General features: G+C 53.5%; 38 protein-coding genes and 6 pseudogenes. 16 read left to right on the forward strand and 28 right to left on the reverse strand.

The features are described 5' to 3' along the window. Positions 1-311, forward strand: a pseudogene (locus ABD76_RS19475) (hypothetical protein); the annotation flags it as partial. 441 nt (positions 312-752) lie between these two features. Here ABD76_RS19475 and ABD76_RS19480 read toward each other — a convergent pair. Both ABD76_RS19480 and ABD76_RS19485 read right to left on the reverse strand, forming a co-directional pair. After that, positions 753-1,610 carry a VOC family protein gene (locus ABD76_RS19480; RefSeq protein WP_197258819.1) on the reverse strand — a complete coding sequence of 286 codons (858 nt, stop codon included), beginning with the start codon at positions 1,608-1,610 and terminating at the stop codon, positions 753-755. Between the two features lie 32 nt (positions 1,611-1,642). Then, on the reverse strand, positions 1,643-2,053 hold the full coding sequence (locus ABD76_RS19485; protein ID WP_197258820.1) for a DoxX family protein: 411 nt from the start codon (positions 2,051-2,053) through the stop codon (positions 1,643-1,645). A gap of 181 nt (positions 2,054-2,234) precedes the next feature. Between ABD76_RS19485 and ABD76_RS19490 the strand changes: the two genes are divergently transcribed. Next, positions 2,235-2,552 (forward strand): winged helix-turn-helix transcriptional regulator, encoded by a 318-nt coding sequence (locus ABD76_RS19490; protein WP_197258821.1) that lies wholly within the window; start codon positions 2,235-2,237, stop codon positions 2,550-2,552. A gap of 97 nt (positions 2,553-2,649) precedes the next feature. On the opposite strand, the gene ABD76_RS19495 is transcribed toward ABD76_RS19490, so the two are convergent. After that, complete coding sequence (locus ABD76_RS19495; RefSeq protein WP_168181811.1) at positions 2,650-2,937, reverse strand: alpha/beta-type small acid-soluble spore protein; 288 nt, start codon at positions 2,935-2,937, stop codon at positions 2,650-2,652. 399 nt (positions 2,938-3,336) lie between these two features. Here ABD76_RS19495 and pepT point away from each other — a divergent pair, with 399 nt between their 5' ends. Beyond that, positions 3,337-4,575 carry a peptidase T gene (gene pepT / locus ABD76_RS19500; protein ID WP_197258822.1) on the forward strand — a complete coding sequence of 413 codons (1,239 nt, stop codon included), beginning with the start codon at positions 3,337-3,339 and terminating at the stop codon, positions 4,573-4,575. A gap of 122 nt (positions 4,576-4,697) precedes the next feature. Here the strand turns inward: pepT and ABD76_RS19505 are convergent. From ABD76_RS19505 to ABD76_RS19515, 3 genes and pseudogenes are all read right to left on the reverse strand, one after another. Continuing rightward, a pseudogene (locus tag ABD76_RS19505) lies at positions 4,698-6,647 on the reverse strand (GTP-binding protein). Between the two features lie 209 nt (positions 6,648-6,856). Further along, a complete protein-coding gene (locus tag ABD76_RS19510; protein ID WP_197258823.1) occupies positions 6,857-7,414 on the reverse strand; it encodes a DinB family protein in 558 nt (185 codons plus the stop codon). Positions 7,415-7,477: 63 nt separating this feature from the next. Beyond that, positions 7,478-8,425 carry a helix-turn-helix transcriptional regulator gene (locus tag ABD76_RS19515; RefSeq protein ID WP_197258824.1) on the reverse strand — a complete coding sequence of 316 codons (948 nt, stop codon included), beginning with the start codon at positions 8,423-8,425 and terminating at the stop codon, positions 7,478-7,480. Positions 8,426-8,642: 217 nt separating this feature from the next. Here ABD76_RS19515 and ABD76_RS19520 point away from each other — a divergent pair, with 217 nt between their 5' ends. Further along, positions 8,643-9,782, forward strand: a complete 1,140-nt coding sequence (locus ABD76_RS19520; protein ID WP_197258825.1) for a helix-turn-helix domain-containing protein — start codon at positions 8,643-8,645, stop codon at positions 9,780-9,782. 141 nt (positions 9,783-9,923) lie between these two features. Here the strand turns inward: ABD76_RS19520 and ABD76_RS19525 are convergent, their stop codons facing one another. Beyond that, positions 9,924-10,190, reverse strand: a complete 267-nt coding sequence (locus ABD76_RS19525; RefSeq protein ID WP_197258826.1) for a hypothetical protein — start codon at positions 10,188-10,190, stop codon at positions 9,924-9,926. A gap of 17 nt (positions 10,191-10,207) precedes the next feature. Beyond that, complete coding sequence (locus tag ABD76_RS30230; RefSeq protein ID WP_269155964.1) at positions 10,208-10,333, reverse strand: hypothetical protein; 126 nt, start codon at positions 10,331-10,333, stop codon at positions 10,208-10,210. 275 nt (positions 10,334-10,608) lie between these two features. Between ABD76_RS30230 and ABD76_RS19530 the strand changes: the two genes are divergently transcribed. Then, entirely contained in the window at positions 10,609-11,379 is a 771-nt protein-coding gene (locus ABD76_RS19530) for an ANT(4')-I family aminoglycoside nucleotidyltransferase (RefSeq protein ID WP_197258827.1), read from the forward strand. A gap of 75 nt (positions 11,380-11,454) precedes the next feature. On the opposite strand, the gene ABD76_RS19535 is transcribed toward ABD76_RS19530, so the two are convergent. Beyond that, on the reverse strand, positions 11,455-12,909 hold the full coding sequence (locus ABD76_RS19535) for an FAD-dependent oxidoreductase (RefSeq protein WP_197258828.1): 1,455 nt from the start codon (positions 12,907-12,909) through the stop codon (positions 11,455-11,457). A 256-nt stretch (positions 12,910-13,165) separates the two neighbouring features. On the opposite strand from ABD76_RS19535, the pseudogene ABD76_RS29630 reads away from it, so the two are divergent. Beyond that, positions 13,166-13,693 (forward strand): annotated as a pseudogene (locus tag ABD76_RS29630) (DUF1963 domain-containing protein); the annotation flags it as partial. A 159-nt stretch (positions 13,694-13,852) separates the two neighbouring features. On the opposite strand, the gene ABD76_RS19540 reads toward ABD76_RS29630, so the two are convergent. Both ABD76_RS19540 and ABD76_RS19545 read right to left on the reverse strand, forming a co-directional pair. After that, entirely contained in the window at positions 13,853-14,431 is a 579-nt protein-coding gene (locus tag ABD76_RS19540; protein WP_197258851.1) for a GNAT family N-acetyltransferase, read from the reverse strand. Positions 14,432-14,472: 41 nt separating this feature from the next. Then, positions 14,473-14,664 (reverse strand): hypothetical protein, encoded by a 192-nt coding sequence (locus tag ABD76_RS19545; protein WP_197258829.1) that lies wholly within the window; start codon positions 14,662-14,664, stop codon positions 14,473-14,475. 363 nt (positions 14,665-15,027) lie between these two features. Here ABD76_RS19545 and yedE point away from each other — a divergent pair, with 363 nt between their 5' ends. Next, positions 15,028-16,227, forward strand: coding sequence for a selenium metabolism membrane protein YedE/FdhT (gene yedE, locus ABD76_RS19550; RefSeq protein WP_197258830.1), 1,200 nt, complete (start codon positions 15,028-15,030; stop codon positions 16,225-16,227). A gap of 3 nt (positions 16,228-16,230) precedes the next feature. Further along, entirely contained in the window at positions 16,231-16,458 is a 228-nt protein-coding gene (gene yedF / locus ABD76_RS19555; protein WP_197258831.1) for a sulfurtransferase-like selenium metabolism protein YedF, read from the forward strand. 97 nt (positions 16,459-16,555) lie between these two features. Here yedF and ABD76_RS19560 read toward each other — a convergent pair whose 3' ends face one another. Beyond that, a complete protein-coding gene (locus ABD76_RS19560) occupies positions 16,556-17,761 on the reverse strand; it encodes an MFS transporter (RefSeq protein ID WP_197258832.1) in 1,206 nt (401 codons plus the stop codon). Between the two features lie 273 nt (positions 17,762-18,034). Here ABD76_RS19560 and ABD76_RS19565 point away from each other — a divergent pair, with 273 nt between their 5' ends. Then, positions 18,035-18,463: a MarR family winged helix-turn-helix transcriptional regulator gene (locus ABD76_RS19565; RefSeq protein WP_197258833.1), complete on the forward strand. Its 429-nt coding sequence runs from the start codon at positions 18,035-18,037 to the stop codon at positions 18,461-18,463. A 71-nt stretch (positions 18,464-18,534) separates the two neighbouring features. Then, positions 18,535-19,377, forward strand: coding sequence for an MFS transporter (locus tag ABD76_RS19570; RefSeq protein WP_338125153.1), 843 nt, complete (start codon positions 18,535-18,537; stop codon positions 19,375-19,377). Positions 19,378-19,494: 117 nt separating this feature from the next. Here the strand turns inward: ABD76_RS19570 and ABD76_RS19575 are convergent, their stop codons facing one another. Continuing rightward, a complete protein-coding gene (locus ABD76_RS19575; RefSeq protein ID WP_197258834.1) occupies positions 19,495-20,547 on the reverse strand; it encodes an NAD(P)/FAD-dependent oxidoreductase in 1,053 nt (350 codons plus the stop codon). Between the two features lie 195 nt (positions 20,548-20,742). Here ABD76_RS19575 and ABD76_RS19580 point away from each other — a divergent pair, with 195 nt between their 5' ends. From ABD76_RS19580 to ABD76_RS19595, 4 genes are all read left to right on the forward strand, one after another. Then, on the forward strand, positions 20,743-21,531 hold the full coding sequence (locus tag ABD76_RS19580; protein WP_197258835.1) for an ABC transporter ATP-binding protein: 789 nt from the start codon (positions 20,743-20,745) through the stop codon (positions 21,529-21,531). 18 nt (positions 21,532-21,549) lie between these two features. Beyond that, the gene (locus tag ABD76_RS19585; protein ID WP_197258836.1) at positions 21,550-22,485 is read left to right on the forward strand and encodes an iron-hydroxamate ABC transporter substrate-binding protein; all 936 of its coding nucleotides are present in this window, start codon (positions 21,550-21,552) and stop codon (positions 22,483-22,485) included. A 67-nt stretch (positions 22,486-22,552) separates the two neighbouring features. Continuing rightward, positions 22,553-23,563 carry a FecCD family ABC transporter permease gene (locus ABD76_RS19590; RefSeq protein ID WP_197258837.1) on the forward strand — a complete coding sequence of 337 codons (1,011 nt, stop codon included), beginning with the start codon at positions 22,553-22,555 and terminating at the stop codon, positions 23,561-23,563. Further along, positions 23,560-24,567 carry a FecCD family ABC transporter permease gene (locus ABD76_RS19595; protein WP_197258838.1) on the forward strand — a complete coding sequence of 336 codons (1,008 nt, stop codon included), beginning with the start codon at positions 23,560-23,562 and terminating at the stop codon, positions 24,565-24,567. Before ABD76_RS19590 ends, ABD76_RS19595 begins: the two co-directional genes overlap by 4 nt. A gap of 59 nt (positions 24,568-24,626) precedes the next feature. On the opposite strand, the gene ABD76_RS19600 is transcribed toward ABD76_RS19595, so the two are convergent. The 4 genes from ABD76_RS19600 to ABD76_RS19615 all read right to left on the reverse strand — a co-directional run bounded on the left by ABD76_RS19600 (position 24,627) and on the right by ABD76_RS19615 (position 27,905). Continuing rightward, on the reverse strand, positions 24,627-25,367 hold the full coding sequence (locus ABD76_RS19600; RefSeq protein ID WP_197258839.1) for an SIR2 family NAD-dependent protein deacylase: 741 nt from the start codon (positions 25,365-25,367) through the stop codon (positions 24,627-24,629). Positions 25,368-25,534: 167 nt separating this feature from the next. Continuing rightward, a complete protein-coding gene (locus tag ABD76_RS19605; RefSeq protein WP_197258840.1) occupies positions 25,535-26,953 on the reverse strand; it encodes an alanine/glycine:cation symporter family protein in 1,419 nt (472 codons plus the stop codon). A gap of 188 nt (positions 26,954-27,141) precedes the next feature. Further along, positions 27,142-27,660 carry a peptide deformylase gene (gene def / locus ABD76_RS19610; RefSeq protein WP_197258841.1) on the reverse strand — a complete coding sequence of 173 codons (519 nt, stop codon included), beginning with the start codon at positions 27,658-27,660 and terminating at the stop codon, positions 27,142-27,144. Next, a complete protein-coding gene (locus tag ABD76_RS19615; protein WP_197258842.1) occupies positions 27,660-27,905 on the reverse strand; it encodes a helix-turn-helix domain-containing protein in 246 nt (81 codons plus the stop codon). Before ABD76_RS19615 ends, def begins: the two co-directional genes overlap by 1 nt. 241 nt (positions 27,906-28,146) lie before the next feature. Between ABD76_RS19615 and ABD76_RS19620 the strand changes: the two genes are divergently transcribed. Next, the gene (locus tag ABD76_RS19620; protein ID WP_197258843.1) at positions 28,147-29,688 is read left to right on the forward strand and encodes a hypothetical protein; all 1,542 of its coding nucleotides are present in this window, start codon (positions 28,147-28,149) and stop codon (positions 29,686-29,688) included. A 97-nt stretch (positions 29,689-29,785) separates the two neighbouring features. On the opposite strand, the gene ABD76_RS19625 is transcribed toward ABD76_RS19620, so the two are convergent. The 11 genes and pseudogenes from ABD76_RS19625 to ABD76_RS19670 form a co-directional block, all read right to left on the reverse strand. Further along, the gene (locus tag ABD76_RS19625; RefSeq protein WP_168181834.1) at positions 29,786-30,622 is read right to left on the reverse strand and encodes a YitT family protein; all 837 of its coding nucleotides are present in this window, start codon (positions 30,620-30,622) and stop codon (positions 29,786-29,788) included. A gap of 201 nt (positions 30,623-30,823) precedes the next feature. After that, entirely contained in the window at positions 30,824-31,999 is a 1,176-nt protein-coding gene (locus ABD76_RS19630) for a DUF4272 domain-containing protein (protein ID WP_197258844.1), read from the reverse strand. A gap of 31 nt (positions 32,000-32,030) precedes the next feature. Further along, positions 32,031-32,270 carry a TIGR02452 family protein gene (locus ABD76_RS30460; RefSeq protein WP_338125154.1) on the reverse strand — a complete coding sequence of 80 codons (240 nt, stop codon included), beginning with the start codon at positions 32,268-32,270 and terminating at the stop codon, positions 32,031-32,033. A 107-nt stretch (positions 32,271-32,377) separates the two neighbouring features. Then, positions 32,378-32,875: pseudogene (locus tag ABD76_RS30465) on the reverse strand (TIGR02452 family protein); the annotation flags it as partial. Between the two features lies 1 nt (position 32,876). Next, positions 32,877-33,203 (reverse strand): annotated as a pseudogene (locus ABD76_RS19640) (NADAR family protein); the annotation flags it as partial. Positions 33,204-33,375: 172 nt separating this feature from the next. Continuing rightward, positions 33,376-33,885, reverse strand: coding sequence for a DUF4411 family protein (locus ABD76_RS19645; RefSeq protein ID WP_197258845.1), 510 nt, complete (start codon positions 33,883-33,885; stop codon positions 33,376-33,378). Further along, positions 33,882-35,033: an ImmA/IrrE family metallo-endopeptidase gene (locus ABD76_RS30470; protein ID WP_197258846.1), complete on the reverse strand. Its 1,152-nt coding sequence runs from the start codon at positions 35,031-35,033 to the stop codon at positions 33,882-33,884. The genes ABD76_RS19645 and ABD76_RS30470 overlap by 4 nt, the downstream gene beginning before the upstream one ends. Positions 35,034-35,163: 130 nt before the next feature. Then, positions 35,164-38,214, reverse strand: a complete 3,051-nt coding sequence (locus ABD76_RS19655) for a type III restriction-modification system endonuclease (RefSeq protein ID WP_197258847.1) — start codon at positions 38,212-38,214, stop codon at positions 35,164-35,166. Positions 38,215-38,229: 15 nt separating this feature from the next. Continuing rightward, a complete protein-coding gene (locus ABD76_RS19660; protein ID WP_197258848.1) occupies positions 38,230-40,077 on the reverse strand; it encodes a site-specific DNA-methyltransferase in 1,848 nt (615 codons plus the stop codon). A 17-nt stretch (positions 40,078-40,094) separates the two neighbouring features. Beyond that, the gene (locus ABD76_RS19665; RefSeq protein WP_242069654.1) at positions 40,095-40,751 is read right to left on the reverse strand and encodes a DUF4391 domain-containing protein; all 657 of its coding nucleotides are present in this window, start codon (positions 40,749-40,751) and stop codon (positions 40,095-40,097) included. Continuing rightward, positions 40,748-44,002 (reverse strand): helicase-related protein, encoded by a 3,255-nt coding sequence (locus ABD76_RS19670; RefSeq protein ID WP_197258849.1) that lies wholly within the window; start codon positions 44,000-44,002, stop codon positions 40,748-40,750. The genes ABD76_RS19665 and ABD76_RS19670 overlap by 4 nt, the downstream gene beginning before the upstream one ends. A 580-nt stretch (positions 44,003-44,582) precedes the next feature. Here ABD76_RS19670 and ABD76_RS19675 point away from each other — a divergent pair. Further along, positions 44,583-45,297, forward strand: a pseudogene (locus tag ABD76_RS19675) (transposase); the annotation flags it as partial.

Below are 45,297 nucleotides of genomic sequence, written 5' to 3' on the forward strand. Positions count from 1 at the left end.
CCTCGATTCAGTCGATCCGGAGCATCCAGAGTCAGCTTAAAGAGCTTGACAAGGCGATTGAGCGCATTTTAGACGGCATTTCCGGCAACCGATTCCTTCGCTACTACCTTGTTGAAGCTGCCCACTCGGTAAAAAACCGCGACCCGGAATTCGGGGAGTACTACCGGAAGAAATTCAATGAAGTCCCTAAGCATCAACACAAACGTGCCCTCGTCTTAACGGCAAGAAAACTTGTGCGTCTGGTCGATGTGCTGCTACGCAACGACCAACTCTATACGCCCAGAAGGAAGGTGAAGCCGACAGAGCAATAATGCCTTGGCTCATGAATCCTCTTCTCTAATCCCCAGTTAAATTATGGTAATTAACTCCATTTTCAACTGGGTCTAGTTTGGCGATGCCTTTTTTGGGATTGATCCTGCTGCACGCCAAGGAAATTTTCCAATTCTCATAAATCAGGGTCTTGACATCATACCGCTGGACTTAAGTTCGGAATATTTGCAATGCAGATATGTTAACATTGACGTATTCATTCCGCAAATAGACAGCCGGCTCTCCGGTTCCGTTTTCCCTTTTCCGACACAAAAAAGCGCTTCACCAAGGAAACGGACTCCATCGTCAACCTCCAATTCCGCCTCATCTTCGCCATCCGGTCACCTAGATAGAGGTTGCGCCCGTATACGGCAAAACAGCAGATAGCCGAAGCCATCTGCTGTAAGCAGCCATGCCGCCCGATCTCGGACGAATGGCATCTATCAGGATTGCACTTGCAGAATGAGATGAATGCCGTTCGGATCCGCCGTTCGTACCGTGCCCGCTTCCTCCTCGACCGGCGCATGAAGCTGACGCAGCCGTTCCACGGTCTGCTTCCGCGTCTCCTCGTCGGGCAGCATGAGCGTGAACCATTTCAAGCCTGCGCTATGCTTGCCGGGAGCGGACGCCCCCGCGCTGTGCCATGTATTCAAGCCGATATGATGATGGTATTTGCCGGTCGAGATGAACAACGCCTGCCGGCCATAACGGGCGACGGTCTCGAAGCCCAGCCCCCGGCCGTAAAATTCCTCTGTCTTCTCCAGCTCGGATACCTGCAAATGAATGTGGCCGATAATAGTGCCGCTTGGCATCGCCGTCCACGGGCGTCCGGTCGCTTCATGCAGCAGGCTGTCGGCCTGCAGCGCCACGGTCGCCATGCCGACCTGGCCGTCGTTCCAGCTCCAGGTATCCGGGGAGCGATCCGCATAAATCTCGATGCCGTTGCCTTCCGGATCGGCCAGATAGAGCGCTTCGCTCACATAGTGATCGGATTCCCCCTGAAGAGGGTACCCAATCTGGATGAAGTATTGAAGAATATCGGCCAGATCGGATCGGCTCGGGAGCAGGAACGCAATATGGTACAGCCCGGTCTGGCTCGGGTTCCTAGGCTCGATCGTATCCGGCTGCTCCAGCGTGACGAGAGGCGTCACGCCATCCGCCGTCAGCACGGCGCCGGAGCCGGATTGTTCGAGCACCTTGAATCCAAGGATATCGCGGTAGAACAAGAGCGAGCGTTCCAGATTCTCTACGGCGAGCTGGACATGGCCGACATAAGTTGACGGGTAACGATGAAAATTCATAGGCTGGTTCCCCCTTCAGGTTCTAGGCCTGTTCATGCGCTCGGCTTGCTGCCGAAGAAAAGACGATCAAGCGACCACGTATTGCTTGGCGCGAGGAGCAAAAATACCGCCATGACAAGGTAGGCCAAATCCAATTCATAGCCCGCCATTTCCGGACTGCCGGTAAAGCCTGCCGCGAACTTCACCTTCACCATCGCCCCAGCCATGATCATAATGAACAGGGCAGCGAAAAGGCGGGTTCCCAGGCCAAGAATAAGAGCGATGCCCCCGATAATCTCAATCAGGGCAACGGCATAAGCCGCAAATCCAGGCAGCCCCAGACTCTCGAAGAAGCCCATTGTATTGCCAATGCCGCCCTGGAACTTTTGAAAGCCGTGGATAAGAAAAGCCGCTCCCAAAAAGATCCTTAACAGCAGATCACCTATTTCGTGAAGCTTTGTCATTTCCGAATACACATCCTTTTAATTATAGAATAACTGCAACCTGGCGTTTCCTTCATCTCGGTTACTAATTACAAGTAAATATAAATTAGTCAATTAATATTGTCAAGCAATTATATTTTTTTGGGAAAGGTGCTTATTTCCCATCACCAATGCTATAATAGAAATGTAGAGGTGATGGAACATGAACGGAACATCCAGTGAACGATGCCCCCGCTTCGACAAAGCGATGAGCATTTTGAGCCAGCGGTGGACAGGGCTTATCATCCATCAATTGCTGGCAGGCCCGCAGCGCTTCTGCACGATGGAAGCGGCCATCGCCATTAGCGGCCGGGTCCTGTCCGAGCGATTGAAGGATCTCGAGCGCGAAGGCATCGTGCGCCGTGAAGTATATCCCGACACGCCGGTGCGCATCGAATACTCTTTGACGGAGAAGGGACACGCTCTCGAACCGATCATTCGGGACATTGAAGCTTGGGCTGCGCAATGGATCGAGCTATAACCCGCTCCTGCGAAGCGCCTTGCTGCCGATAACATCAAAGCCGGATCTCCTTCGCGGGAGACTCCGGCTTTGTTCGCTTTCCTGTACCTATAAATAGCTACTGCGTCGGCTTCTTCGTGAGCTGCTCCTGGGCGAGACGAATCATCTCCCGGACCATCGTGCCGCCAATCCGGCCCCCAACGCGCCCTGCCGATTCGGTTGACAGTTCTCCGTTGTCTCCCGGCTGCAGCGGCACGCCCAACGTCTTGGCGACCTCATACTTGACGTCGTCCGGCCGGTTCGGATCTACGGCGAACCCTTCCTGCCGCATCACTTCCGCCTTGAACGCATTAACGCCCTGCTCTGCTCCGTTGACGAGCAGCCTTCTTCGGTTCCTGCGGGCCATCAGTCCTGCCTCCTTGCCAGCATTAAAGTATGAATCCTTCATACAATGGCCCGGAAGCGGTCAAATTATGTGCCTTTCCCGTAAACGCCTTCTTCATTGCTTATCTTCTCCGTTTCCGAATGTTTTTATCGGTGCATAAAAAGGCTGATATCGATACAACCGTCCTACCCATCCGTAAAATTCCCGGCTTCCGAGGCAACGTATATGCGTTGCGCTCTCAAGAAATGATAACTCCGACAGATCCCTCCGATCAAAACGGAGATTCAACTTAAATTTGCAATCTAAAGCAGTTTATAAGCACTAACCATATGGATTTACATGGGTGAGGTTGTGTCTTGCATTCGTCCGTGTGGTAGTATGGGAAAAGGGAGTACATACCAATGTTTGAGGTGAAATCTCGTGAAAAATGAAATTATTCAACGATTTACTGCCTACGCCAAAGTAGATACCCAATCGAATGATGACAGCCAGACATGCCCGTCCACGCCGGGACAATTGGACCTGGCTCGGTTGCTCGTGGAAGAGCTGCAAGCGATCGGCATGCAGGAGGTGACCCTGGATGAAAACGGCTATGTCATGGCCACGCTGCCGGCCAATACGGACAAGGATATCCCGACGATCGGGTTCCTTTCCCATCTGGATACGGCGACGGACTTCACCGGAGCCAATGTCAATCCCCAGATCGTCGACAATTACGACGGGAATGCAATCGTCTTGAACGAAGGGCTCAATGTCGTGCTGTCGCCGGCGGAATTCCCGGAATTGGCGAATTACAAGGGCCATACCCTGATTACGACGGACGGGACGACGCTGCTTGGCGCGGATGACAAGGCAGGGATTGCCGAGATAATGACCGCGATGGCCTATCTTCTCCAGCACCCGGAGATCAAGCATGGCAAGGTGCGTGTCGCCTTCACCCCGGACGAGGAGATCGGGCGGGGGCCCCACCGCTTCGATGTCGCTTCCTTCGGCGCGAAATACGCCTATACCGTTGACGGCGGCCCGCTCGGGGAACTCGAATATGAGAGCTTCAATGCGGCGCAGGCGAAGATTACGGTCAAGGGGACGAATGTCCACCCCGGTTCGGCGAAGGGCAAGATGATCAATTCGGCCAAAATCGCCATGGAGCTGCACAGCAAGCTTCCTGCCGAGGAAGCTCCTGAATTCACCGACGGCTATGACGGCTTCTATCATCTCATCTCCATTCAAGGAGATGTAGAGCGGACCGATCTGCGATATATCATCCGCGACTTCGACAAGGCCAATTTCGAGGCCCGCAAGGCGAAGCTCGAAGCGATCGTGAAGGAACTTCAGGACATCTACGGAGAAAACAGCATTATCCTCGATATGAACGACCAATATTACAACATGAAAGACATGATCGAGCCGGTCAAGCATATTGTCGATATTGCATATCAAGCGATGAAGAACGTCGGCATCGAGCCGATCATCACTCCGATCCGGGGCGGCACGGACGGCTCGCAGCTGTCTTATATGGGACTGCCGACTCCGAATATTTTCACCGGGGGAGAGAACTATCACGGCAAGTTCGAATACGTCTCGGCTGATAATATGGTGAAGGCGACGGAGGTTATTATCGAGATAATTAAGCTGTATGAGCAGCAGGCTGCCCAATAAAGCATGAAGGGGCTATCCCGTCTCAGTCAACGCGCGTGACGATGGGAAAGCCCCTTGCTATGACGGCCGGCCTCCGACCCGGCTCGTTACCGAACCGTCTCGGACAGCCTCGCCCCTCCGGCTCAACAATGCATATGGCGCGCCGCGTCTTCCCAGGGCACGCTGTACCCCTGCCCTTTGGCGCAGAAGATGGAGGCCGAGGTGTAGAGCGGGTCCGCGTCTTTATTGTATGCCTTGGCCGCAATGATCTCCTCGGCGTTATGACAGCGCTCATACCCGCCGAAGCGCAGCTGCAGCATCCCCTTGCCCTGGGTATAGACGGCCAGCTCGGCGCTGTAGTTCATGAATGTTGCCACCGGCGCCTTGCCTGTAATCACAACCTGATCTCCGGCGAACTCGGGCGGTTCGAACCGGCCCGATGCCTTCTGGATATCGGTCATGAAGCGTCCCATATGCTCCGACGCGACCTTCACTTTCACCTCATAATACGGCTCCAGCAGGACATTGTCCGCCTGCTCCAGCCCATGGCGGAGCGCCCGGTAGGCCGCCTCGCGGAAGTCGCCGCCGCTCGTATGCTTATTGTGGGCCCGGCCCTTCATCAGCGTCATCTTGACATCGGTGACGGGGGATCCGGTCAGCAGCCCGTGGTGATCCCGTTCCAGCAAGCATGCTCAATGACATGCTGATAGTTGACCGTCAGCACGTCGGGATGGCACTCGTTCCGGAATACCATCCCGCCTGCCCCTCTCACCGGGCTCCAGCCGAAGATGCACCTCCGCGTAATGCCCGAGCGGTTCAAAATGCCCGCATCCCGTCACCGCCGAGGCAATCGTCTCCTTGTACAGAATGTCCGGGGTCCCAAAGGAGACATCCATGCCGAACCGCTCCTTGACCAGGCGCTCCAGCACCTCCAACTGAATGACGCCCATCACATGGATATGAATCTCCTGCAGCGCCTCATCCCATTGCACCCGAAGCGACGGATCTTCGGCATCGAGCAGGCGGAAGCGCTGGAGCACCTCCTTCGCATGGAGAGATGGCGGAAAGATGACCTTCGACGTCAGCATCGGCACCATCTCGTATTCCGCCCGATCGTTCAGCGCGCCCAAGCCTTCCCCCGCCGCGGCCGCTGACAGTCCGGTAACGGCGCAAAGCTGGCCTGCCTCCGCCCGTTCGGCATGGTCATATTTGCGTCCGTTGTATATCCGAATCGAGGTCACCTTCTCGGCAATCCGGTCCGGTCCGGAGCCATAACGGACCTCATCCCTGACATGCAAGGAACCGCCCAACACCTTCAGATGGGTAACGCGGGTGCCGTTCGCGTCATGGCGAACCTTGTATACCCGGGCTGCGAACGGCTGATCCTGTCGCCAGTCCCCCGGCGTGAAGGCATCCACCAGTTGCAGCAGATCGGTAACGCCCACATCCTGCAGGGCGGATCCTGCGGCGCAGGGGAACAGGCGATGCGTCCGAATCAGGCCGGCCGCGGCATTTCGCCATACCTCCCGATCGTATTCATCCTCCATATAACGAGAGAGCAATTCCTCATCGCGCTCGGCCAGAAAAGTGATTAGCCCGTCCTCCCATTCCGCTTCGCCGCAGGCGGATCTCATATCAACCGCGTCCGGCGTCAGTTGGGCGCGAATATCGTCCAACACCCGCTCTGCATCCGCCCCGGTCCGATCCGTCTTGTTGATGAAAAAGAAGACCGGCACCCAGTGCCCGTCCAGCAGCTGCCAGACCGTCTCCGTATGACCCTGCACGCCCTCCGCCGCGCTGACGACGACAATGGCGGCATCCATCACCTGGATGGCCCGCTCCATTTCGGCGGAGAAATCGACGTGTCCCGGAGTGTCGATCAACGTGTAGGTGCTGCCATTGTATGTCATCACCGCCTGATCGGCGAAAATCGTAATGCCCCGTTCCTTCTCGATCTCATGACTGTCCATGTAGGCATCCCGGTTATCGACCCGCCCCCGGCTCCGAATGCTGCGGGTATGGTACAGCAGCTGTTCGGCCAGCGTCGTCTTCCCTGCGTCTACATGAGCGAATATGCCGATTGTTCTATGCATCCTGACACCTCTCGCAGCGGTCTCCATTGACTGTTATGATTGCATTTCACGCATGTTCCCTCGCTAAAGAACTGTTCCCATCATAGCACAGAGAGCGCGGAGGCATCACGGGCCGATATGGAAATGCGGTTATCCGTCCGGTCTTCCTCGGCCTGCTCAACGGGACGCGCTCGAATTCGCAAAGCGTTCCACCGTAATGTCACGACACCCTAGGAGGCAGAATGGATGAAAGCGTCCAGCCGCTCCTTCTGAAGAAGATGGTGGCGGTAATGCATCTCCGGCATCGCGAACCATTCGGCCGCATTCAGCGCGCCGAAGGCGGGATGAGCCGCCGTCCGCTGCAGCCGCTCCGTAGCTGCGCCCTGCAGCGACGCCCCGATCTCGTGCATGCGTCGTCTAGCTTCCTCCAGCTTGGCGGCAAGCTGCTCCTTGCTCTCCGGCTGCGGTGGCGTATACTGCGCGCCGGCCGGCACCCGAATGCGCACCGGCGGGAAGCTCCCCTGCTCGAACGCGGCCCTTCCGGCCTCCGTCTTCTCGCCGGCCCCCTCGCCGGCGGCGCCGGACTCCATGCACCGCTCCGCATGGCGGAGCTGCATATGCAGCGCGGAATGGGCCAGATGCAGGTACATTTGGCCAAGCGACCATTCATTCTCGGCCGGCTTGCGCCGCAGTTCCTCCATGCTGTACTTGCCCAGCTCCCGCACATAATGATCCGTAATCTCGTCGAATCGTGCCAAAATATCCGCAATGCCCATGCTCTTGTTCATTCCATCATCTCCTCGAATACTGAATTATTATCAGTATACGGGAGAGCTCCTGACAGCAGTATGTCAGTAGCGATCCGCTATTTTCTTCGCTTCTTCACGAACCTGCCGGCGCAATGATTCGGGCTCGAGCACGACGACATTCCCGCCCCAGCCCAGCACCCACGACAGCAGATCTTCAGGCCGGCGGACGCGGCAGGTGACCAGCATCCCCTCCGGGCAGGCCTCCGCCGATTCCATGTAATATGAATTCGATTCCGCTACCCGATCCGCGATGCAAGCGTCTACCTGCAAGCGGACCCGGATCGTCCGGTCATCGGGAGGCGTGTAGTCCGACAAGCGGAAATCCGGCGGGAACGCGAACCGTTCATCAAGCACAACCAGCTCGCTCATGCGCGATACCCGAAAGTGGCGAATCGCCCGGCGCAGATGACAATAGGCGATCAGCATCCATACGCCCCGGACGAGCACCAGTCCGTAGGGGGCAGCGTCACGGATACTGTCCCGGTTCCCGGCGTCATCCGGCGCGGCCTTCGTATACCGGAACCGAATCATGCGCCTGTCCAGTACCGCTTGATGCAGCCGGTCGAGGCGCTCCTTCTCCGGCCCCCGATTCGAAGCCCGCTGCTCGGAGAGCAGCCGGATCGCCTGGCGTGCGCGCTCCGCCTCTTCGCGGACAGGATGCGGCAGGAGTGCTTCGATTTTGCGCCGGGAAGTCTCGGCGCCTGCGGCATAGCCGGCAGCGAATTCCTGCGTGACGAAATCGGTGCCGATGAGGAGGGAGACGGCTTCCTCCACCGTCAAGCTGACGGGCGGCAGGAAATACCCCTCCATCAGCGAATAGCCCTGTCCCGGCGTGCCGGCAATTGGTACCCCGGCCTCGCTCAGCGCCTGAATGTCCCGATAAATGGTCCGCACGCTCGTCTCGAACGTAGCCGCCAGATCCTCTGCGCGCCGAAGCCCGCAGCGCTGCAGCTCAAGCACAATCGCCAAAAGACGGTCCGTCTTGTTCATGCTCCCCTCTCCTCCCTTTCGTCTCAAATCGAACTCTTGTCATCTCCATTGTAACCACAGCGGTGCCGGATTGGCGAGCGCCCATTCCGGCTCTGGCCTTCCGGCAAGCCCTCTGCTTTTTTCTCCTCCACCATGTTGGATGATATTTACATCAGGGACGGTTCATAATATTATTAAATTACGTAATTACGTAAAACGATAAAAAGGAAGTGATAACATGGCTAACCGGGATTACGGAGCGGAGATTGATGCCTTGCAGTCCCGACTAAATGAAATCCAACGGCTCGTGAAGCAGCTCGCCGGCATGCAATCAGAGGCGGATATCCATGCCGATGAGGGAGATCTCGGCGCAGAAGGCACGCCAAGGCGCCCGAGCGAGGAAGAGGAATCGGGAGCGATCCTGTATTCCGGCCGCTATCGGGGAGACCAAGGAAGCGTCCGATGGGCGCCGCAGGAGAGAACGGTCCGGGAGCTTCTCGATCTCGACGGGGAGAAGGCCGCCAAGGTGCTGGCCGCCCTCGGGCATAAGCAGCGAATCGATATTCTTAAGTCCGTGTTCGCCGCTCCGCTCACCGGATCCGAGCTCGTTGAACAGCTCCATATGGGCACAACCGGACAGCTATATCACCATCTGAAGGCGCTGCAGGGAGCCGATCTGCTTGTCCAAGAGGAACGGGGCGGCACATACGCCATCCCTCCCCACCGGGCCCTCCCCCTGCTGCTTCTGTGGGCGGCCGCTTCCGAGCTGCTCGATGCGAGCGACTATATCGCCCTGACCGAAGCACGGAACAATGCGGGCGACTACCTGGGAACCCATCGGAATGGATACGACCCGCTTCATTTGGCAGCGGCGCTCATCGAGAATTCGATCCTGGAACACCAGGCCGGGCACTGCACCGAAGCGCATCTCTTCATGCATGACGACGGCAGCTTGACCATCGCCGACAACGGCCGGGGCATCCCCGTTCAAGCCTTCGCCCCCGCGGACAAGACGCCCCTGCAGGCGATTCTCACCGACATCGGCCGCAGCAGCCCCAGCGCCTTCATAACCGCGCCGGGCGCCGAGCACAAACTCAATGCCGCCGTCGTTAACTCGCTCTCGCAAAGACTGACGGTCGAGATTCGCCGCGGCGGCAGCATATTCCGGCAGGAATTCAAGCATGGAATTCCCCAGACCGGATTATTGACGGTAGGCGCGACGCGGGAGACCGGTACCAGCATCACTTTCCTGCCGGATCGGGATCTTTTCCGCCTCCCGGTGTCCCCGGAATCCATGAGCCGGTATATCCGCTCCGTCTCCGAGGCGAACCCCGGGCTGAGCTTGCGGCTGCATGGGAACGAATCGGGACGCGACTGACTTCCCGGCCCCCTCTGGCAGGAGGGGGCTCTCCTGTACGTCTTGATCATCTGCGGGCACGTCCACTTACAATGCGCTCGACCGGAAGGCAGATTCCAGAGGACACGCCCCACAAGCCCGAACCTGTGAAAGCAGAGTTTATTACTGACCCTGGCGAAGGATGGCTTGGATTAATTCGGCTACACTTACCCCGCCCATCTGTTCAGCAACATAGTCTGCCTTGGTCTTCCTGCGGATCGAGCCTACCAGCACGATTTCGATAGCCTGATTTCGATCGATCAGGACGGATTCGACTTGAAGCGCATTGGTCAACAAACCAACGATGACCGCGATTTGTTGCGGGGACAGCTTGGGACCGGCGTTATTTTTCCTCTTATTATTTCGATTATTGTTCCCATTCTTCGCCATGGATGTCACCATCCAATTCAGATTATAATGGTTTCCAGCCTGCCTCCACCTCCTTCAGTAAGCCCAAAACCCAGAAATAATGAAGTGAACACAACTAGAAGCACAATCGCGGTAATGATCCTAACCGTTTCATCTTTGTCCATGGAGAATCCTCCTCTCCCATGAAGGTGGTTACTTCATCATATGACGATGCCGCTCACACGTACCGGATCTCCGTGATTTTGGCGAGTTCGTCCGTTAGCGCATCGCCCGCTTCTTGCAGTTACGCCGGGACCATCGTACAATTTCAGTAAAGAGGATACGAAAGGAAGGTATGATCGACATGCCGAAGCTCAAAGTGCCCCGTTAATCCCGAGGCCCGCCGTCCAACTTGTTCAGACTCGCCTTGACCGCCAATAACACAAAGGGAGATGGAGCTATGAACAAGCTTGGACCTGTGCCGATATCGAAGCAAGCGCGAATGGAGACATGCCGCAAGATTGCGGACCGGCTGCATGAGAAATACGGAAGGAAAATTAAAGCGATTGGCGTACACGGATCGATCGCCCGCGGGATGGACGGACCCTATTCCGACATCGAAATGTTCTGCGTGCTGCGGAAATCGGGCGGAGCCGCAGACCACTGCTATGAATGGTCCGCGGGGCCATGGAAGGCCGAGGTAGACGTGATGAGCGAGGATGTTCTGCTGCGCAAAGCGGCAGAGATCGAAGGACGATGGCCGCTTACGCATGGTCCCTTCTTTACGGCATTGGCCCTGCATGATCCGGAAGAGTTCTTTCCGAAGCTGAAGGCGGCGGCTGAATCCCCGCCTGCGTCGGAATTCCGCCGGGCGATCTGCGAGGTGCTGGTCGGCGAAATGTACGAGTTCGCGGGCAAGCTCCGCAACGCGAGCCTGCACGGCCCCGCCTCCTGCCTGCCTTACCTGGCCATGCAGTTCGCCCACTACGGCGCGATGATACTGGGCCTGCATCATCGGACCCTGTTCACCACCGGAGCCCGCGTGCTGCCGGAGGCCTTGGCGCTGCCGGATCGCCCGCAAGGGTATGATCAGGTGGCCGGGCTGGTCATGTCCGGGGAGCTGGCCGACCCGGAGCGGATCGTCACCGCCTGCGAAGCCTATTGGCAAGGGCTGAACGCCTGGGCGGCCAAGCATGATTACATGATCGCCTCGGCGCCGATTCCATTCTAGAAGAAGAGAGACCCGCGTTCCGCTGCGGGTCTCTCTGTCTGTCCGGTCGGTCCCTCGGGCCCCCCTTCTTACCGGTTAACGGTTCAATACAATGCCGTAATTCCGTTCCAGGTACTTATGTATCCGTTGAAAATCGGCTTGCGTCAATTGCTTCAGGCGCTTATGCTTCAGCTCTTTCCCCAAAATAATCCCGATCGTCTCGGCGGCCAGCGCGGTGTTCGGCATGATCCGGGCCGTGCCGTACGCTTTGATGGTCGCCCCAACATTTTTGCCGACGACAAGCACATTCTCATAGTTCTTCAATTCGAAGGAGCGCAGCGGCATACCGTACCGGTTCGGCTTGCCAAAGCCGATTCCTTTTGGAATCGCCCGTACCGCCTGCAGATCGACCGGGTAGCCGCCAATGCTGACATTATCCCAAAACATTTTGCCTGACATCACGTCCGGATAGTCCAAAATATAGTCGGTCTCGAATCGGTTGTAATCCCGAATATATAAATAATCGGGAAACCCGTCCAATTCGGCGTTTTTATATCCGGGAATATGCTTTTGCAAAAATTTCAGAATATCAGGCGCCTCGGCCTTCCCCTTCTCGACGGCGGATCGGACCGATTCCGGATTCGCCGGATCGACGTTGAAGATAAGCAGCGCGTTCATTATCACTTGACCATTCCGCTGGTAGGTGGAATTGATGCCGCGAAAAACGAGCTGATCATCCTTCGGCTTGTATTGGAAAGTCAGATTGCTGAAGCCTGTCGCCGTGTTCCGATCGACATATGTATTCGGACCATACTTCTTTTGCACATTGGTCAGCGGATAGTCGAGCAGCACCTGCTCGTGCAGTTCATTCCAATCCACATTTTTGAACCTCAGCATGAGGGTAGCAGCCATATGATCCGGTTTTTTCCCGTTATAGATGCTCTCCATCCCGGGAATCCGCTTGACTTCCAGCTTGCTCGTCAAGGCGTTAAAATCGGTATTTTCCACGAAGTATTCCGCTTCCGCCTTATACTGCTTGCCGTCCTTGGCCCGGTACGTCAACGACTGAATCGCCTTCTCTTTCCCCCGGGGAACGACCTCTACCTTTTCGATGCGGATGCTGTTTTGAATCGGAATATTTTTGATGACCGATTGGAAATAGCGGTTGAATTCTTCTTCCTTGCGAATGGTGCCGGCGTTATAGCCATTGAATAACCTCCGAATCTCGCCCTGCACGAGGCTCCGCTTCTGATCGTCATTCGGCTGGTCGAGCACGAGCATCTGACCTTGAATCAGCTCGCCTCCCGGCTTGCTTCGCGGATCGAGGATCATGACCTTGAGCCCAAGATCGCGGGCGGCCTTGGCCAGGAGCACCCCCTGGATCTCGCTGCCGATGACGACCACGTCGTAACGGTCGCAGCCGGTTCCGCAGGAAGACTTCGCTTGGGCGGCCGCGACTCCCGCAGGAAGGACGGACGCGGCGACGAGGACGGCAGCGAACAACAACGCCATGCACCGGATGATGATGGAACGGTTCTGTGATGGTTTCATTCTCGTGTACGTTACTCCTCCTGTTAAAATTGGTGATAGTTTTATAACAACATATCTTTCCTTGGCAAAGGTTACAAAGAAACAGATTCCGCTTGCTGGCCGAGTTCAAGACTTGACTTCCCGCTCCGCCCGGTGAAATAGTAGTAGTAACATGAGGAGAGGCGGCGGCAAAATGACCCAATCGATGACAGAGCTTCGCCGATTGGCGGAGGAGCAAATCAAGGAATACGGACTGCAGCCAGCGGCCCGGCAGATGATGGCGGTCTGCAGACAGGGAATCCGCCTGGACATTGGCGCGCCGGATGACGGAGCATCCCGGAGCCGTACCCGAGTCGGCGGCAGTCCCGATCTCCCGCAGCGCGCGGAATGGCCTCTGACAGCGGACGGGGAGCCCATGACCTTCTTGGCCCAGCTCAATCTGGAGCAGCTCGCCGCCTGCGATTTGATGAAGCGGCTGCCTGCGCGAGGCATGCTCTATTTCTTCGTCGGCACAGATGAGACCGCGTACAATATCGAGCATCGGGTCATCTATGCGGCATCCGCCGATGGCATGGAACGGCGGGCGCCCGGCAGACGTGCCGCGCTCGGCGAGGAATTCCACTTCTTCGATGCGCTTGTCCGCCCTACGCTGGAGTTCCCCAACTATGCGTATGTCGACGAGGATATGGTGCCCTTCGATGACTATTCATATGAACGGTATCTTGATTTCGTCCTGGAGATGTCCTCGGCGGGAGAAGCTTCCGAGAATTGGGGCTCCATGTTCGGCTTCCCCGAAGGCCAACATGGAGACGATCAGATCGAGGCCGCTTGCGCCCTGATTCTGCGGAAGGAATACGGGTATAATCCCGATCAAGCGATGGAAGCGCTGGCCGCCCACTGCGGCGGGAATGCCGCTGCCGGAACAGCAAGCCCCGGATCGATTCCTTCCGGGGCCACGATCCGCTTACGGCTTCGCTGCGGGAAGCGAGTCCTTCATCCGCTCATACTCGCTCTTCAGCAGGCCGTAGATCAGTTCATCATGGTGCCGGCCCTGAGCGAAAATCATATGCCGGACCCGCCCCTCCAGCTTGAATCCCAACCGTTCATGAAGCCGGGCCGAGGCTTCATTGAACGAATACACCTGCGCTGTCGCTTTTTCATAGCGCAGCTCCTCGAAAAAGTAGCGCAGCAGAATCCGCACCGCATCCGAAGCGTAGCCTCGGCGCCAATGCTCCCGGAAGATGGCGACTCCATACTTGAACGTTCCGTTCCGGCGATCGCAGCTCTGGGAGATGATGGTGCCGGCCAACTGCCCGTCCAGCGTCTCAATCGCCAGCCTCATGTTGTCGCCGTCGGGATGTTTGGCCGCCTCCCTTTCCGCCCATGCCCGGGTTCCTTCCTCGGAACGCGGCATATAGATCGCGTCGCACAGCCGGGCCGCTTCGGAGTCCTGATCGTTGCGATGGAAGCATGCCCAATCGCCGGGAACAATGGCGCGCAGCCGCACGAATCGGCCTTCCCATATATTATGCGGGGATGTCATCCCAAGCCCTCCTTTTCCGATATCCGATCATCCTGATCGAGTTACTGCCACCTTGCTGCTGCCTGTCTTGGCGGCGGCCTGAACGGGTCAATCTCTACCCTCTGCCGTGCCGTGCCGCACCGCCCTTTCCCATTGCCGAAGGGGACGCGCTCCCGGAAATACACCGCTCCAGCAGGCTGAACCGCATATTGATCGAGACGCTCCCGCATCAGACGATCGGACAGCCCCTCCACTATTTCTCCGTCGTGAACGGGGCAACGAAGCGTGACTAGATGAAGCAGCGACGAGGATGCCGCCCTGCAGGCGCCGGATCGACTTCACGGCCGCCTGGGGATGGATGGCTTGCGCTGCCCAGGCCAGCACGCGATCCGGGAGAGCATGTGCAGCGGTTTGGTTCATCCGTTTCCATCCTTTCCTGGGAGATTACGAATTATTTTACCATGTCTATCGAATCATTGGGATCGGTGACATGATTTCACTTCGGGTGAAGCCACCTCATGGATTGACAATGGTAGTACAATAAAGAGTGGCATCGTGATTAATCTATTTCATAGACCATAGATAGAAGATTTTATAAGATTGAAGGGGTAGTACAGATGAAATCCATGCTAGACAAAGTGTTCAACCAGTATTGGAGCCCTTATGCCGCCATGGGCATTGCCGGCGTCCTCAGCGCCGCGTACTTCGGGATTACCGGAACGGTGTGGGCGGTCACCGGCGAATTCACCCGGCTGGGCGGCCATATCCTGCAGCTGCTCGGCGTCGATATTTCCGATTGGGCTTACTTTAATCTGATTCATATGGACGGTACGACATGGAGCCGGACGGACGGCTGGATTGTATGGGGCATGTTCATCGGCGCGCTGATGATGATTTTGTTCAGCAACAATTTCAAAATCCGCGCTCCGCGGCAGAAGCGCCGCTTCGTCCAAGGGCTGATCGGCGGCATTATCGCAGGGGCGGGCGCGCGCTTGGCGCTCGGCTGCAACCTGGCGGCCTTCTTCACCGGCGTTCCCCAGTTCTCGCTCCATTCCTGGATCTTCATCGTGGCGACGGCGGCGGGAACGTATGTTGGCACGAAGGTCGTCAACACCGCCTGGTGGAAGGGCAAGCCTGCGCTGCAGCGCGGCGGCACGGCGGCGCGTCCTGCGAAGGCCCGCAAGATTCAGCCGTATGTTGGCGGCCTGATTGCGCTGCTGTATGCGGGACTGATCGTCTACTTCTTCCTCTCCGGCCGCACGATGCTGGGCGTGGCCGCCATATTCGGCGCTGCCTTCGGCATTCTGATCGAGAGAGGACAGATCTGCTTCACATCGGCCTTCCGCGATCTGTGGATTAGCGGCCGCGCGACGATGACGAAGGCGATCACGGCCGGGATGGCCGTCAGCTCCGTGGCGACGCTCATCATCATTCTCGTGTACGGCATGGAGCCGATCACGAAGATTGCCGCGCCGAGCACCTTCGTCGGCGGCGTCCTGTTCGGCCTCGGCATCGTCATGGCCGGCGGCTGCGAGACCGGCATGATGTACCGTCTCATGGAAGGACAGGTCGTCTTCCTGCCGGTATTCATCGGCAACATTGCCGGGGCGACCGGACTGGCCTATGCTTGGGATCATCTGGGCGTATACAACCTGCTCGTGAAGAGCGGTGCGCCGATCAATCTGATTGACGTCATGGGACCTGCCGGCGCGCTTATCGCGACGCTGCTTCTGCTGGGGATCGGCTTCATTATCGCCGTGTACTGGCAGAAAAACTACCGCTTCGGCGTCGGATTCAATTACAAGAAAGGAGCTTGACTTATGACTGTCGATTTCACGTTGGATCTGCGAGGAGAACCATGCCCGTATCCGGTGATTTACACGCTGGAGACGCTGCAAGGGATGAAGAAAGGCCAACTGCTGCAAGTGATCGCCGACTGTCCGGCCGCCTTCCGCAACGTGCCGGAGGAAGTCGTCAAGCACGGCTACGCGATGGCCCAGGAGCCTGTGCGGAACGGTCAAGAGTTCACGTTCTATATTACCGCTTAATAGAAATCAGGAGACCCGGCTTGCGGAGAGTGAACCGGGCCGATGACAGACAGGGCGCACCGCTGGCGGTGCGCCCTTATTTTTGCCTACACAGATATCAATGCGAGATGGCGGAATCGATGCCGGCCAGATGCTTCCGTCTGGCGGCCAGGAACAGCACGCCGAGCAGGACCATGAAGGCGCCGAACACGAACGGCACCGTCGGGTTGAACCATTCGGCCAGCTTCCCGGCGAGCCAAGGGGAGATGGCGCCCCCCATAAAGCGGACGAAGCTGTAAGCAGCGGAAGCGACCGACCGTTCGACCGGCGCCGACTCCATCACGGCCGTCGTAATGAGCGTGTTGTTAATGCCGAGGAAAATACCGGACACGACGACGCAGGCAATGACGACGGACGGCGTCTTCGCCCCGATCCCCATAATGAACAGGATGACGGCGAACAGCGTCAGCACGGTCATAACCGAGGCGACCGAACCGAACCGCCCATGCAACCGAGGCGCAACAAACACCGAAGTGAACGCCAGCAGCAAGCCCCATCCGAAAAAGACGTAGCCGAGGCCGCGCTCATTCAGCTCCATCACGTACGGCGAATAGGCCATCAACGTAAAAAATCCGAAATTGTACAGGAAGGCCACGACGCCCAGCGTCAGCAATCCGGGATAGCCCAAGGCCTTGAACGGAGCCGACAGCTTGCTCGGCACCTTCGGTCTGGCCACATTGGGCATAATAAAGAGCAGGAATAAAAAAGCGACGCCCATCAGCACGCTGACGCCGAAAAAGGGCCCGCGCCACGATATCGAGCCAAGCTCGCCGCCCAGCAGGGGCCCGACGGCAATCCCGAGGCCAAGCGCGGCTTCGTAAAATATAATCGCCCGGGCCGTCCCGGACGTCGATAAGCCGACGATGGCGGACAAGGCCGTGGCGAGGAAGAGCGAGTTCCCCAGGCCCCACCCTCCGCGCAGCCACACGATCGCGTTAATCGTATGGGACAGGCCCGCGCACGCGGAGAAAATAATGATAAGAAAAACACCGGTAATCAGGGTCCACTTCGTTCCCAAGCGGCTGGACACGTACCCGGTAATCAGCATCGCAATCCCGGTCACCAGATTATAGCTGGTGAACAGGAGCGACACCTGGCTTGGCGTCGCCTCCATTTTGGCCGCAATGGCGGGCAGAATCGGATCGACGAGCCCGATCCCCATAAATGAAATCACACAGGCAAAAGCGACGACCCATACGGACAGCGGCTGGCTGAACGTACCGGATCGCTTCTTCAACTCCTCATATTGAGTCACCGAAGACATCAGCTCTCCAACCTCCATCCCAATATTGAACGGACCAGACGGTCCGTCATGCGTTCCCTGCCTGAGCGGCAGGCACAAAAAAATCCGTCCTCTGCCGAGCGTTTGTGACGCAATCTAGTTGTATAATACAACTATAATCTACTTGTATTATACAACTTCTTCGCATCCTGTCAATATCCCCTTCCGAAAACCGTGATGGATGAAGTTGAAATTGGTTGTATGAATCAAGTAAAGTAGCAGGTAGAAGCTTGCATGCGAAAGGGTGAGAAACCGATGGAAGAGAAGCAGTTGGCCGAGATCTACTTTCAGCTCTCCACACTCGTTCGCCACGCCACTTCCTCTGGTATTGATAAAAAACTGAAAATATTGGAACGATCCGCCTATCTGCTCCTGCATGAGCTGTCTACCCGCGGCCCGCTCGGCGTCAAGGCGCTGGCCGATCATTTCCGGCTCGATATCTCCACGATTAGCCGCCAGACCGCGGGATTGGAAGCCAAGGGATATATCCGGCGCCTGCCTGATCCGGCGGATGGCCGCTCCAGTTTTTTCGAGATTACGGAATCGGGCATGCAGGAATTTGAACGGACGAAGCGTATCCGGGTGGAACGGCTCACCCGTTTTTTGCAGGAATGGTCTCCGGAGGAGTGTCATACGCTGCACCAATTGCTCGTAAAGCTGAACCATTCGCTGCAGGATGGGTGACAAGTCCGGCATTGACGCCGGCTTGAGCGTCCATTCTGTCTCATTTCCCGCCGAAGGAGGTGCCTGCACTCGTGGCGACGGACCATAACAAGCAGCCGGTCATCATTATATCGCTGATTACGGCGGTATGCCTGCTCGGGGATTCGATGCTCTATGTCGTGCTGCCGATTCGGTGGCAGGAGTTCGGGCTGTCCTCCTTGTGGGAGGTCGGCATCCTGCTGTCGGTCAATCGGCTGGTGCGGCTTCCGCTCAATCCGGTGATTGGCTGGCTCTACCGCAAAATGTCCAAGCGGGCGGGCATCCTGCTTGCCGTATTGCTTGCCTCCGCGACGACCGCATCGTACGGGCTGGCGGGGAGCTTCTGGCTCTTATTTTTGATGCGCTCGGTGTGGGGGCTGGCTTGGAGCTTTCTGCGGCTGGGGGGCTATTTCACGATTATCGAGCTGTCGGACAAAACGAACCGGGGACATTTCATGGGCACATTCAATGGATTGATCGGCCTCGGCAGTCTGGTCGGCATGCTGGCCGGCTCGTTCGCCGTCGAATGGTTCGGCATCCGGAATGTCGCGCTTGCCTTCGGGCTGGCCGCCTTGCTGGCCGTGCCGTTCGTGCTGAAGCATGTTGCGCCAAGCAAAACGGCGCTGAATGACAGCGCTTCCTCGGCCGACGGGACACCGGCCGTCAAGCCTTGGCAGGAGCCGCTTGTCGTCTGGACGCTGATCGCCGGCCTGCTCTCCGCGATGGTGTTCCAGGGCATGTACAATTCAACGTTAAGCCGGTTCATTCAAGTGCATGAAGCGACGTATGTGAGTCTGTGGACGTTCACGATCGGGGCCGCCTCGCTGGCCGGCATCCTGCAAGCGCTGCGCTGGGGATTGCAGCCATGGCTGTCGCCCTGGATTGGGCGCAAATAAAGGAAAAGTGTGTTTTTGCAGTTTTTCGGCGAGTCAAGCTTTGAGAATCAGGGGGGCTGTCTCACTGTAGTGAAACTACTTTTGAGACATCCCCTTTTTTCACATTCCCAAATGGGTCTAGTTATTGATCATCTGCTTGACCAGTTCGCGGTTCCGCTGCTTGAACAAGTCGTTGTGCGAAGAGACCATCCCGTAGCTGTTCGCATCCGGCTGAATGAACTGCTTCGCCTTGTTCACCGCGTTGGCCGCATCCTGGAAGGCGCCCGCAATCAGATGCAGCTTCCCTTCATGGTGCAAAATATCGCCTGCCGCATACAGGCCGGGAATGGAGGACTCGCTGTTCGCATTGCCTTTGACATAGAAATTGTCCACCATCTCAATCTTCAGTTCGCTATTGCCGAGCAGGGAGCTGTCCCGCTCATAGCCATGGTTGATGATGACTTCATCGATGGCCAGGCTCGTCGTCTCTCCGGTCGCATGGTTGGTCAGCTCCACGCGCTCGATCACTTCATGATTGGCGCTCGCAATCAGCTTCGTAATCGTCGTGTTGAAGTAGCATTCCACGGTGCTGTTCTTCAGTTGGGTCACCTGAGCTTCATGGCCAGACAGCTCTTCCTTGCGGTAGGTCAGGTACACTTTCTTCGCGATAGGCTCCAATTCATTGGCCCAATCGATCGCCGCGTTCCCGCCGCCCGAGATGATGACCGTTTTATCCTTGAAATGCCGCAGCGACTTGACCGTATAGTTCAAATTCGATACCTCGAACCGTTCGGCGCCTTCGATCTCCAGCTTCTGCGGAGTGAGGATCCCGCCGCCGATCGCGGCGATGACCGTCTTGGAATAATGCTTCTTCCCTGAAGCCGCATCAAGCACGAAGAGACCGTCTTCATTTTTGGAAATGGATACGATTTTCTCGTTCAGCACCACTTCCGGATCGAAGGTTAAGCCCTGCTTCACCATCTGCTCAATTAATTGCGCCCCGGGAACCGGCGTGACCCCGCCGACATCCCAGATCATTTTCTCCGGGTAGACATGGACCTTGCCGCCCAGACGGGGCTGGTACTCGATCAGCTTCGTCTTCATCTCCCGCAAACCGCTATAGAAAGCCGAGAACAGTCCTGCCGGCCCACCGCCAATTATCGTCACGTCAAAGCATTCGTGCTGCGTCAATCCGCTCACTCCCGCATCGTATTCTAATTCTAATTGTAATTGATTATCATTATCAATTAGTATACATATCTTGCCTACCCAATACAAGCGAAAAACTATTGACAGTTGAAAAGGAGGCAATCTATAGTAAGATCATATTCGATACTGATAATCATTATCAATAATCATTCTATTTTACTCTATGGAGGTTGCATCATGGCTCGCCTATATACCGAAGCCTTAAATATTGGGTATGGTGAACGTCTAATCGTGAAGGATCTGAGCGTCACGATTCCCGACAAAAAAATCACCACGATTATCGGCTCGAACGGCTGCGGGAAATCGACCTTGCTGAAAGCGATCACCCGCATCATTTCCCATCAATCGGGCTCCGTCATTCTGGACGGCAAAAATATCGCAAGCGAGAATACGAAGCTGCTGGCGAAGAAGATGGCGATACTTCCCCAGTCCCCGGAGAGCGCCAGCGGACTGACGGTCGGAGAACTGGTCTCCTATGGCCGCTTCCCGTATCAGAAAGGGTTCGGGCGCCTCACTAAAAAAGACCTCGACGTCATCGACTGGGCGCTGGAGGTCACCGGCACGAAGGAATTCAAGCACCGCACGGTCGACGCGCTCTCCGGCGGCCAGCGCCAACGCGTCTGGATTGCGATGGCCCTGGCGCAAGAGACGGATATCATTTTCCTCGATGAGCCGACCACCTATCTCGATATGGCGCACCAGCTCGAGGTGCTGGAGCTGCTCCAAAAATTGAACCGCGAGCAAGAGCGCACCATCGTCATGGTGCTGCATGACTTGAATCAGGCGGCCCGCTTCGCCGATTATATGATAGCGATGAAGAACGGCCGCATCGTCAAGGCCGGAGACTGCGAAGAGGTCATGCACCACGACGTGCTGAAGCAAGTGTTCCATATCGATGCCGAGATCGGCCGCGATCCGCGAACAGACAAGCCGATGTGCGTCACCTATAATCTGGCCACCGTGTAAAAGAAGGAGAACGTTATGATGAAAAAAGCAATGATTCCGTTTATACTGCTCTGCCTGCTGTTGGCTACCGCCTGCGGCAACGGCTCAAATAATAGCGGCAGCCCCGCCCCTAAGGACGCTCAACCGGAGCCAGGCGGCGCAAGCACGATCACGTATCAGTCGGAGAACGGACCCGTCGAGGTGCCGGCTCATCCGGAGCGCGTGGTCGTCTTGTCCAGCTTCGCGGGCAATGTGATGGCCCTGGACGTCAATCTCGTCGGCGTGGACTCCTGGTCGAAAATGAATCCTCGCTTCCAAGAAAAATTGAAGGATGTCCAGGAAGTATCCGATGAAAATTTGGAGAAAATCATTGAGCTGCAGCCCGATCTCATCATCGGCTTGTCCACGATCAAAAATATCGATAAGCTGAAGCAAATTGCTCCTACGGTCACCTTCACGTATGGCAAAGTGGATTATTTGACTCAGCATATCGAGATCGGCAAGCTGCTGAACAAGGAAAAGGAAGCCCGAAACTGGGTGGACGATTTCAAGAAGCGGGCGCAGCAGGCGGGCGAAGAGATTCAGGCGAAGATCGGGAAGGATGCCACCGTCTCCGTGCTGGAGAAGTTCGACAAGCAGCTCTACGTCTTCGGCGATAACTGGGGGCGCGGCACCGAGATCCTGTATCAGGCGATGCATCTGAATATGCCGGACAAGGTCAAGGAAATGGCGCTCAAGGACGGTTATTATGCCGTGTCGCTGGAAGTGCTGCCCGAATTTGCGGGCGATTATGTCATTCTGAGCAAGAACAGCGATGCCGACAATTCATTCCAGAACACGGATACGTATAAAAATATTCCTGCGGTGAAGAACAATCGGCTGTTCGAGGTCAATGCGAAGGAATTCTACTTCAACGACCCGTTGACGCTTGATTTCCAATTGGACTTCTTCCGCAAGAGCTTCCTTGGACAATAATGCGGAGAAAAAGGCTCTGCTCCGTGCATCTTTTACATGAATCTATTACAGAAAAGATGAGAGAACGATGATGAAGGAAACGAAACGCTCCCTCCCCTTTACCTGCAAATGGCTGGCCGGATTGCTGTTCTTCGCGGCAATGTTCCTCGTCGCGATGCGGTTCGGCGCAGCCGACACGACGCTTCAGGATGTCTGGCTGGCCTTGACGTCCCGCGCCACGGATGATCATATTGCGCTGATCCAGGAGATCCGGCTGCCGCGGGAGATCGCGGCGGTCGCCGTCGGCGCGGCCTTGGCCGTCGCCGGCGCCATTATGCAGGGCATGACGAGGAATCCGCTGGCCGATCCCGGCCTGCTCGGGCTTACGGCCGGAGCCAATGCCGCCCTGGCCATCGCCATCGCGCTCCTCCCGGGAGCCGGATACTTGGCGATGGCGGCGGCTTGCTTCCTCGGAGCGGCGGCAGGAGCCGGATTGGTATTCGGGATCGCGGCCTTGCGCAGAGGCGGCTTCTCCCCGCTGCGGATGGTGCTGGCCGGCGCGGCCGTCTCCGCGCTGCTGTACGCGATTGCCGAAGGCGTGGCCCTTTATTTTAAAATATCGAAGGATGTGTCGATGTGGACCGCCGGCGGCTTGATCGGCATGTCCTGGGTACAGCTGCAAGCGGTGGGGCCGTTCATTGCCCTCGGCATTGTCATCGCCCTGCTGCTGGCGAGACAGCTTACCATTCTCAGCTTGAATGAGGAGGTGGCGGTCGGACTGGGGCAGAAGACGAACCGCATCAAGGCGCTCCTGTTCGCCGTCATCGTATTGCTCGCCGGGGCCTCCGTCGCTCTGGTCGGCAATCTGACCTTTATCGGCCTGATGATCCCTCATATCGTCCGGGCCGTCGTCGGGACCGATTACCGCTATGTGCTGCCGATGTCGGCCATTCTGGGCGCATCCTTCATGCTGCTTGCCGACACCTTGGGGCGAACCATCCATGCGCCGTATGAGACGCCGGTCGCGGCGATTATCGCGATCATCGGCCTGCCCTTCTTCCTGTTCATCGTGCATAAGGGAGGGAAGGCATTCTCATGATCGAACCCGCTCTGCGCATTAGACAGCGCCTCATCGTATCGGGACTGCTGGCACTTATCGTCATCACGATCGTGATCGGCATGGGGATGGGCTTCGCCTCGCTGTCTTACGACAGATTGATCCCGACGATGCTCGGGCAAGGCAGCTTCAAGGAGGAGTTTGTCTTATTTTCCGTTCGTCTGCCGCGCATTCTCATCACGCTGCTGGCCGGGACGGGTCTGGCGCTGTCCGGCGCGATTCTGCAAGGCATCACGCGCAATGATCTGGCCGATCCCGGCATCGTCGGCATCAACTCGGGGGCCGGCGTCGGTGTGGCCGTGTTCTTTTTATTCGTTCCGGTGAATGCCGGATCGTTTATTTACATGCTCCCGCTGGTCGCCTTCGCGGGCGCGCTGCTTACCGCCTGCTGCATCTATCTGTTCTCTTACCGCAGACGGCAAGGCCTCCAGCCGATCCGGCTCGTCCTGACCGGCGTCGGCTTCTCCATGGCGCTGTCCGGGGTCATGATCGTCCTGATCTCCTCGGCGGAGCGCGCCAAGGTCGACTTTATCGCCAAGTGGCTCGCGGGGAACATATGGGGAACGGACTGGCCGTTCATCGGGGCGCTTCTCCCCTGGCTGATCGTCCTGATTCCGTTCACGCTGTACAAGGCCAACCGCCTGAATGTGCTGGCGCTTGGCGAGCCTGTCGCCATCGGCCTCGGGATGCCGCTGAATAAGGAGCGGCTCGTCCTCCTGTTCGCCGCGGTCGCGCTGGCCGCTTCTGCCGTCTCCGTCACCGGGGGCATCGCCTTCATCGGCCTGATGGCGCCGCATATCGCCAAAGCGATGGTCGGCCCGCGGCATCAGCTCTTCCTCCCTGTCGCCATTCTGATGGGCGGCTGGCTGCTGCTGGTTGCCGATACGATCGGCCGCCAGCTGGCGGATCCCGACGGCATCGCCGCAGGTATCATGGTCGCCTTCATCGGCGCGCCGTATTTCATCTATTTGCTGCTGAAGAAATAAAGGCTCAGCCCAAAAATCCCTTGAGTTCGGATGCTCAAGGGATTCTCTGTGCAGTGGCGCTACCCGTCCGACAGCCGGGCCAGCTCCATGTCCGTGCATCGCAGCACCTCGCCAATCGAATGGCGGATGATCAGATCGGCTGCCCCATCCGCAGGGGTTGGCTCCCGGTTCACAATGACGAGCCGGGCGCCGCGCTCCTTGGCCAACCGCGGGAATTGATTGGCCGGACTGACCTGCAGCGAGGAGCCGAGGACGAGAAGCAGCTGCACGCCGTCCAGCATCGCATCGGCCCGGGCAAGCTCCCGCTCAGGCAGCCATTCCCCGAACAGCACCACATTCGGGCGCACCCGCCCGCCGCAGCCGTTCCTGGCGCAGCGGGTCAACCGCTTCGGCTCCACATAATCGGTGCAGGGATACTGCGCATGGCACGTCATGCACCGGAGGGTGCCCAGGTCGCCGTGCAGCTTCGCGATGGCCGATGTCCCGGCCTGCTCGTGATAATATTCCACGTTCTGCGTGATGACGCCTCGGATGATGCCTCTTCGCTCCCAATCGACCAATATGCGATGCCCGGGATTCGGCCCGTGCTTCCGCATCTCCCCGATGCGCCACCGGTAGAAACGGACGAATTCGTCATGGTTCTCCTCCATCGCGTCCAGGCTGGCCAATGCCGCCGGGTCCCGATCGTTCCACATCCCTCTGTCCGCAGACCGGAAATCCTGCAGTCCGCTCTCGGTCGACATGCCCGCTCCCGAAAATACGACCGTCGACGCCGATTCCTTCAGCCATTTTGCAAGCAATGAGATGCCTCCTTCCGCTTATAACCCATTTTTTACTATACAACACCCTTCAACTCATTGGAATCCAATCCATACGATGGAAGCCGCCAAAAGGCGCCGGAAAACGAGGGCAGCAAAAAAACGGAGCCGCATCCACGGCTCCGCCTCTTCAAGTTGACATATGAACCTTATTTGAGATCAGGCTCGGTTGGTTCTCCCCAGCATTCGACGTTGCGAAGCGATTGGAAATGCGAGATATGGAAGACCGGGTTGCGGCCCTGGCGCTTCTGCTCCTGGTAGTCCTTCAGCGCGTCGAACGCGATTCGGCCCAGCAGCACAATGGCAATCAGGTTCGTAATCGCCATGAACGCCATAAAGAGGTCGGCCAAATCCCACACAATCGCGACCTTGGCGACGGACCCGAACAGCACCATGCCCACCACGGCAAGACGATAAAGGAACAGCCATGTTTTACTGCTTTTAATAAACTCGATATTCGTCTCCCCGTAATAGTAGTTCCCCACGACCGAGCTGAAAGCGAGAAGGAACACGGCAATCGCGATGAAGCTGACGGCCCAACCGCCGATATGATTGGCCAACGCGGCCTGAACCAGTTCGATTCCCGTCAGATCTTCGGTGCCGTATGCGCTGGAGAACAGCACGATAAAAGCGGTCGCGCTGCACACCAGCAGCGTGTCCACAAAGACGCCCAAAGCCTGCACCAGGCCCTGCTTCGCCGGATGGGTGACGTCGGCCGCGGCCGCGGCATTCGGGGCGCTTCCCATCCCCGCTTCATTGGAGAACAGGCCCCGCTTAATTCCCATCATGATCGCGGCGCCCAATCCGCCGCCGGCCACCTGCTCGAAGCCAAATGCATTCCGGATAATGAGTCCAATCACGGCAGGAAGCTCCGACAGATTGGTGACCACAATGTAGAGGGCCAGCAGCACATAACCGCCCGCCATTACGGGAACCAAGTATTCGGAAGCCTTCACGATGCGCTGCACGCCGCCAAAAATGACAAATGCGGTGAGGGCAGCGACAACGACGCCCACCCAGAAGCGATCCATGCCGTAGGCGCTCTCCAAGGCCAAGGAGAGCGTATTCGCTTGCACGGAGTTGAACACAAGCCCGTAGCATATCGTGATGAGAACGGCGAACAGCACGCCCATCCAGCGTTTGTTCAGCCCTTTCTCCATATAGTAAGCCGGTCCCCCGCGGAAGCCGCTCTTGTCCTTCACCTTATAAATCTGCGCCAGTGTCGATTCAATGAAAGCGGTGGCCGATCCGATCAAGGCGATCAGCCACATCCAGAAGACGGCTCCCGGTCCGCCCGTGGCAATCGCGAGCGCTACCCCCGCCAGGTTCCCCGTGCCAACCCGGGAAGCCGTGCTGATGCAAAAAGCGCCAAACGAGGAGACCCCGCCTTTGCCTTCTTTTGAGCTGGTTGCGCCTTCTCCCAATAAGCGAACCATCTCGCCCGCCATTCTAAATTGGACGAACTTCGTTCTGAACGTGAAATACAAGCCCGCCGAGATCAAAATTACAATCAGTACATAAGACCAAAACGTATTGTTAAAAGAAATAATATCGTAGATAAACTCCAAAATTCTATCCACCTTCCTTGTGTTCGTCATAAGTCATCAACCGCTGCAGCTACTGGAAACGTAAAATGATGGGCCCGTCAAAATCGAGCTGTTCGGGTGGTAGAATCCTAGGGAATATCGTGTGAATATGTTTTACTTATTATACATTCACGAGAATTATATGTAAATAAAATCTAGTAATTGGTATTCTACACCCCTTGATTGGTTAACCGAATCACGTCCAGCAGCGCTATTTTTTGCTTCGTCTTCTCGTGATAGAGCCATCTGTCCTTCACATGATCCACGAACAGCACGCCATTCAAATGATCGATCTCATGCTGAATGCAGCGCGCAAGATATCCTTCCCCCTTCAACGTGAAGGGCTTCCCTTCCCGGTCCAGGCTCGTCACGGCGACCGCATTCGCCCTCTTCACATGTCCGTAATAGCCGGGAAATGACAAACAGGCTTCCACTCCATCCTGCTCCCCGCTTAATTCCACAATCTCGGGATTGATCAGCTCGATCAATCCTTCGCCGCAATCCATCACGATCACTCTCCGCAGCACCCCGACCTGCGGCGCGGCGAGGCCGGCGCGTCCGTCACTGGCATAGAGCGTCTCCACCATATCATCCAGCAGCTTGAGGATTCGCGGCGTCACTTCATCTACCGGCTTGGCAACCTTGCGCAATATAGGGTCCCCGAAAGGCAATATCGCACGTTCTGCCATCATTTCACTCCTTTCTTCTTCATAGGTGACGTATGCACCCACAAATCATTGGGCGTGCAATCCAGCGCCGTGCACAAGGCGTCCAGCGTCTCGGCCTTCATTTGCCGCGGTTGCCCGTTCATCAAGGCGCTTATGGATGGCGCGGACAAAATATAATTCGCTCTCTCGCGCAGCAAGCGGGACAATTCCGCTCCCGACCATACTCCCCTCTCCGCCATCACCTTGCGCAGCATCCATACGAGCATATGAATGATCCTCCTATTTCCGGAAATTTAGCTGGTGGCTAAATTTATTAGGTATTACCTAATATATGCGATAGCTTGCAAGATGTCATCAGAAATTGTCCTGAAGATATGATAAAAATCATTTTTTGCCGTGATAAATCGGTATCTCCCGGCCCATGCGGATCGATGCTCCGCATATTATAATGAGGAATAACTTGACAATCCGGGGCACGGATTGTTCACGGGAGGGCGATGACCGGATATGAAGCCGAAGACGGGAGATATTTATTGCGTATGGGTGGAGCCGCTGCAGAAATACGCCGCTTGCCAGGTGACCATGCTGAAGGAGCCGGACTCGGGAAAAGGAAGGAGTCTGGCCGCCGTACTGGAATTGGACTGGACCGGCGACGATCTGCCCAATGAAGAAGAGCTTGCGAGTATGAAGCCGCTGTATTGCGATTATTTTTTCTGGAATCACCGGATCGATCACAGCTACCTTGATGCCACGGTCCCCAAGCATTATATCTTGGCAGGCAATGTGCCCCCGAAGGTCACGGAGAAGATCAATAGCTATGCCGGGGGCTGGAATGTCGGCGCCAGTGTATACCGGCAGCTAAAATGGATGGAAATCCCCGAGGAACGGCGAAAGCGCTTCAAGGAAGCGGCGCGCGACGACACAATGATTGAAGTAGGCAGCCAGCAAGTTCGCCGTTCAATGAATGTCGCCGATGACAAGCTGCTGCGGAGCCTCTCCGACTTCTCCGAGCTGGACAAGCTGCCATGTCTGACGCGCATTGTCGCCAGCCGTGCCGATGAGGCGCTGCTGTCTTATATCGCAGGCAATCCGTTCATTACCGAACTGCAGTTGGAGCATCCCGGCGGCGCTTCGCTTGATGTGCGCGGGAGCCGCTTGACCCGGCTTGTGATGCAAGCGGACGGGCTGGAGGCGCTCTTCCTCAATGAAGGCTTGCGCCATCTCTCGCTGGGAGGCGCGCCGTCACCCCATCTGACCATCCATGCGGAGGATGGGGGGCGGGGGCTGACGGCTGCCTTTACGAACAACGCGCTGCTGAATTGCGGTCTGGATCGTCTGGGCGCGCTCCAGTTGAGCGGCGTCCGGGAGCTGGATCTGGAGCCGGTTGTCCGAAGCTATCCGTTCCTCCGGGAACTGCGCCTGTGGGGCAAGCCCGGACAAATCCGCAACCTGGGCAGCATCGCGCACTTGTCCCGGCTCCGTATGTTCTGCGCCAATGAAATGTTCGGGTTCGCGGGCGAGGAGTTCCCCGATCCCGATCGGATGCCGGAGCTCTCGTCCTTATGGATGGCCAGCCTTCCGGCCGAAGCGGCCGCTTCCATCAAGAAGAGATACAAAAAGGAAGCCGCCAGCGGCGTGCTCCATCTCTCTATCACCAACCCGCGCAAGCCGGAATGGCTCGCGGAAAACGTCGAGAACCCGTTCCGCGATTGGGACGGCCGGGAGCATATCGCGCTTGCCCATGCCAAGAAGGCCATGAATCAGTACAAAAAGAGCTTGGCCGCCATCGCGGCCGTCGAAGCCCGGCTCGGCAGCGGCATGTCGGCAGCGGAGGCGGAGGCGAAACTGGAAGCCGCCGTCGCCGGGTATACCGCGGCGTTCAATGCGATGGACAAACGCGCCGGCTTCATCGAGACGGTCGAGCGGGAAGAAATTTTTGCCGTACTGGAGGATCTGCTTCAAGGCGCTCAGTCCAGACTCAGCGCGGCCGGGGTTCGGATCGATACTGCCAAGCTCTTCGGCGTATTCGACCGGATTCGGGACTTCTAAACCGATACTGTGGGTCCGGCCCTCGAGCGGGCCGCTGCTATCCCCATCTCCCCCCCTTAGCAGGCGGGGAATGGGGATATTTTCGTGCCCGGGGCGGTTATTTCGAGATATCGACGAACCCTTCGCCGAACACGTCCCGCACATCATGAATCGTAATGAAGGCGTCTTTATCAATCGCTTTTACGATCTTTTTGAGCGTGCTCACTTCCTGCTTGCTGATGACAATATACAGAATCTCCTTCGGCATTTTCGTGTAATGCCCATGCCCGTATAAGACGGTCACCCCCCGGTCCATGACGACATTGACTTGCTCCGCGATCTTGTCGTGCTCCTTGGACACGATCGTCACGGCCTTCTTCGGATTGACGCCTTCAATGATGAAGTCCATCACCTTCGTCCCGATATAGAGCATCACAATCGTGAACATGAGACTCTCGGCGCCAATAATGAAGTAGGAGGAAAAGGCGACGATGAGATCAAAGAACAACAGCGCATAGCTCACGTTCCAGTCCAGATACTTGTTCATGATCCGGGCCAAGATGGTGGTTCCCGCAGTCGTGCCCCCGACGCGGATAATCAAGCCGATCCCCACGCCCGTAAAGACTCCCCCGAATATCGTGTTAATGATCAACTCATTGGATTCAATGCGCCAATCCTGGGTCAAATGCAGGAACAACGAGTTGAAAACGACGGCGATGATTGTATATACGGTCGTATTTTTGTCGAGAAATTTATACCCGACGATTAACAGAATGGAGTTCAGAATGAAGCTGACGAGCCCCGGAGACCATTGGAACAGGTAGTACAGTATGATGGTGACCCCCGTCACCCCGCCTTCGCCGAGCTCGTTCGGAATGACGAACAAATTGATGGCCAGCGCAAAAATAAATGCCCCCGCCATAATGACAAAAATGTCGATGCAACGTTTTTTCATAATCCGATCCTTTCCCGTAACGCTTGTAGTGATCGCGGCAGCTATTCCGATGTACGCGCGCAAGCCCGTATCCCCGTATATTTTATCAAAAAAAGGGATTCCGGTATGCGATCCGCAGCAAAAAAGCACCTGACTTCACGCCGGGTGCCTCTGTTAAAACTCTATGCGGCAGTTCTATTCATCATGATAGGGTTCCGCGGTCTATGTATCCATCGGGATATGATCCCAATCTTCCTCGTCGCAGCCGGCCATCCAGAACAAGCCTCTGCGTCTTTCCATCACGATGCTTTCGTTCATGCCGGCCGGGGCTTCCTTCCCATGAATCCGGCTATCGACGCATGCCCAATGCAGCCTGTAGATTTTGTCGGCTTCATCCATGATTTCCTCCCGGCCGCGCAGGGCGGTCTTCCCATAAAATTCCTCGAACGACTCGCATCGGGACACCGCCTCAATCGCATACTCGCAGTCGCAAATGTGATCGGGGAAGTCGAGTGAATCCACCAGACCTAGCGCCCAGAGAAGCGGCCAGTACGCTTCGTACTGCCACACAATATTTACCGCCTCTTGCTCCGCCGGTTCGGCATCCTGCAGCAGCTTGCGCTCCTTCTCCGTCACTTGATCCTCCACATCGAATTTACGCAGCATGCGCATCACGAATTCCTTCGATTCTTCCAAATCTCCGCCTTGAGTCACATCGCAAGCATACTGGATCACGATTAATAGAGCGACCGCTCTTCTCGCGATGTCTTCTTGCGTTTTCCACTGACATGCCGCCACGGGCGGGAGCTGGGGCAAGGATTCCAGAACGGGAATGCCGCGTTCCTGGATATAGGCGATGGACGCGCGCTTTCTTCGTTCGCCTTCCTCGGAGGTCATCTCCGGCCCCATCACTTTGCCGGTGCAGGCCCGGGGAGTGAAGTCTGCCGGTCCCGACGTTCCGTCGGGGTAGACAATCGCTTGCCCGTCGCTATCGAGCAGCGTGCCGTCCTGCAGGAACCCGATGCCATCGATGGCGGACATCAGCGCCGTGCATAATTGAAGCTGGCCTTCGTTCAGCTCCTTCTCCGCTTGGATCGCAAGCACCGTATTGAAGACGGAGATCTGCGTAAGGACCAGCTCCTTCCGTTTCTCATCGGCAAAAGAAATGCGATCATAAAAGCCCATCATCCCGGGTATATTGGCTTCGAAATAATCGGGATTCGTCTCCTCGGTCAACACTCGAATCGTCATCTTGTGCTTTTGGAACAGCGTGTTGGATTGGATGATATAATCATTGCCAGTCTGCTCGATCTTATAGCCTGACGCGAACACGTCCGCTATCTTGCCCCCGATATCATCGATATCATTCTTGGAAGCAAATATGGTGAAATATTTCAAACTCCACAACCTCCCCGGAATGGATATATTGCTAGCCTACTTGACTCACGAAGCGGCTGTCAAATGCACGAATGCACTGTCCGTCCTTTGATCTATCCAGTACGGCGTACCTAATACGCTCGAAGAACCGTCCGTAGCCTTTGTTCATGAGCAGCTCGTGCCACCAGCCGGCGACCAGCTCCGGATCATTGCGAAACACGCCGCACCCGTAGGCGCCCAAGACAAGATTGCGGTCCCCCCGGTCGGCGAAAATCGCCAGCGCGAGCCGCATGCGGTCCCGCGTGACCTGCTTGCCTGATCCGGATCCTCCCCCTTCAGCAGCACCTGCCCGTAATTGACGGCCGGCAGCGTCAACACGGAGGCGGTCACCGGCTGCTCCAGCAGCTCGAACCGCTTGTCGCGGAAAAACACCACATCCGGCGAGTAGATGGCATGGTCGGTATACATCATCGATTTGCAGGCACGGTTGGCCCGATAATAGCCCTCATGGCGAAGCTGTGTGGCGTATAATCCGCTTGATGCGGCAAGACTCTCCTCCTGCGCCATCGCCCCGTTCAGGAAGCCCCCGCCCGGGTTTTTGGCGCTGGCGAAGTTGAGCACGCCCACCCGCTCGGTACCGGCCCGGGCGAAATCAAGAATCGCCTGTACCGTCGCCTCGTTGCATACCGTTTGCTCCGCCGGCTTCCCCGCGGAAGGCGGCCTTCCGTTCCGCACCAGTTCGGCCCCCTGTTCCGGCGTAAGGAGCACGCTGTTGTCCTCCGAATATCGCTGGACCGCGGCGAAATCGATCCGCCGCCCGTTCATTTCATAATATCCTTGGTGCATATAGCGCAGCGTATCCTGCGCGATTGCTTTTCGGTTCATGTTACTCCTCATGTTACTCCCCTTCTTGTGCTAAGAGCTGATCCCGGACCTCAGTCAATGCGAAGCCCAACCCGTTGCGGCCCCGCCATTTCATCGGATTCTCCGCATCCGGGTTGGTCTTGCCCATCCCGATGCCCCAGATGCGGTCGCGCGGGCTTGCCTCCACGAGGATCCGGTTTTTCGTCGTTTTCAGGAAATTCCACAGTTCCGGATTTTGCGAAAACTTGGCATGGTTGCCCCGCTTCACGATCTCATAGCAGTTGCTCTCCCATATGTCCTTGTCGAAGTTTTTCACGGCGCGGCCATAAGCTTTCATCTCTTTCGGATGCTTCGCGTTCATAGGAAGGGTATGGTAAGTTTTGTTCATTCTTATTTAGCGGAATCCGTTAATTCTAGTTTAGCAGTTACAGATGAATTCCGAGAGGCTTATAAACAGTAAAGGAGGGGCAAAGTTTCCGCCTCTCCCTAAATAATGGTATTTGTGTTAATTTGTCATTGTCATATCATTGCTCTTACTCTCCAAGGCTAGCATTTAACTTACGAAGCATTTCAAAGGTATTCATGTAATCAACCCCCATAGCTCTACAGGCATTAGGGATCAAAATTCTTTTCCTAGCGTCCCTACTATATTGTTCTTGAGTAACAACAACACAATTATAAGCTTTAGCAAAAGCAACTACCCAGCTATCCGCAACATCTGCAAACTCTGTTTTGGCATAGTCATGGTACTGATCTTCTCCGATAGACCAGTCAATTAATTCACGATATGCTTCGAATACCTCTTCATTTTCAGTTGAGGCAAACCAACGATCAAATTCGGAGAGTGCCCACTTATTTAAGGCGTCTTCTTGACCTGAATTCATTAACTCGTCCTTAACTCTATCAATACTTACTATATGACCTCTATCTGCTAACTCCAACAGGACACGCCAAAAACAAGGTGCGATGTCAAAGGCATAGTACCTCCTATGTGCTTCAACTAGAACATTAGTATCTAAAACAAATCTTAATGATTCTGTCATGAATACACCTCAATTCCAAGGTGTTTCGCATACTCCGAAAAGGTATTTCCTTTAAGGCCTGTCAGTCTATATGCTTCGTTATATTGCAAACGCCCTTCCTTTGCACTTGTAAACACAGCTTCCGCAAAACGTCGGCCAATTCGGAAGTGTTGGTTCGAGTAGAAGTTTCCCCCGCCTTCTCCATCTTGAGCTTGTTTACGCTCAATTTCAACCCATGCATGATAAAAATCAAAAAACTCATCTCTAGATATTAACATCAAGTCTAAAGCTCTTCGAGCCGTTACAATGCTGCTCACCTTGAAATGTTTTGCCAAAAGGTTGAACCGATCAGGGTCATTATTGATACTCTCCCACACCGATCTCAACTCATCTTCAGGCACGAGGAATTCTGCTGCTGTTTGATTACAAGCTTGCTCAATCGCTTTATTAGAAGGTTGAAGGTTAGAAAGATCAAAGGCCGCACTTGCCCCAAACCAGATGTGAGCTAATTCGTGAGCAATGGTAAACATCTGAGCAGCCTTGCCATCAGCTCCGTTAATGAATATCAGCGGGGCATATTCATCCACAAGAACAAAACCCCTGAATTCATTCACATCCAGCTTCCTGTGTGTGTTGTTCCCTACTATTCCATTTCTAACAACCAAGACACCAGTATTCTCGATTTTGATCATTAACATTTGGAGAGCTTCCTGCCAACTTTTACAGTCCGCTGCCCAACCATTTTCAATTTCCAAAGTCCTTCTAATTTTTTGGGCCACTTCCTTGGGTTTATCCGTCAATTGGCAAGATCCAACATAGGATAGCGGTTCTTGACCCATATCCAATAAATATTCACGCATCCATGCTTGCCGTCGCTGCATCATTTGGACAGTTTCCAGCAAGTCAGGACTTGGTTTATAAGCATAAGTATCATCAATTGTTCTATAGTGTGGAATAGGCAACTGTATTTGCGGTGGTTTAGATAAAAAGAAAAAACCGAGTGGAGTGGAAGTGGCTTTAGCGAGCTGTTCCAGTTGTCTTAATGTTGGTTGTGTTTCATTTTTCATCCAACTAATCAACTTCGGGAACTTCTTTTCAATCGTCTCAGCTACATCTGCACGTTGTAAAGCCCACCGAATCACTTCTGGGTTCACTGCAACTCTTGCCACTTCCGCCACCTCCTTTTTAAGTTCATTTTATGATATTCAATTGGTATTTGGAATCACAATTTTTAGCTGTAGCCATTCAACCAATATCACCGATTAACAAATTCCAGCAATATTATGCCCAAAGATTAATTCAAACCTTCACAATCTCCAACAGCTTCTCGTAGCTATTCACCACATCATACTTCACTTCACCGTTATTCAACTTGGCAAAGTGTTTCCGGGCACATTCAATCTTCGCCTTCTCCACTTCACGGAGTTCCATGGATTCCATGGAGCCTTTCGTTTCCGCGATGAAATAGATATGCTTCACATCGCCTTCCTTAAATACAATCGCCCAGTCCGGGTTGTAGTTGCCCATCGGCGTCGGAATAAAAAATCCCCGCGGCAACTTGGCATATACCCGGACTTCATTGCTGACATCAAGCTCTTTGGCAAAAGCACGCTCGATCTTGGAATCCGTTACAACATAATCGTAGATATGTTTTTCAACCGGAATTGCGTTTTGCCCCAATTGTCCGGATAATGTATTTTTCGTAAATACGTCCGCTTCGAATGTATCATTGAGAACATCATACGTTATGGATTCAATGATCGTCGTCGCTTTCTGCTCATTGATTAGCTTGGCGGCACGAATCATGAATTCTTCCGGGTTCTTTCGAAATTGAAGGAATGTGGCTTCTTTAATTCCCGTTAAAATGGCAACTATCGTCTTTCTCGTTAGTCGTGTCTCATCCATTAATTTGCCGACCAAATCGTATTTAATTCGGAAATCCGGTTTCACTTCCACAAGCTCGGTTTTTGTTTCACGTGTCTGAAAGGCTTCCCCCGATTTTAACTGTTGTTGGGACTCAATTCGGTTCATTTCGCCATGCCTGATTGCATATCGGATCGCAGGCACTTGTAAATGATTGTCCAAAGTCCTTACACATTTCTTAACAAGTTCCTCGGAGTCGAATTTGACGGTATACACGGATTTGCGATTAATTTGGTTCCAAAGCTCTTGAAATTCCTTTTTATAAAAATTGTTATTGACCGTAACGGAAGCAATATTATGGTTCCGTTCATTATCCGCCAGATTCGATTTGCCCTCTACATAAATCGACTTAACCAATTCGACCAACGGTTCCTGAAAGCCCGACAATTCCTCGGGAAGTTTAAGGCTCTGGTTTTCTACAGCGTTAAAATAAACATCCGTCAAATTGTACTGATCATCCACATAATCATTTTTTATGAACGTGTACAGTAACTTGCTTGCTAAGGCATCTTCTAACTTCAATTGCTCGCCGCGTGCATTCTTCAACACCTTATCCAAGAAAAAGTCTCGATCTGCTTTGCGTGGACGATCGGACAGCGTTTCAGCGATTTCGTTTTGCAGCTGTTTCGCAAATTGCTCGTACGACTCACTGGCAATGACGGTCAACACGTTGATTTCATGAACGTCGATCACCGGTACACTCGAATCCATCCGTTCACCATTCTGATTGACACAAAGCCGCAGTCCCCGCCCGACTTCCTGACGTTTCTTGATGGTGGAATCGCTATGTTTCAGCGTGCAAATCTGGAACACATTCGGATTATCCCAACCTTCCTTAAGAGCAGAGTGGGAAAAGATAAACCGGGTTGGTTCCGCAAAACTTAGCAATCGTTCTTTATCCCGCATAATCAGGTCATAAGCGTTCGCATCATCGGAGTCCGTCTCTCTTGCCGATACCTTCGGATCGACATAACGGTTGCTTTTCTTATCGATCGAGAAATAACCCTTATGCGTTTCTTTCACCTGTATCCGATTCAAATACTGAATGTATGGATCATTGGCAAACAGCGACATTTGCTCATTGAGCAAGGCCGTGTATTCTTCCTCAAACATCTCCGCATAAACACCATTAAGCTCCGAACCATCTTTGTCATACTGCCGATACTTCGCTACTTCGTCGATGAAAAAAAGCGATAACACTTTAATCCCTTGATGAAACAACGCACGTTCTTTTTCAAAATGGGACTTGATCGTTTCCCGAATCTGAATACGGCGGAAATGCAGCTCTCCTACATCCCCATGAACATCTCCAGCATATAACGTTACGCCGTTTATAAAGCTAATGCTGTTGTTTTGTCCGTTAATTTCGGACACTTTGTATCCCTTGTACTGCTCAAGCTCACCGGACAACTGATACAAATCGTCGTTTTGTCTGATTTTATACGTCTTCCTGGCAAGACCCGTTTTTGTCTTCACTTCGAATTCCAGCCGGGCAACCGGAGCATGCTTCGTGCTCACATCGATGCCTTCCAGATACAGATAGCTGTCCGTGCCGCTTGTTCCTTTGGCCGAAATCCCCTTCACGCTGATCTTTTTCACCAGCTTTTTGTTGTATGCATCCAGGGCGTCGAGCCGGTACACTTTGTTGTAATCTTCACGATGCGTCGCCGAATAACGCAAGGTGAACAACGGATTGAAAGCCTTCAGGGATTCTTTCGTCTGCTTGCCTTCAACGGATTGCGGCTCGTCAATGATCAGGATCGGATTTGTGCTCGCCAGTACGTCAATCGGTTTGCGGCTGTTGAAGTCATCCAGTTCCATGTAAATGCGTCTTGCATCTTTCCCTCTCGCATTAAAGGCTTGCGAGTTGATAATCATTACATTGATTCCGGCGTCGCTGGCAAATTTCTCGATATGATGCAATTGCTTCGAATTATACACAAAGTATCGTGCCTTCGTGCCGTACTCGGACATGAAGTGATCTTCCGTGATCTGGAACGTCTTGAGCACACCTTCACGAATGGCGATAGAAGGAACAACGACAATAAACTTGCTCCATCCGTACTTTTGGTACAGTTCAAACATGGTACGGATGTAAGTGTAGGTTTTGCCTGTCCCGGTTTCCATTTCGATCGTCAGATTATATTTGCCCTCAAGCTTCTCGGATATTTTCAGACCATTCTTCCGTTGCACCGTTTGGATGTTTTTCAAGATTTCCTGATCAATCAATTGAATGGCGGTGTTCTTGAATCCGATATTCGCTTGTTCGGCATTCGCGAGATCATCCATGACCATTTGTTCCGGCTTTTGTCTTCTGCCTCGGTCAAGTGTAAATCGGGACAACTCATTCGGTTGCCCCTCAAAGCAATCCACGATACTTTTCACGGCGTCCAACTGAAACTGCTGATGTTTGAATTTGATCTTCAATTTGAGCTCACCACCTTACAGCACTTGAATTTCTGTGCCCGGAGAGAGCATCTTGAACAATTCTTCAACATTGATGCGTGCGGAATCATCTTCAAAGGAACTGTCGCGGAATACAACCCGAAGCGGATGTTCTGCTGCAATTTGTTTCATCACGGATTCCGGCACGTTGTCTTCAAAACATGCGATTAATGAGTTTCCAGCGACGTAATGAACGATCTTCCCTTCAAGTTGCTTCGTTTCCATAGGCAACGAAAGCTCAAGGCCGAGTTCCAGCATGACTTGAATGAGCAAATCTTCCCCGGTACGATCTTCTTTGATATTGGATGCGAGATCGAATATGTCCCCCTGCTTCAGCTTGTCCGGTGCATAGTAAACGTCCTTCATGTTCGAAGAGTCCACCCGGAACACCCGGAAGCCGTAATCGATGTCGGCACCGGTTTCTTCTTTAATCTTCTTCGCGGCACGGCGGATGCGTTCTTTGCCGATTTCGCAGATATTCTTAAATCCAGCTTTAAAAGCTTCGGATTTCTCATCTGTTTTTTCTGGAAGTTGAACCATGATAAATTTAAGATTTTTTTGCTGCAGTGCATTAAGATGCATTACTGCATGGGCGGTTGTTCCAGACCCGGAAAAAAAGTCAAGAACCAAGTCCCCATCTTTTATTACAAGTTTTAATAGCCTATCAATTAATGCTGTCGGTTTTGGAGTATCAAAGTAATTTTCACCAAACAGGCTCAAAATCTCTTTTTTGCCTTCTTTGTTTGAAGAGATATCATCCCAATAGTTAGTAGTAGGCTGTCCTTTACTTTCATGTGCATAAATAACCCTTTGAGGGACACCATTTAAATCTTTTCCAAAATAAATCCTACCTTCTTTTAGAAGCCTGTTATAACCACTTTCTGGATAAGCCCACAGCCTTTCGTGTGTTTTTCCGCCGGGTGTAACAATCTTATAATGGTATCCTCCTCCACTTAACCCTTTTGAAACAGTAATCGGCACTGGACGCCACTTACCATCCGGAAATTGTTCTGTTGGCTCATTATATGAATTATTAATATAGTCCTGTGACAATGGTTCAGCTTGAAATTCCACACTATCGGTTTTTGAATACGCTAGGATATACTCACCTTGAACAGCAACATTTTTCGAATCACTCGAAATTTCCTTTTTTCTTTTCCACATAAATGTTGTAATATGGTTTGACTGTCCAAATATCTCGTCACAAACTTTTTTCAGATTCGATACTTCACTATCATCAATTGAAATAAATATAACACCATCATCTCTTAATAAATTTCTTGAAATCTTAAGTCTTGAATACATCATCGTCAACCAATCGCTGTGAAAACGCCCATTTGCTTCCGTATTCTGAAAAAGCCTGTTACCTTCCTCATCCAGTTGCCCTGATTCTTCTAGATATTCGTCCACAGGCTCACTGAAATCATCCCGATAAACAAAATCCTTACCCGTATTATACGGGGGATCAATATAGATGCACTTAATCTTATTCAAGTAGGACTCCTGAAGCAGCTTCAACACTTCAAGGTTATCGCCTTCAATGTACAGGTTTTGCGTATTGTTCCAATCAACGCTGTCTTCCTTAACCGGTCGCAATGTCTTGTCAATCGGTGTGTTCGCGTTAAGGATCGCCTGTTTCTTACCAGGCCATGTGAGCTGATACCGTTCTTTCTCGCTTTCCACCAGTACATCGGATAATTCCTGTTTTAACAGGTCAAAATCAATGGCTTGTGTCACTTTGCCTTGTTCATCTCTCGCTTCGGTAATCACGTTGGGGAACAACTCAGCAATCTTATCGATATTGGCTTGGGTCAAATCCACCGATTTCATCGTTAGTTTATTCATGGCACGCCTCCGATTACTTAATCAAGTAGTTGATTCAATTCTTTTCTCTTTCGTTGCAGTTCCATGTTCAATTCAACTTTCTTGTTGAATTGTTTTTCGGCCCGTATCTTGGACTCTAGCCGTTGGCATTCTTGCGTCAGCTTGTCAATTTGGGCTTGCCGCTCCAAAACGGCTGTAAGCTCGATTTCCGGCTTCACCTTGATGGGAAGCAGTTGACGGATGATGTTCTCGTATACAGCCTTTAGATTGAGTCCTTGGAGAATGTCGAGTTTGATACTTTCGATCGGTTGCCAGTCCGTCTCATGGTAGGAACGAACGACAGACCGATTTTCGTCGGTCTGATTTCGCTCTTTGTAGGCGATAGCGAGCTTGGCCTGATCCTCATACATCAAGACATGCAAGATGGGATAAGGGATTGCCTTGTCTATACTCCGTAGCAAGTCAAGGGAGTACGTTTGCTCCTTCAAATGGACTTCAAAAATCTGAATTTCTTCAATATCCTCTTTCGGTTCAAGACGAATCGTGTCCTTGGATAGCTTGTGCTTCCAGAGGATCGATTCGACTTGTTCAGTAAACAGTTCCTTAAGATGATGATTTGCTTGCAGCTTCTCATAAAATTTGTTCTTCGGAATTTTGCGGTTTACGAGCGTGCTTGAGGGCAATTGGAACATCATGCATTCACCTGCCTGATGACGACAAAGGTGATGAGTTCAAAGTCCTCAAGCCCTTTAATCGAGTCTATAAGTGCTGTCGTGCCTCCCGAACTGAACAAGCTATCCAGATCGTTTTCTTCTTTCACCTGTACAATCGAGCGGATGGTCTCTTCCAACAGCATGGAATACATGTCCATCTTTTTGCCGTCTCTCGTCGCTTGATTAAAGCTGCGGCAAGCATCCATCATCGGTTCCGATTGCCCTCTGCATAGGGCTCTTAGGAAATCCAGCGTCTTTTTGACATCCATATGATTGGTGATGACTTCGCCATCTTCGCTCATATAGACAAGGTAAAAGGGATGCAGCCGGTTCTGCTTGTCGGGATTGCGTTCCTCATTGACGTTGCGAAGAACAAAGATGACCCCGGGCTTTGCTCCCTTCTCTTCGTCAACAGCCACAACCGCATGCAGTCCGCTCGGAACGGTATCAAGTTCTCCGTTCTCCTTTACATAGTTCACCAAGTCCATGCGAAAATCGTTCAGGCCCAAATCGGTGATGGAGACGCCCGTGTTCATATCATCCAGATCGACGACTTCCTTCTGTAAACGATGAAGTTGCTGCTTCCGATATTCCAGATCGCTGGATTGATTGAACAGAACGTTATCATCGCCGGTTGCCGTCATATCCATGATGACCATGCGATTCTCGACCCTTTCTTTCAACTGTATGTATTCATCCAGCGTCATGTTGGGCCAGAAGTTCACCAATTGAATTTCCTTGTTCTGCGAACCGATCCGGTCTATTCGGCCAAATCGTTGAATAATCCGCACTGGATTCCAGTGAATGTCATAGTTGATAAGATAGTCGCAATCTTGCAAGTTTTGCCCCTCAGAAATACAATCGGAAGCAATGAGCAGATCAATCTCGCCTTTGACATCCGGCATGGTCAGCTTCTTCTCCTTGGATCGAGGCGAGAAGCAAGTCAGCAATGTGCTGATGTCATTCCGCAAACCAGCGGTGTTTTTGTTCTCATCGCTGCCGACGATTTTGGCCGTGTCGATATTGTACTTCGCCTTCATGTACGCAGATAAATGCGTGTACAAGTACGCCGCGGTATCCGTGAACGCACTGAAAATGATGACTTTGCGGTTGCCGGGATTGATTGGATGATTGATTTTGTGATCAATAACCTGCTTCAATGTGTTTAATTTCTCATCATGTTCAGGCGTTACTTTCTGCATTTCGGTCAGCAAGGCGGAAAGAATGTTGTGATCATTCATCAAATCTTCTTTCCAGCGAAGAACATCCATATCGGACAAATTGATCTTGATCGTATCCCCGATGCTGAAATCATCGTCCAGCCAATCATCATCGTCAAGATTGGCATCCTCAATATCGGTATAACCTACGGCATCGGATTTCCCGCTTCGCTCGAATGCTTCGATTTGCTGAAGCGTCTGATCGATTTTGGAGACAATCTTGGAAAGGGTCAATCGGAACGACTCCACTGAACTTTCCAAGCGTTTCAGCAGGTTGATCCGCATCAAAATCTGTAAGCTACCTTCGCGATCCATCTGCCTGAAGTTCCCGCTCCCGCCCCTTACGCTGGTGTCATACAACTCTTCATAGAATCGCAGTCGGCTCGGTTGAATATATTTGAATGGTGCATAGATGCCGAGATTGATTCTGGACAATTCTATAAAAATTTCATTATACCCGATAACATCGGTTCTGTCGGTCAAATCGCAAAACTTGGAGAGAGGCGGCAGCCGCCTTGGGAACTCGCCGATCTCCTCCGCTTTGTAATACTTCTGGATATGCTTGCGTGATCGAGCGATCGTCAAGCTGTCCAGCAGCTCAAAAAAGTCGAAGTCGAGCATACCAAGAAGCGTCTCCGTTGTACGTTCAGCAACATCCATCTTAGACCACTGGTTAAACGCGGACTGGGCTCGTTTGAAGATGTCGTTAATCCCCCGCTCCGTACCCAACTTGCTGTTGATTTCCTCTGGATTTCCTTCATAAGCCAAGGCAAGCTGGTTGCGAAGATCCATGAACTTGTTGTTCACCGGAGTAGCGGAGAGCATGAGCACTTTCGTTTTCACGCCGCTTTTCAACACTTTCCGCATCAGCTTCTGATACCGCGTCTCTTTATCTTTCTTGGCTTCGTTGTTACGGAAGTTATGTGACTCATCAATGACGAGCAAATCATAATTACCCCAGTTCAATCGGTCAAGCGGGATATCGTTTGATTTGCCTCTTTCCCGCGATATGTCCGTATGGTAGAGTACATCATAGCGGAATCGGTCAGCATACAAAATATTGTTGGTTACATTCTGTTTATAGGTAAGCCAGTTGTCGCCGAGCTTCTTGGGACATAACAATAATACGGACTTGTTGCGAAGTTCATAGTATTTGATGATACCAAGAGCCGTAAATGTTTTTCCCAGACCAACGCTGTCTGCAAGGATGCATCCGTTGTACTTTTCCAGTTTATTGATCGCACCAAGAACCGCGTCTTTCTGGAAGTGATAGAGACGTTTCCAGATTTCCGTCTCTTTGAATCCAGTTGCTTCGTTGGGCAAAATGTCTTCTGTGATGTCTGATAGGAACTCGTTGAAGATATTGTACAAAATGACGTAGTAAATGAACTCCGGAGAGTTCTCTTTATACACCGATGAAATATGCTCCACAACTTGGTTCGTGACATCTTCAAGCTTGCTTTTGTCATTCCATACCTGATCGAACAGATCGAAAAACATTTTGGTAAACGGAGCTTCTGTGAACTTGTTCACCATCTTGGAGAGAGCATTGCCCTTTTCATAACCAAGATCAACGGTCGTAAAGCCATCGATCGGCATATAGGTGACAGCATTGTTTGCATTCTGCAAATTCAGCATGCCTTGCATCGAGCCTGAAGTACGGTTCGATTTGAACGTGACTTTTTTACGAATCCAGTCACTGCATTCTTTTGCAATCGCTTTGAGTGTCAATTCGTTTTTGAGCCGGATTTCAAATTCGGTGCCGTACAAGCTTTTTTCCCGGTTCCGTTTCGGGATATAAAATTCCCGCTTCTCCTTCTTTATGCTATCCGCAATAAAGGTGGGAGAGGTGAAGATGAACCGGACTTCTTCCACCTGATTCAGTTCTCTCATTAAGGCTTCGTATGCATAAATGGAGAAGCATGATGCAGCAATCGATACCTTGCTTCCTTTACGAACCTCTAGTTTCAAATTTTCGCCGAGAAGATTGTCGATATTATTGATGATTTCCATAGTTCACCTCTTGTTCCACCCGAAACCACGCAACTTTTCCTATTCGACATCCCCCGTTGAAATTCCTTGTTTGAAGTAGTTCTGATTTCCTATTTGAGGAAATATATTGTTCGATGATGACTTTTGTAACGTGAATTGGGTGGTGAACTTGAAAAAATTGATGTTTCGGCCTCAGCACCGCCTTACCCAGGCAAGAATTCCAATGAAACAAGCCAAAAGTCCACAAAAACAATTGATAAAGAGTTACTGTCGGCAAATCATTATTCTATATATCGTCAATATTGATAAATTGTAACGTAACACAGAAAAAGCCGAACCATCAAGTTCAGCCCGTAATGTAAAACCCAGCCATATTTATCGTATAACTAACCTCGTTTGCTCTCTTTTGCTCCAGCATTTTTTAACAAGTCAGCTATCTCTGTCAGTCCAGATTCTTTGGCGAATTGTAGCAAATATTTAGGGCTTGCTGAACGAAAGAAAAATCCAGTAGCAGCAAGGGTTTAGCGCCTCTTTTGTCGAATTCAAGTGCAAGGAAAACGGGTTTATCCCATGAAAAACCGTGCACGTGGAGGTGTCCAGATTGTATCAGCGAACCGAGAGCCAAATGATCTTGCAGGCGACTTCTTCCTTCCGTTCGGCGGGAAGCTGCGGAAGATAACCGCTGGGTATTGCTGGCCCAGATGATTCCGTGGTGGAAGCTCGAAGAGAAATATGCGAAGAACTTTAAGAAGAGCCTCAAGGGTCAAAAGGCCGTATCGATCCGTGTCGCGCTCGGCGCCCTCATTATTCAGGAGCGGCTCGGCACCGACGATCGGGAGACGCTTCGTCAGATTCTGGAGAACCCGTATCTGCAGTACTTCCTCGGTCTGCCGGAATACCAGTACCGCCGTCCGTTTCACCATTCTCTCATGACACACTTCCGCAAGCGGCTGGGCGGCGAGATCCTTGATGAAGTGAATGAGTGGATCGCCCTTGAAGAAGCGCGCAAGTCCAGCGAATCGGATGATTCATCGGACGACAATGAACCTGGCAGCGGAACTGCCGCAGCGTCCGACGAGCCGTCAGAACCGCAGCCGCGGCAGATGGAACTGACGAACGAGGGCGAACTGCTGCTGGATGCGACCTGCGCGCCGGCGGACATCGCCTACCCGACGGATCTGTCTCTTCTGAATCAGGCCAGAGAAAAGCTGGAGAAAATCATCGACATCCTGCATGAACCGGAACGCGGAAAGACTCGCAAGCCAAGAACATACCGGGAGCGTGCCCGCAAAGCCTATCTGGCGATTGCCAAGCAA

Source organism: Paenibacillus dendritiformis (genome assembly GCF_015845845.1).
GTDB classification, from domain to species: Bacteria; Bacillota; Bacilli; order Paenibacillales; family Paenibacillaceae; genus Paenibacillus_B; species Paenibacillus_B dendritiformis_C.

What these genes read in the sequence shown, in the direction of transcription:
- ABD76_RS19480 (WP_197258819.1), bottom strand. Translation starts at nt 1,610, where the DNA reads ATGAATTTTCATCGTTACCCGTCAACTTATGTCGGCCATGTCCAGCTC.
- ABD76_RS19485 (WP_197258820.1), bottom strand. Translation starts at nt 2,053, where the DNA reads ATGACAAAGCTTCACGAAATAGGTGATCTGCTGTTAAGGATCTTTTTG.
- ABD76_RS19490 (WP_197258821.1), top strand. Translation starts at nt 2,235, where the DNA reads ATGAACGGAACATCCAGTGAACGATGCCCCCGCTTCGACAAAGCGATG.
- ABD76_RS19495 (WP_168181811.1), bottom strand. Translation starts at nt 2,937, where the DNA reads ATGGCCCGCAGGAACCGAAGAAGGCTGCTCGTCAACGGAGCAGAGCAG.
- ABD76_RS19510 (WP_197258823.1), bottom strand. Translation starts at nt 7,414, where the DNA reads ATGAACAAGAGCATGGGCATTGCGGATATTTTGGCACGATTCGACGAG.
- ABD76_RS19515 (WP_197258824.1), bottom strand. Translation starts at nt 8,425, where the DNA reads ATGAACAAGACGGACCGTCTTTTGGCGATTGTGCTTGAGCTGCAGCGC.
- ABD76_RS19520 (WP_197258825.1), top strand. Translation starts at nt 8,643, where the DNA reads ATGGCTAACCGGGATTACGGAGCGGAGATTGATGCCTTGCAGTCCCGA.
- ABD76_RS19525 (WP_197258826.1), bottom strand. Translation starts at nt 10,190, where the DNA reads ATGGCGAAGAATGGGAACAATAATCGAAATAATAAGAGGAAAAATAAC.
- ABD76_RS30230 (WP_269155964.1), bottom strand. Translation starts at nt 10,333, where the DNA reads ATGGACAAAGATGAAACGGTTAGGATCATTACCGCGATTGTGCTTCTA.
- ABD76_RS19530 (WP_197258827.1), top strand. Translation starts at nt 10,609, where the DNA reads ATGAACAAGCTTGGACCTGTGCCGATATCGAAGCAAGCGCGAATGGAG.
- ABD76_RS19535 (WP_197258828.1), bottom strand. Translation starts at nt 12,909, where the DNA reads ATGAAACCATCACAGAACCGTTCCATCATCATCCGGTGCATGGCGTTG.
- ABD76_RS19540 (WP_197258851.1), bottom strand. Translation starts at nt 14,431, where the DNA reads ATGACATCCCCGCATAATATATGGGAAGGCCGATTCGTGCGGCTGCGC.
- yedE (WP_197258830.1), top strand. Translation starts at nt 15,028, where the DNA reads ATGAAATCCATGCTAGACAAAGTGTTCAACCAGTATTGGAGCCCTTAT.
- yedF (WP_197258831.1), top strand. Translation starts at nt 16,231, where the DNA reads ATGACTGTCGATTTCACGTTGGATCTGCGAGGAGAACCATGCCCGTAT.
- ABD76_RS19560 (WP_197258832.1), bottom strand. Translation starts at nt 17,761, where the DNA reads ATGTCTTCGGTGACTCAATATGAGGAGTTGAAGAAGCGATCCGGTACG.
- ABD76_RS19565 (WP_197258833.1), top strand. Translation starts at nt 18,035, where the DNA reads ATGGAAGAGAAGCAGTTGGCCGAGATCTACTTTCAGCTCTCCACACTC.
- ABD76_RS19580 (WP_197258835.1), top strand. Translation starts at nt 20,743, where the DNA reads ATGGCTCGCCTATATACCGAAGCCTTAAATATTGGGTATGGTGAACGT.
- ABD76_RS19585 (WP_197258836.1), top strand. Translation starts at nt 21,550, where the DNA reads ATGAAAAAAGCAATGATTCCGTTTATACTGCTCTGCCTGCTGTTGGCT.
- ABD76_RS19590 (WP_197258837.1), top strand. Translation starts at nt 22,553, where the DNA reads ATGATGAAGGAAACGAAACGCTCCCTCCCCTTTACCTGCAAATGGCTG.
- ABD76_RS19595 (WP_197258838.1), top strand. Translation starts at nt 23,560, where the DNA reads ATGATCGAACCCGCTCTGCGCATTAGACAGCGCCTCATCGTATCGGGA.
- def (WP_197258841.1), bottom strand. Translation starts at nt 27,660, where the DNA reads ATGGCAGAACGTGCGATATTGCCTTTCGGGGACCCTATATTGCGCAAG.
- ABD76_RS19615 (WP_197258842.1), bottom strand. Translation starts at nt 27,905, where the DNA reads ATGCTCGTATGGATGCTGCGCAAGGTGATGGCGGAGAGGGGAGTATGG.
- ABD76_RS19620 (WP_197258843.1), top strand. Translation starts at nt 28,147, where the DNA reads ATGAAGCCGAAGACGGGAGATATTTATTGCGTATGGGTGGAGCCGCTG.
- ABD76_RS19625 (WP_168181834.1), bottom strand. Translation starts at nt 30,622, where the DNA reads ATGAAAAAACGTTGCATCGACATTTTTGTCATTATGGCGGGGGCATTT.
- ABD76_RS30460 (WP_338125154.1), bottom strand. Translation starts at nt 32,270, where the DNA reads ATGCGGCTCGCGCTGGCGATTTTCGCCGACCGGGGGGACCGCAATCTT.
- ABD76_RS19645 (WP_197258845.1), bottom strand. Translation starts at nt 33,885, where the DNA reads ATGACAGAATCATTAAGATTTGTTTTAGATACTAATGTTCTAGTTGAA.
- ABD76_RS19660 (WP_197258848.1), bottom strand. Translation starts at nt 40,077, where the DNA reads ATGAATAAACTAACGATGAAATCGGTGGATTTGACCCAAGCCAATATC.
- ABD76_RS19665 (WP_242069654.1), bottom strand. Translation starts at nt 40,751, where the DNA reads ATGATGTTCCAATTGCCCTCAAGCACGCTCGTAAACCGCAAAATTCCG.
- ABD76_RS19670 (WP_197258849.1), bottom strand. Translation starts at nt 44,002, where the DNA reads ATGGAAATCATCAATAATATCGACAATCTTCTCGGCGAAAATTTGAAA.